The organism is Vibrio sp. VB16 (assembly GCF_015594925.2).
In the GTDB taxonomy this organism is placed as follows: domain Bacteria; phylum Pseudomonadota; class Gammaproteobacteria; order Enterobacterales; family Vibrionaceae; genus Vibrio.
In genome coordinates this window covers 922,744-980,414 of record NZ_CP087591.1, presented here as the reverse complement: position 1 = coordinate 980,414, position 57,671 = coordinate 922,744, and the positions used below count along the sequence as shown (strand labels likewise).

Below are 57,671 nucleotides of genomic sequence, written 5' to 3'. Positions count from 1 at the left end.
GCCACCAAGGAGCATTATGAAACCTCAGAAACAGCCTGCTAACCCTAATTTCTCTTCAGGCCCCTGCGCCAAACGTCCAGGATACGATGTAAGCCAACTCGATTTATCCACTCTGGGACGCTCCCACCGCAGTACAATTGGTAAAGCCGCCTTACAGTCGGCGATTGAACAAACAAAAGCAGCGTTAGAACTTCCAGAAGGTTACAGAGTGGGTATCGTGCCTGCATCAGATACTGGAGCAATGGAAATGATCCTTTGGTCCATGTTGGGTCAACGTCCTGTAGATATTTTTACGTGGGAATCGTTTGGTGAGGAATGGCTCACCGATGTAACCAAGCAGCTCAAGCTCAACGACGTCCGCCATTTTGGTGCAGATTATGGACAACTGCCAGACCTTAATCAGGCTAATTCAGATCATGACGTCGTGTTTACTTGGAATGGAACAACCTCAGGTGTATGTGTACCTAATGGTGACTGGATAGAAGATGATCGAGATGGGTTGACTATCTGTGATGCAACCTCTGCTGTCTTCGCCATGCCAATGCCTTGGGATAAATTAGACGTTACGACCTACAGCTGGCAAAAAGTGCTGGGTGGTGAAGGCGGGCATGGTGTTATCGTGCTTAGCCCAAGAGCCGTGGAACGGTTAGAGAGTTATACTCCAAGTTGGCCGATGCCTAAAATCTTCCGCTTAACCAAAGGGAATAAGCTTATTGAAGGTATATTTAGCGGCGCGACTATCAACACACCATCTATGTTGTGTGTGGCCGACTACTTAGACGCACTTCAATGGGTTGACTCTATTGGTGGCCTCTCTGCATGTATCGCAAAATCACAGGAAAACTTGGCCGTTATAGAAGAATTTATTGCCAATAATGAGTGGATAGATTTTCTGGCAGCAGACTCTCATACTCGTTCGAATACGAGTGTATGCCTCTCTTTAGACGCAACACCAGAACAAGTTAAAGCGTTAGTAAAATTGCTGGATGTTGAAGGTGTCGCCTACGATATTGGAGCTTATCGAGATGCACCAGCTGGCCTTCGAATCTGGTGTGGCGCCACGGTTGAATCAAGCGATCTTAAAACACTACTTCCATGGTTAAGCTGGGGTTATCAGCAGGTTAGTAAATAATCACACGCCCTTAAAAGAATATTGAATACAACGTATAAGAGAGCCATGCTAATGCGAAAAATTCGTACCTACAATAGTATCAGCCCCCATGGATTGGACTGCTTTCCCCGTGATAGCTATGAGGTCGCCAGTGAGATAAGCGAACCCGACGCCATCATGTTACGTAGTCAAAACTTACATGACATCTGTTTTCCTGAGCGAGTTAAAGCCATTGCACGCTGTGGCGCTGGTGTTAACAACATTCCAGTGGGTGATTGCACCCATCAAGGGATTGTCGTATTCAACACGCCCGGAGCAAACGCCAATGCAGTAAAGGAATTAGTCTTAACTGGCATGTTAATGTCTTCGCGAAAAATCGTTAACGGTATCGATTTTACCAGAATGCTTGTTAGTGAACGCAATAACCCTCAGTTTTCAAAGTTGGTTGAAAAAGAGAAGACAAATTTCGTAGGTTCAGAATTATCAGGTAAAACGTTAGGGGTTGTTGGTTTAGGTGCTATTGGAGCAAGTGTCGCACACGCGGCATTGGCTCTGGGTATGAAAGTGGTGGGTTACGACCCTGCACTTAGTGTCGATACGGCGTGGCGACTCTCTTCGCAAATACAACGCGCAGAAAATATGCAGTGGCTCATTGCACGCAGTGATTTTATCAGCTTGCATGTACCAGCCAATGAACATACCAAGGACATGCTCAATACAGAAACCTTATCTCACGCGAAACCTGGTTCCGTACTGCTGAACTTCGCTCGTGGTAGTATTGTGAATCAACAAGCCCTCCTCGCTTCACTAGAGCAAGGGTTGATTAAGCAATACGTATGTGACTTCCCATCACCAGAACTTCTAGAGCATCCTCAAGTCATTCTGCTACCGCACTTAGGGGCAAGCACGCACGAGGCCGAACAAAACTGCGCCACAATGGCCGCCGATCAACTGATAGACTTCCTTGAAAATGGTAATATTCGCAATTCAGTAAATTTTCCAACGATTAGTTTAGATAGAACGAAAGGCTATCGAATTGCTTTTGCTAACGACAACGTTCCGAAGGTATTAAGTCAAGTTCTTCTTGTTCTCTCTGATTTGGAAATCAACGTAATTGACATGCTCAACAGAAGCCGCGATGACATTGCGTACACCATTGTCGATATTGAATCTCAACCTACTGAGCATTTGCTGGCTAAAATAACCGCAGTCGAACATGTTTTTAATGTCAGTACATTTTAATATATGCCACAAATTAGGCGTACCTCGCTGTGCGTCTAATTTGTGCTGTAACGTACTATAGGTTTATTCCTGCAAACTATCCTTACGTTATCTCTACAACATGAACATTCTTTTACTTATCACTATCTAGAATACATTGGCCTAATACACGTTATTATACCGTGGCATAGACAACCTATGACAATCGGAAATGATCTGTTCATTATATTAATAAATACAACTATTTTTTAAAAATAACTTTAAATACAATAAATTATGAGCAACTCATTCAAGCTATATATGCCCCATAAGAATACTACATAGAGTTAAACATATAATATTCAAATACTCATAATAATACAGCACACGCATCATCTCAGTTATATAGCATATGTCATTTAAAAAATTAATATTACGCTATTATTACTGTTAGAAAATCCGTTTACCATAATGCCCTTCAACGCAGACCTTAACTGCAACTATTAACCATATTACTTTAAATTCAACTTACATTACGGTTGAGTTTTATTCACAACCAGAATCAAGGTTAATTATTGATTCAATTAATGAGCAAATTTTAACATTTATGTTGAATGGAGAATTATGAAAAAAATAACATTATGTCTATTAGGTGCAAGTATCGCGTTCAATGTGGCCGCCGATGAGAGTGGTTTCTATATTGGTGGAAAAACTGGCTGGACTCATTTTTCTGGGAGCTGCGAACCACTAAGTTTAGATTGCGACAAAGAAGCGATGGGTGGCGGTTTATTCCTTGGTTATAGCATCAATGATTGGCTTGCAATTGAAAGTGGTTATGATTACTTGGGTAAAGCTAAGGCTACTTACCCGAGTTCGAGTGAATCATCAATAAACGCTTCTAATAGCACGAAAGTCCAAGGTGTAGAACTCGGTCTTAAAGCCGACTATTACTTGGCCGATAGATTAAATATTTTTGGTAAAGTCGGTGGGTTCAGATGGCAAGCTGAACAAAAGATGCAGGAACCAAACCGTAGTAACCGTAATACAGACGACGGAACGTCTTTAATGCTTGGTACCGGTCTTGAGTATCAGTTATCTGACCAATTAAGAACGAGATTAGAATACCAATGGTTTGATGATATTAGTGGTTCCGACGTTAGCTTTTTAACCGTAGGTCTTGCCTATACGTTTGGCTCTACAGATAAAGCCACTCCCGTCACAGAACCAGAAGTGACTATTGTTGAGCCTGAAGCGATTGAGCCTGAAGTCATCGAACCTGAAGTGGTGAGCATCAATGAATTAAGTAGCTATGCTCTGTTCAAATTTGATGGCACTACCTTATCATCAGAAGCAGATGGGCACCTGAGTCCAATGCTAAAGAGACTTCAAGATCATTCAGAAGCACAGCTGTTCATTATTGGTCATACCGATTCTCAAGGTTCAGCGAGCTACAATGAGCAAATCTCTCTACAACGAGCACAAAGTGTCGCTTCCTATTTTGAAAATAATGGCATTGCGGCTAATCGTATTCAGGTTGAAGGCCGAGGGGAAAGTGAACCAGTTGCTGACAACAGCACGCTAGAAGGGCGAGCACTAAATCGCCGCACTGAGGTCATTTCACCATCGTTCAGCCAATCAGCGCCATAAAAGGCTTGTTATCATAAACCAACCTTCAAGCCCTTTACTTTGAAAGTAGGTCTATAAACACGCTTTAGATATAAAAAACCCTGAATCAAGATTCGGGGTTTTTATATCTCTATTTTTGAGTAAGTAACCTAATTTCACCCGACTACAAAGCGCCATACCGATCTGGAAAATTAATTTGTCCGCAATATGAACGTCATAGAACAGACATCAATGGGTATGAAAGCCCGTTATTAAGCCGTTTCTACTATCAATTATTCTACTATTACTTACCCATTTTATTCTTTTTTAGGTATAGACTTAAGGAAAGCTTTTTAATCAGAAAGGAAAAAGAATGAAAGCGTTAAGAAATTTGACCATATTATTTATCTGCATTCTTACATTGTCAGGTTGTACCGGTAAACCGAACGATATCGAACCTGTTGCCAATTTTGATCTCGATAACTATCTAGGTAAATGGTACGAACTTGCCCGGCTAGATCACAGCTTTGAGCGTGGGCTCAGTCATGTCAGCGCAACGTATTCTGTCAATGATGACGGATCTGTGCGTGTCATAAACCGTGGATGGAAAAAAGAAGACAAAGAATGGAGTGAAGCAGAAGGTAAAGCCAAATTTGTCATCACACCCGATATAGCACATTTAAAGGTGTCGTTCTTTGGGCCATTCTACGGCAGTTACATTGTCTTTTATTTAGAGCCTGATTATTCAACGGCACTAATCAGTGGCTATAACACCGACTATTTTTGGATTTTGTCTCGCACACCAACGATTGGTCAAGATAAAATGGACAAATACATCATGATAGCGAAAGCGGCTGGATTTAATACCTCAGAGCTTATCTTTCCTATTCAGGAACCAAAATAGTTAATTTAACAACGCTCTGGTTTGTAGACCGGAGCGAAACGCGCTTCACGAAGATCTGACGCCCCCATACACATCGATAGTTAATCCTCTCTCTTTCGCATAGTTTTTTGGCGTCAGTCCAATCTGTTTCTTCAAATGCCTAATGAGATGAGGCTGATCACTAAACCCAAATTGGAATGCAACCTCAACCCAATCTATCTCACTAGTACTGCGCTGATAGAGATATTCTAGCATCTGTTCTAATTTGTTCATTGTCTGACATTGTTTCAAAGTTAGGCCCGTCACTCGACTGAAGCTTCTCTCTAGCGTCCTTTGCGAACAAAATAACGCGCTACTTAGATCGGAAATAAGGGTATGACCAAGGAGTGGAAGGGCTTTGTTAGTGAGTTCGCTGTGTTGATCGTCTTTGGCGTTTTCAAGCCATGGTTGCAATAACTTATCCAATTGAGCACAGCAAAGATTGGGGCTATTTCTCGCACAATCAATAAGGTCAAGTTCGACTAACCCATTCATACTAAATAGGCTGGTCAAATTGAACGCTTCTACAGCGTCCAACATCGGGTGGGCGCACGTGGGTATTTTTAATGAATACAAAGCACCAATACGAAACTTAATGCCCAGATGTACAAAAGCTTGTGAATGGTCCAACTGCAAGGTTTGCTGATGAGGAAATAACCAATGACTCCCCTTCCCTTCAACTATTACAGGGTTCATGTCGTAACGATATTCTTGATTCGAAGGCGAAAGTATCAAGTGCGCGGATGGGTCTGGGTTTAGCTTTGGATATTGGTGGCTTGTTGCATCCGATCGTTTTTCAATAAACCAATAACACTCAATATACTTTGCTACGCTTGGTAATTCTGGAGCCTGAAGCCAATGAATCATTGTGTTGTATAACCGCGATCATTTTTATCATCTGACTATATGCTAAATAGAGACGAAATTCAGTGTTCTTGTAATCAAAAAAGACTCAAACGTTTATAGCATATGAACCTAATAGCAACAGGTTAAGCACGATCAAATTCGAACTGAACAATTCGATTTGAAGAAGTAAGCCCCGCTCGCATGATCGCTTTTTGAGCGCCTGTATTATCGCTTTCAGTTGAACACATCGGTTTTAAACCTTGCTCGGCAGCTCTATTTATTAGGAACCGTAACACTCTAGTAGCAATTCCTTTTCCTCGTTCAGATTTCGCCACAATCATACCCATATCAGCAAATTCGACCTGATGCTCATCGAATAAACGACACTCTCCTGAGGCGACTAATTGTTCATTTATCCAATAACCCCAAAGCTCTTGGCGCTGAATTAAGTTATCGTAGTATCCAGATAACCATTGCTCCGGAGCACCGATAGCGTCGGCGGCAAATTCTACAAAACTTTTAAGCTGTTGCTGATTGGCCATTTTCATTTCTAACCATTTTGTTTGGTTAGCTTTACTTGTTGAATTTTGTTGATACATCAAAGCATTGACCGTAAATGATGACGAATTATCTAAACATAGCGAGAGATAATCCGTTTCAGCCGTACTGACAAATGCCCCGATAACCTCACCTATATCGACACTGTTTTGCTGTGCAATTAAGGTAAACAATTCCGTTGGCTGTACCTTAGCCACAGGCGACAGATAAAACTGCAACAGATAGCCATCCCCATTAACGCAACAATATCCGACTAGAGCATTATCCTCATAGAACCCAAAATGATCCGACATAGGAACAAATCCAAAGTGCCACATGCCATCCAGTGGGGCGGTAGTTTTCGCAAAATAAGCGGCTCTTAATTCACTGATCTCACCTATTGACTCAATTTTTTTTATTTCTAACATCGCTTTTCTACCTACCAAATTCAATTAACTATCATTTTAGACGGTGAGGGCAACTAACTTTCGTCCGCCTCCCACACCTGATGGCTAAAATAATAGTTTATGCACCCACAGTAAGATTGAATAAAAACGACAGATTATTAAAAAAATGAATAAATCAATTGACCTGACTATGGGGGTAGCCCTTATAGTGTTGCGCTTTTCGACTCGCCTATTTATCTTCAAAGAGGTTGTTAATGGCCATTGGTTTTGATTTCGGTACTGCTAACTGCTCGGTAGCACATATTATTGATGAGAAGGTTCACGCTGTCCCATTATCTGGAAGTGATATTTATTTGCCATCAACACTCAGCGCACCCAATGCTGAGTCTGTGTCCGAGTACTTGTTCCGGATTCTTGATATTAGACCGGCTAACGCTATCGGAGAGTCCGTACTCCGCCGAGCTATTAAACTTAATAAGGAAGAGGGGTTAACAGTTCGACCAGATGACATTCATTTTGGTCAAGCGGCATTAGACCTTTACTTAGACGACCCCAAAGATGTCTACTATGTACAGTCACCTAAGTCTTTTTTAGGCACACAAGGCTTGCGAGATGTGCAACTCTCTTTCTTCGAAGATCTCATCTGCGCCATGATGGCAAACGTAAAAGAGAAGACAGAACTCGCTTTAAATAAGCCCGTATCTGCTGTAGTTATTGGTCGTCCGGTTAACTTTCGTGGTCGCGGTGGTGAAAAATCCAACCAGCAAGCCGAAGGCATTTTGCAACGCGCAGCGACTCGAGCGGGTTTCAAGCAAATTGAATTTCAATTTGAACCTGTGGCAGCAGGGTTCGAATATGAATCTAAACTAACTTCAGATAAAACCGTATTGGTCGTTGATATTGGCGGCGGTACTTCAGATTGTTCTTTAATTCAAATGGGCCCCACCTGGCAAGGAAATCAAAATCGCTCCGAATCCCTTCTTTCACATAGTGGGTTATCCGTTGGCGGAAATGATCTTGATATTTCGATTGCATTCAAAAAATTCATGACCGATTTTGGTCTGGGCACGGAACAGTTATCAGGCTTACCTGTCCCTATTTCTCAATTTTGGAACTGTATTGCCGTCAATGATGTCGTTGCCCAAAGAGACTTTTATAAATTTGATAATTTAAAACCGATCTACGAACTCATCAAAAATGCAAAGCAGCCAGAAAAGCTAAAACGCTTAGCCTATGTTCATAAAGGGACGCTGGGGCACAGTGTTGTCCGAGAAGCTGAATTAGCAAAAATTGCACTCGGCGATCAAGAGGAATACATTTCTACTCTTAATCTATTAGAAGAAACCCTTGATATTAGACTGCTTAAAGAACAGATGGCAGATGCGATTTCAGAACCTGTAAGAAAAATCACGCAGATGGTACAAGAGGCAGAGAAACAAGGGCAAGTAAAACCGGATATTGTCTATATGACTGGCGGTTCAGCGCGTTCTCCCATACTGAGAAATGCGATAAAATCAGTGTTACCAGATACAGAAATTGTTAGCGGCAGTTATTTCGGGTCGGTAACCGCAGGTTTATCTCGCTGGGCGGACCTCTGTTTCAAATAACTTAAAATGTACATTGCCTCAGCATCACCAATGCATGCCTATCGGTAATCTTGCATCTGCTCGTGCAGGTATTCTACAAATAGCTTTAATTGAGCTGGTACATATTTCGATTGTAAATATTGTGCAACTATTTGCCCCTGATAGCGACCGATTAATCTCCAATCAGGGAGCACTTCTACCACCGCTCCTGACTGAATAAGTTCGTTAATAGTAAACTCTGGAAATACCGAAATGCCTAGCCCTCTTAGCACAGCATCTTTTCTTATTTCGGTATGATTTGCTGCAAAATTTCCGTCGATATTAACCGTTTCTATGTTGTGTCCACGATTAAACGACTATTTCCTAATAATTTGGCAACCAAGCCTTCAACGGGTTTATCGGTAATATGGATGACAACATCTACCTCATTGCCGATTGGATCAATGAAATGATCTTCGGACTGAATCTGAATAGAGACCTTAGGGTAGGCTTTCAGGAAATCCAAAATAATTGGCGATAATACTTGTCTAGCCAAAGCCTTAGGCGCCGAAACCCGAACCAAACCAGAAATCGTATCCGATTCTGAATAGGCAGCATTCACTGCCGATTTGGCGGAGTTCACCATATCGATACAGAGACAAAAGACCTCTTCACCGATTGTACTCAGGCGCAGGCTTCTGGTGGTTCTTTCAATCAATTTTTGCTGCAGTGCATTCTCTAGTCTTGCTACCGAGCGGCTAACAGATGAAGGCGCGACACCAAGTTTTATTGCCGCTCTTGAAAAACTGCCTTCTTCAATGACAACAACAAAGGTAGCCATCTCTGGTAAAAGTACTAACAACTTATTCATATCCACAACGCAACAATCCTTTCCATTTTGGCCTATTGTTTATCACAGAGTACTAGTTGATAGTGGACTAATCAATCACGTAAATACTCTGAGATACCCTGACAATGAACATAGCAACTGAATCTAAACAACGTTCTACCTTTACGTTTCCAACCACTGAGGTACTGTTACTGCTTGTCGCCATCGTATGGGGAACCAGCTATGGCTTGACAAAAAGTGCGCTCACTTACACCTCGGTACTGTTGTTTATTGCTATTCGGTTTTCCATGACTTGTTGTTGCCTAATACCTTTTGTTTTGAATGACATTGCAAAACAAAGGAATAAGGATTGGATAGTGTCATTACCAACGGGATTTATATTGGCCGCTATCTTCTTCTTTGAGGTTTATGGCGTAAGCAAAACTACCGCAGCAAACGCCGCATTTCTTATTAGTCTCAATGTTATTTTTACTGCCTTTATTCAGAACATAATCAATAAAGAGAAGCCGAGTGTTGAGTTAATAACACTTTGTTCCTCGAGCGTTTTGGGGGTGTTATTGCTCACTGATTCTTTAAACCTGAGTGTCTCACTCAACGCAGGCGACTACTGCATCCTCAGCGCTGCCGTGCTTCGTGCATTAATGGTCACAACAACAAGACGACTAACCAATGGCAAGCAAATAGCGAACACAACGCTTACTTTTGTTCAGTCTTTTGTCGTCGCCGGTTGCTCCGTTATCGCACTTTTTACCACGGTAGAATACTCGATAATATCTCTGCCAACCGAACTTAGCTTTTGGCTATATGTTTCTTATTTGGTCCTATTCTGTACGCTGCTGGCTTTCTTTGTACAAAACTATGCGGTCAGAAAAATTTCTGCCACCAAAACATCGCTGTTAATGGGTAGTGAACCTTTGTTTGGTGCAATATTTGCTTATTTTTGGTTAAACGAAACCTTTACCGCACTGCAACTGTTCGGTGCTGCTATTATTTTGATTAGCGTAATTTTAACTTCCAATCGAAATATTTAGCTTTAAAAAAATATAGAAAATAAATAACCCCTTCTGAAAACTCATCCGTTTATATAGGAAACAGACTGAGTACACAGAAGGAAAAACACATGACTTTACGCAAGATATCAACGGTATTCACAGCGCTGACCGTAGTAATGGGTTGCAGTGACCAGATAGCTAACGAGCGAGACCAAGCATCAAACTCAGACACACAACAGGTCGCCACAACCGAAGTGGCTACTCGTGAGACAAAAATTCACGCTATAGAAGAACAAGAAATGTATGCGTCGGCGGTATTGGAAAGACAATCGAAATCCAAATTGTCTAAACAAGCCGTACGTTCTGCGCACGTATCTCAAATGGATATGATGCTAAGAGTAGAACCGCCGACTTACAACCAAGATCGTGATAACTACCTTGAAAGTGTCAGTAATAACGTGCATCAGGTACTTAATACCCCTCTATCCACGTTCTCTATTGATGTGGATACTGGTAGTTATGCCAACGTTCGTAGTTATCTCAATATGGGCCGTAAACCCCCTACCGACGCCATACGTGAAGAAGCTTTCATCAACTATTTTGACTATCAATACGCTGCATCACAGGACAAAAACCAACCCTTTTCGGTGAATACCGAAATTGCCCCTTCTCCTTGGAACGAGCATCGACAACTGCTTCGAATCGCACTTAAAGGTTATGACGTCCCACAGGCTGAACGTAAATCTTCAAATCTGGTTTTCTTAGTCGATGTTTCAGGCTCCATGAATGAAGCGAATAAACTGCCCTTACTGGTACAAAGCCTTTCAATGTTAGTTAAGGAGCTGAACGAGAAAGACACCGTGAGCCTAGTGACCTATGCTGGTCATTCAAGTGTCGTACTCGAGCCAACAAAAGGAAATGAAAAAGAGACCATTACCAACGCACTAAAAAGCCTTTCTGCGGGAGGAGGAACCTACGGAGAAAGTGGCATTATCATGGCCTACCAACAAGCACGTTCTAATTTCATCAAAGAGGGAGTAAATCGCGTAATCTTGGCAACAGATGGCGATTTTAATGTTGGTATAGCGAGCATTGATGCATTAAAAGAGATGATTGCCAACGAACGTGACAAAGGGGTATCACTAACAACACTTGGCTTTGGTCGCGGTAATTACAATGATGCGATGATGGAACAACTCGCCAACATTGGTGACGGTAATCATGCGTATATTGATACCTTACATGAAGCTAAAAAAGTTCTGCTCCGTCAGATGAGTGGCACATTACAAACCATTGCGTCGGATGTGAAAATTCAGATTGAATTTAACCCAAACATTGTCAAAGAATACCGTTTAATCGGATATCAAAACCGTATTTTGAAAGACGAAGACTTTAACAACGACAAAGTAGATGCAGGTGAAATTGGCGCGGGTCATACCGTAACGGCACTATACGAAATCACACTTACAGGCGAAAAAGGCCAAATAGACGACCTACGGTACGACCGTAAAACTATAGCAGCAGAAAATTTTGAAGGTGAGCTAGCGCAAGTGAAGGTACGTTACAAATTACCAGAGTCAGAAAAGAGCGTTTTGACCACGAGCATCGTAAGCAATCATCAGATAAAAGAACGCTTTGACCATGCCAGTGAAGACTTCCAATTCGCTTCTAGCGTGGCTGCATTTGCTCAAAAGCTCAAAGACAACGACTATTTAGATAGCTTATCCTATGAGAAAATTGCTGATATTGCCCGAGAAAATCGTGGAAAAGACCCGTACAATTATCGTGGAGAATTTATTAGCTTAGTTGAATTAGCACAGAGTCTTTAATGAAAAACAGAACCGATGAACAACTAATGGCAGCATTCGGAAATGGCGAGCAAAACGCTTTTTCCGAGCTGTATCAACGGCACAAAGACCCGCTCTATCGATTTTTTGTGAGGCAGCTTGAACCCTCACAAAATGCTCACGCGGAAGAGTTGTTCCAAGACGTATGGTTTCGAGTTGTCGACAAGAGAGAGTCCTATACACCGTCGGCCAAATTTACCACCTGGTTGTATAGAATGGCGCATAACTTGATTATCGATGAATATCGAAAACGCATGTCTGAAAAAGCGTATAGCGCACAAATCAATAATGAAGAATTCACTGAATTACATGATCCAACCGAACAAAATAAAGGCGCGATAAAACACTGTATGTCATTACTTGCTCCCCTCCAACGAGAAGCCTTTTTATTGCGATACGAATCCGGTTTCGAATCAGCGCAAATCTGCACGATTGTTGACGCAAAACCAGAGGCGATAAAAACCCGCCTTCGATATGCATTAGATCAATTACGCCAATGCCTAACACGCAAACTAGGAGGTCAAGAATGAACCGACCACTAAAAGATGAAGAGATGGTTTCGCTATACCAACAAGGCGCAACAGAAACACCTTCAAGTGAACTGGATGAAAACATTCTTGGCTACGCGAAGCGACAAAGCAAAAAGCAGAAAACATGGTGGCCGCACATAGGATTAGCAGCATCGGTCACTGTTGTCACACTTCTTTCGCCTTGGAATTGGTTAGATCAGACGTTGCAAAATCCGACCGAGCAGGAACAATATAATGCGCTTCCACTTATATCGGAAATTGAATCAGAGAATCAAATAATGCGTGACGCACCAAAATTGGAATCTCGCAATATCAAAGCCAAAAAGGTCGAATCTGACGCATTATTATTACGTTCAATACAAGAAAATGCATCGCAATCTAACGCCAATAAAAGGTTGATGAAAAACAGCGAAAAATTAGACATGACAATGGCTATGCCAGAGGCCAAAGAACAATATTTGTTTGAAGACATCGAATGGCTATTAGCCAATGGTGAAAAAGAGAAAGCACGCGAACAATTACTGGAAATGCTCAACGATGACCCAGAAATTGAAGAATTATTACCTCAAAAATTGAGAGACTTACTCACAAGTAAAACGAAATAACACAATTTGAATATTGGGTTTCTATCATCACAAGTCTCATCACTTTGTTGTAGTACAGCAGAGCGATGAGATCTTACTCAGCCGCAAATTACAGAATTTTCGCCGTCAGTTTACCGAATCGACTTTTAAACTTTCGCGATTCATCTAAGTAATACTTATGTTCTTGCATATAAGAGTCGTATCCATTTTTCACATTGCATTCGTCTTGTAAACCATTGGATTTTTGCAAGTAATCATTGAGTAAGGTGACCTCTCCACTGTGCATATTGTTATGAACGTTCGGGCGCAAATACCCTTTATCAAGCAACGTTGAACTCACTTTCACTCGACACATCGATTCCACACTCCTTGCTTTATACAAATTCGTCTGAAATTGACTGGTGTTGTAATGATAGGCTTTGGCCGCCGACTTGATATAGCTTAATGCGTAAGTAGAAAAAGACGCAGAGAGCAAGATGACGCCCGTTGTAAAACAAACAATTTGAAGTAAGGTCTTGCTGATCATAATAGTCGTATTCTTCATGGTCGCCGTACTGGAGACACATTTATACGTTACGGATTACGGCACAATGTCAGCCTCTGGTAAAAGAGATACGTCTAATAACAATGTGCCATTATTACTTCCGTTTAGGGGCATTTTCAATCGCAAGAAAAAAAACGAGACAGTGCGGCATCCGTTTTATCCGGACCTATGGATATAAAACCGGTCACATACCAAGAAGTTCAACCCATAACCAGTCGCTGATTTGACCGAATCTTGCTTTAAAAAACCTTTTTTTAAAGCAGATATCACTGACGCGATTTTCTCTCGAAGTAATTCCCTGAAGGCTATAACAGCGGGCGTGACCTGTTCTCTACTCGGGCAAATTAAATGTAATTCGACAGGCGGTGATTCGTGGTCAGTTAATAACCGAACGAGAAACATTGTTGGTTTTGCAGAAAAGGCTAAACGTTTAACGCGTATACCATTGGTTGTTACGCAATAGGTAATGACAACGAAATAGATTTCAATTTCACCCTATTAGCCGCGATCTATAGTTACGAGCAACGCGATAGAGCTCGTATTATGAAGTGGTTAACAAAATACAATTAGGTCTGTTTTGGGTTATGCCATAACACCAATTAAAAGCGGGGTTAGTATGTTCCCTCAGCAACAAGTAATAAGCCCGCGATTTCGCTTTGTTTCAGAATATGTTCAGACCATAAATATCTTTTACATCGCTGAGGACTTCGTTGGCTTGTGCATTAGCAACATCTGTCCCTGCGCGTAATATGTTAGCCAATTCTTGCCTATCTGTTAAGAATGCCTCACGCCTCTGTCGAATAGGCAATAATAGTTCTTGAAGACATTCTTCAAGAACTTTTTTCGTTGTACCATCACCAAGCCCACCCCGTCGATATTGTTCTTTTAAGCTTTGCACATATCCCTGGTCTTCACAGAAAGCGTCCAAATAGGTAAACACCACGTTTCCTTCTATCTGGCCAGAATCCTCAATCCTCACATGATTCGGGTCTGTATACATCGACTTTACCGCAACACTTATCTCTTTAGGCGTAGAACCTAATGAGATCGTGTTTCCCATTGATTTGGACATTTTATTTTTGCCATCGGCACTTGGTAACCTTGGCATATGGCTAAGCAATGGTTCGCACTCGGTAAGGATCGGCCTGTCCGCGAGACGATTGACCTTTCTAACAATCTCGTTAGTCAGCTCAAGCATGGGGAGTTGGTCATCACCGACGGGAACGGTATCAGCTCGAAACGCAGTGATATCTGCCGCTTGAGATATTGGATAGGTAAAGAAACCTGTAGGGATAGACCGACCGAAGCTTTTAGATTGGATCTCATTTTTTACGGTAGGGTTTCGTTCTAATCGCGCCACAGACACGAGATTACTATAAAACATCGTAAGCTCTGCTAACGCTGGGATCTTAGACTGTAGACAAATAGTTGTTTTAGCTGGCTCAATACCCACAGCCAAATAATCAGCGACCACATTCAAAATATTGCCCGACACTTTTTGAGGATCAAACGCATTATCCGTTAGGCCTTGCATATCGGCGACCAAGATAGTTTGATTGTGATTATGTTGTAATACGACTCGAGGCTTAAGAGAACCGACGTAATGCCCTAGGTGCAAAGCGCCTGTCGCTCTATCACCTGTTAAGATTGTCTTTTTCGTTAATGTTGTCATTTTTTATCTCCAGTTTATGTGCCACCGAAGATAATAAGAGGGAGAAATGGTTATCGTTTTTGTCCCCCAGCTACCTTTCGGCGGCTAGTGAACACAATGATTCGACGCCGCTCTAAAAAGAGCGCCACCAATTAATAAGATGTGAAGAAACAGTCGTGATTATAGTTTTATTCATAGCCTTTCAAACTATCAAAGCAGCACTTAGCTGTCAAAGAAAAATAGAGCGTCTTCTAAATAACTAAGTGTACTCAGGAAAACGAGTACCTTATCGCCAAATTCAATATCATTAAAGTACGACAATATTTGAAGCTTAATTTACATCAGCAATCAATTTTACCGATTAAACTATTAGAGTAAAAAGCCCTAATTGCAGAGCGAAGTGTAGAATGATAAACTCCTGCGGAAAATTACTTCGTATAATCCCAATGATATGGTTTGGGAGTTTCTACCAAGGGCCAATAACTCTTGATTATGAAGTCTGTAACTTTATTTGCCACCAATAAAGGTAGAGGCTCATGAACTATTTTAACCTGCCAAAAATCGATCTTCACTGTCACCTTGACGGAAGCGTCCGTCCACAAACTATTATTGATCTCGCTAACCAACAAGACCTAAGCTTGCCAAGTAACGACATCAATGTAATTCGCTCAATGATGATTGCACCTGAAACCTGTCAAAACCTTGACGAGTATTTGATGCGATTCGAACTTCCGCTTTCTGTCATGCAAACCGAATATGGCATCGAACGTATCGCTTTCGAAGTCTTTGAAGACGCGGCAAAAGAGAACGTAAAGTACTTAGAAGTTCGTTTTGGACCATTATTACACCTTGAAAATGGTCTTAACCTTGATCAAGTATTACGCAATGCAATTAAAGGCATGAAAAAGGCTGAAGAACAGTACGATATCAAAGGCAATTTCATTCTTTCAGTATTAAGACATATGCCTAAAGATAGAGTTAATGAGGTTATTGATGCCGGCGAAAAGTACCTGCATAACGGCGTCATAGCATTCGACATAGCGGGTAGCGAAGTACCAGGATTCAGTCATGAGTTCGTGCCTTATGCAAAGTATGCCGAAGACAAAGGGTATCGAATTACGATTCATGCGGGTGAGCAAGGTGACGGTCAAAATGTACACGATGCCGTCTCACTGTTAAATGCTGAACGCATCGGTCACGGTATTGGTATTAATGCTCACGAAAGTGCCTATAAATTGGTTAAAAGCGACGCGGTAGTACTGGAAACATGCCCCAGTAGCAACATCCAAACCAAAGCAGTCGATAAGCTTAGCAACCACCCGTTAGACGCTTTTTATAAAGATGGCTTGCTCGTTACCATAAACACCGATAACCGTACCGTCTCCAATACCACAATGACGGAAGAGGTTCGTAAAGTTATGGAAGAATTTAAACTACGTCGTGAAGACTATTTTGAAATCTATAGAATAAGCGTAGAACGCTCATTCGCCTCCGATGCTGTAAAACAATACCTGTTAACCTTCGCAGAATAGACCCATATTCGTAATACGAACTTATAAAGTGGTGAGCTAAATGCCCTCACCACTTTGTCCTCTTCATTAGAAACTTCTGACCAGATGATTTATGGCCGCTCTCGAATATAATTTACGAGTTTCGTCTGAAATAAATGTCCATCACAACCTTGTGGTTCTTAGATGAAAGGTTAGATCCTGCTCAATTCACTTTCATAACACTGTACTCAATCACATATATACAAATATACACGTGGTCAAACTGCGCTGCGTTTGCTAAGTTTAAGTGACACAGTGATTGAAAAGGTATAATTATATGAAAGTAAATGTTCAAACACATCACGTTTCAATTAATGACGACTCACGTAAAGAAATTGAAAGTAAATTTGAGAAGGTATCCGCTCACTTTCCACAACTCATCAGCAGCGACATCATCATTACCAAAGAGCATGGACAATACGATGTGGAAATTTTTACCAATTATGAGGGTGTAAGGGTTTCAGCAAAGTCGACTAACGCTATCATGTATCCTGCAATTGCGGCAACATTGAAAAAACTAGAGACAGGTCTAAGTAGCCGTAAAGGGCAATTAAAATCGGACCTTCACGAGAAACCAACGAGCACGAAACCAGAGATTGCTTCAGATATTATCCAAGAGATGAAATTACTTTAAGCAACGACAAATAACCAGATTCATATAGCCAGCAAATCAGTGCTGGCTTTTTTACATCTAAAATACATGAAAAATACACAACGATCTCTTCAACCTTCCGCTCGCTAATGAATCAATCACAACAAAGGTTCTGTTCAAGTTAGCAGTTCGAGCATATACCTGTGCAAAATCTATTTTATTGTTCCTATACTAATAATTACAGTACCTTGATAGAGTGGACAACAAGCCTCCCTTCTCATTCGCTGGATAACAAATAGAATAAAAGGTGCAATAGTTGGATACGATTGCTTTAGAAAAAAAATGGACCTCCTTAAGCGGAGCTATCTTTCTGTGCCTAATTTTGGTTCTAACCTCTTGGGTTTCACCGTCATTGGCATCGCAATTCGCTATATCGAAAAACTCTGCATCAGAATCACCTGTATCAAACCCGTCGGATCCCAACGTTGTTTATATACAACTGCGTTGGCATCATCAGTTCCAGTTCGCTGGCTACTATGCTGCATTAGAAAAAGGCTTTTATAAAGACGAAGGGATCGACGTTCAAATTCGTAACGGTGATCCAAAACGTCAACCTGTAGCTGAAGTATTGTCAGGTCGGGCACAATACGCGGAAGGGAACAGCGAAATCCTTTATCAGCGCTTACAAGGCAGGCCGCTCATCGCCCTTGCATCTATATTCCAGCATTCCCCTTCCGTGCTACTTACATTAAAAAGTTCAGGCATCCGCTCTGTACACGATCTCATCGGTAAAAAGGTCATGCTTGCCAATAAGAACGAAGATGCAGACTTTTTAACCATGCTGGTCAACGAAGGTATTTCCGTTTCACAAATCAATGCGATACATAGTAGCTATCAACTTGAAGACCTTATATCTGGCAAAGTAGATGCCTTCAACTCATATACCACTAACGAACCGTATTTTCTGAAACAACGTAATATCGAATACAATATTATCGACCCAGTATCATATAGCGTTGATTTTTATAGCGATATTTTCTTTACGTCTGAACACGAATTACGTAACAACCCGAAAAGGGTTGAAGCGATGACCAGAGCAACACTAAAAGGTTGGCGTTATGCGATGGATAACCCAGAAGAAATAATCGAACTTCTATTAACAAAATATAAGGTGCAGAAAACAAGGGATCATCTCCGTTTTGAAGCCGAAGAAATGCGTAAGTTGATTATTCCTAACCTAATTCAAATCGGCCATATGAACCCTGAACGTTGGCAACATATGGCCAATGTTTTTGTGACAGCCGGGTTAATAGCCAATGACGAAAACCTTGATGGCTTCATCTACGATACTAATCCTAGTCGATTACCTGACTGGGTATTTCCAGTGCTCGCCGTCGCACTAGCCATCGTACTAGGCACTAGCTCCTTTAACTTTTATCTCCATCGATTTAATCAGCGTATTGCCCACGCAAAGAAGACAATTCAAGAGAGCGAAGAACGGTTCAAGGCGCTGAGTAGTGCGACAAATGGCGGGGTTATCATTCATGATGAAGGTCAAATACTGGAGTGCAATACCGGTTTATCTGACATGACTGGCTTCAGTTACAAGGAGCTTATCAACATGAACGGCCTTGAGCTGATCGCACCAGAATGCATAGAAACCGTCTTTGACAAAATGCGAATCGACTATACCCAAAGCTATGAGGTTATTGGTATGCGTCGTGATGGGTCTCGATATCCACTAGCGATCAAAGGCAAAAATATTGTCTATAAAGAGCGGAATGCAAGGGTTATTGAGTTTCTCGATATCAGCGAACGCAAAAAAACGGAAGAGCAGTTAAGGCTTGCCGCCAGTGTCTTCACGCATGCACGTGAAGGGATTATTATCACTGACGCCTCGGGCACCATTATTGATGTAAACGATACCTTCACTCATATTACCGGTTATTCTCGCGAGGAAGCGATAGGCGAGAATCCTCGTATTCTCCATTCCGGTCGTCATGACCAAGCATTCTACACTGAGATGTGGACATCACTACTCAATAAAAAGCAATGGTCTGGAGAGATCTGGAACGAGCGTAAAAACGGAGAGTTATTTGCCGAATTAGTCACTATCAGTGCTGTAACCGATACCAAAGGTCAAACACAAAGCTACGTCGCTCTATTCTCAGATATTACCCCAATGAAGAACCACCAACAGCAGCTCGAACATATCGCGCATTACGATACCCTCACGAACCTGCCTAACCGCATATTGTTGGCGGACCGCTTGCACCATGCAATGGCCCAAAGTGAACGACGGGGGCAATCTCTGGCGGTTGCGTATCTTGATTTAGACGGCTTTAAAACGGTGAATGATACCTATGGTCATGACGTAGGTGATGAGCTTTTAATCGAACTTTCTACACTAATGAACAAATGCTTACGCGACGGCGACACACTCGCTCGTATCGGTGGCGACGAATTTGTGGCCGTTCTCGTCGACATAGAGGAAATGAGTCAGTGCACGCGAGTATTAGAGCGATTATTACAAGCATCCATGAGCCCCATCACGATCAAGAAAAACACGTTGCAAGTATCCACCAGCATCGGTGTCACATTGTACCCTCAGGATGGCGTCGACGCTGACCAATTGATGCGTCATGCTGATCAAGCAATGTACATTGCTAAACAGACAGGAAAGAATCGCTATCACCTGTTTGATATCCATAAAGACAAATCTATACAGACACAACGAGAGACTATCGAACATATCAAGCGAGGGCTCGATCAACACGAATTCGTGCTACATTATCAGCCCAAAGTTAACATGAGAACGGGAGCTATATTCGGTGCAGAGGCCTTGATCCGCTGGCAGCACCCAGAACGAGGGTTAGTCTACCCGAATGATTTTCTACCTATTATTGATAACCACCCAATCAGTTTGGAAATAGGTGAATGGGTTATCGATACCGCACTAACTCAGATGACCAAGTGGCAATCTGCAGGGCTCAATATGCCCGTCAGTATCAATATAGATGCTTTCCAGTTACAGCAACGAGACTTCATCAGTAAGTTATCAGATGCACTGAAAAAACACCCGATGATCAGCCCGAACTCTTTACAACTTGAGATATTGGAAACCAGCGCGTTAGGAGACCTAGTAGAGGTATTAACCATAATGAAATCGTGTATCGATATTGGTGTAAGCTTCTCTCTTGATGACTTCGGTACTGGATTTTCGTCGTTGACCTACCTAAAACGTTTGCCAGTAGATCAGCTAAAAATCGACCAAAGCTTTGTTAGAGATATGCTGGTCGACCCTGATGATCGCGCTATCGTAGTGGGTGTCATCAGCTTAGCGTCTGCTTTCAGTCGTCAGGTGATAGCCGAAGGCGTTGAGACCATTGACCATGGAACCCAATTACTATCTATGGGCTGTGACCTCGCTCAAGGCTATGGTATCGCACGTCCTATGCCAGCGGAAGATTTACCCAAGTGGGTGGCGGAATGGAGTCCAGATGCGGCTTGGAAATCATGATGATATGTTGCGACGTATCTAAAACATCAAACAATAATGCTTCATTCCGTTCCAGTTTCTGTATCGCACTTATAAAGGTAGCGCTACAGTCAAAGTAAAGTAATAAGGGGATACAAAATCACTCAAACAAAAGCTGCTCTACCAGTTTCGGTAACAGTGAATGTTGGCTGGTCTTGGGGTGGACAAAAAAATAGCTCATACCGGAAAGGACCACGTCATTGTAAGGCCGTACCAAACGCTTTGCCTTAATATCTAGCTCTGCCAACTTAATGTCGCCTATCGCGATACCAAACCCTTGTAATGCCGCATTCATAGCATGATCTAACGTAGGAAAATTTTGATTCTGCTTGCTCACCTTACCTTTATAGCCACGATGACTTAGCCATGCCTTCCAGTCTGTGTGATCAGCATCAGCATGCAACCAAGTAAAGCGTTCAATATTGTCCCCTACCTGTTGATCTTCATGTGATTTGATCGCGTCTAGTAATCTAGGGTTACAAACAGGCGACAGCTGCTCTTCAAATAAAAGATGCGCATCCATAAACGACGACTTTGGCGCTTTACCATAGACAATAGTGGCGTCAAACACATCAAAATCCGGTGTTACGAAATGGGTAACTGTTGAGGTGAGTTCCACTTTAATTTCAGGATACTTCTCTTGAAATTTCATTAATTTGGGTAGCAGCCAAGGAGTAATACAACTCGGTGCGTTTAACTTAATAGTCTCTGATTGGCTGGACATATCTACAACCGCCTTGCGCAACCGAGTAATCACGTCTTCTGCATGAGGGATAAATTTCTCTCCCTGCGCCGTTAATTTAAGCCCACGCGCTTTGCGATAAAAAAGTTGAACGCCAAGAAGATCCTCTAACATTTGGATCTGCCGACTCACCGCACCTTGGGTAATATTCAGAACCTCCGCCGCGCGGGTCAAATTTAGCTGCTTAGCCGTAATCAAAAATACCTGTAAGCTCTTCGTTGAGGGCAATCTATTCTTCATAAATGTTACTTAGCCATGTTTTTTATTCATGGCTAGTATGCATTTATTTCGATTTCTTCTGCAAGTGTTTTTTGGTTGAATAGATTTTATGCAGCGTACTGGTTATATTTCGGATAAAAAAGCAAAACCAACGCATATAAAATCAAATAATTAAGCAAGATAATTATATAGAGGGATTTAATGTCAGCGTTAGTAGAGAACTTAGTGCCAGAAGCCATAAAAAAACTAATACCTTATCAATCTGCTAGAAGAATAGGTGGCAGTGGTCGGTTGTGGTTAAATGCCAACGAACTTGAGCATGGCATAATGTATCCAGATACCAATGCCGAGTACCATCGCTATCCCGACTTTTTGCCATTCGATATCGCCTCTGCCTATCAAGATTACAGCCAGACAAAGACGCCAGCATTGGCCGTGAGAGGCGCAGACGAGGCTATCGATCTCATTATCAGAACGTTTTGTCAGCCCGGAAAGGACAAAATATTAATCTGCTCACCAACTTACGCAATGTATGAATTTTGTGCGGACTCCTTTTCTGTCGAAACCCTAGACGTCCCTTTATTGCCACCTACATTTTCGCTGAATGTTAACGAAATCGCAGTAAAAGCTCATGACGTAAATGTAGTCTTTCTCTGCTCACCAAATAACCCAACTGGAAATTTGATACCAGAAGAAACCATTATTCAGGTACTTGAACAAACCAAAGAGAGTGCTTTGGTGGTCGTTGATGAAGCCTATATTGACTTTGACATGACCAATAATATTGCGCCGCTGATTGACCGATTTCCGCACCTAATTGTTATCCGCACCTTATCAAAGGCGTTTGGTTTAGCCGCTGTGCGTTGTGGTTTTATACTTGCAGAACAAACCGTTATGGATTATCTAAAGAAACTGGTTCCACCTTACCCGATGCCAGACTCCTCATCACATATTGTGATGCAAGCATTATCGTCGGAAGGCCTTGCAACAATGCGTTCTGGTCTCAAAGAAATCATCGCTGTCCGTGATGAATTTGTATCCGCGATTCAATCGCTCAAGTGGATTGAATCGATTTACCCGTCAAACACTAACTTTATTTTGATAAAAACTGACTCGTCTGTAGACGTATTTAGATACCTCTTAAACAATGGCGTGGTTACTCGAAATCAAGGCCACGAACCTGCTTTAACCAATTGTGTGAGAATCACGATTGGTTGTAAAGAAACCATGCGTGAGGTCGCCAAGCTTCTTACGCAATATACTCATGTAATGAAAAACTCAACCGAATACTGATTCAAGGAAGGAAACAACAATGAATAAACTACTATCAGTTATCGCCTGCGTCGCGGCCCTGATGAGCACTTCTGTCGTCGCGAAGGAAGTTCGTCTCGCGTCGGACTTTACTTACCCTCCATTTAACTACAAAAATAGTGACGGTGAACCCGTTGGCTTTGACATAGAAATTGCTGACGCATTATGTGCGCAGGCAAAACTAGACTGTGTATGGGTATCACAAGGATGGGATGCATTGATCCCTAGCCTGCTCTCCCGAAAATCAGACGTCATCATGGCATCGATGAGAATCACAGAAGAGCGCAAGAAGAAAATACTCTTCACCAATAAATATTACCAAACACCCGCTCGATTTGTCGCCCAAACATCAAGCCGCTTTACTATTGATAAAGCCGGATTGGATGGAAAGGTGATTGGTGTACAACAGGGTACAATCCACGATCGATACGTCACCGATAAGTTTGGAGATGTAGCAAAAATTAAACGTTATACAGGTCAAGATGAAGTTTATATCGATATGGCGAATCAACGCTTAGATGCCACTTTCGGTAACTCAGACCAACTTGCCCTTGCGTTCTTAGACACAAAGCAAGGCGATGGTTTTGAATTCAAAGGTGAAGCTGTAACAGACAAAGCTTATATCGGAGAAGGTACTGCGCTAGCGCTTAGACAACAAGATACTGAACTCGCTGAAAAATTCAATCAGGCCATTGTTGCCATTCGGAATAACGGCACCTACGACAAAATTGCAAGCAAGTACTTTACCTTTGATATCTACGGTGACTGAGTTACACCTAAAAAATAATTAACGTTCTCTTATTGAAAATATCGGTGACGAGTGTCGCCTCCGATATTTTCGACATCCTATACCCTACCAGTGACTTTCTTTCCCTGGGCCCACTCTTGCATTATCAGGAATGGTAAACTGCGCAGCTAGTTTTCTATTAGACACGATATACCCCACCCATAATCCTACTGTACAAAACAAAATAACCACCCCTGTTACCGACTGAGCATTCAAAGCAAATGTTGCTACCACGCCACTGGACACACTACTCACTGCAATTTGAAAGCTATTTTGAAAGCCAGCTGCCGTGGCAGGACTATGTTTTGCGTTAACCAATGCTTTATTGACAACAATTGGATACAAGGCACCGTTTACCATGGCAATAAGACAAAACGGAATCAATATTGGCCAAATAGACGTTAAGGTCCACTGAGAGCTAACAAATAAAAGTACGACTGAGACAGAAAAGAAAATAAGTAGTGACTTAAGAACACGTTCTGCACCCAGTTTTTGAGTCCATTTTTTACCTAAATATCCTCCGATAATAAATGCGGCCGTTTGAGGAAGGAAACTCATACCAATGTCGTTCGGGGTGTACCCCATCTGGCTCATGATCACTGGCATGCCAGTCAAATAGGCAAAAAATGCCGCCGATGCAAATGCAAATATAGTGATGTTACCCATGTATTCTTTCGACTTAACTAATAATTTAATATCCTCCAAAGTACTTGTTTTCTTTATCAATATCTCGGATTGCGGTTGTCGCAATGTCACCACCATGAGTATGAGTCCAAAAGCCGTCAGTGACAGAAAAATACTTTGCCAATCAAATATACCGAGCAACAGCACACCCAATTGCGGGGCTAACGCAGGAGATAATGCGACAAGAGGCATGATGGTAGCAAATAGCTGTTGGCTAACCTTTTCAGGATAACGGCTGATGACCATCGCTTGCCATATAACGGCAGGCGCACAGACACCGATTGCCTGGATGAAGCGAAACGTCAGCAGATGCCAAACTTGAGTACTGTAGATAAGACCAAATGAGGCGACTGAAAAAATGAAAAGACCTGCGACTAATGATTTGCGATAGCCATACTTTTCAGATAACACACCCCACCCTAATTGGCCAATACCCATACCCGTTAAAAAAACAGTCAGTGAAAGTGCGACTTGCTGGGGACCAGTAGCAAAAAAGGTTTGCATTGAATCAAATGCAGGTAGATACATGTCAGTGGCGACAAAGCCCAACATAGACAGTGCTGATAAATAAAAAATTTGTAATTTTGATACGTTCATGCTGTTCTCGACTAAATAATTTGATTACACTTATTTCTAAGTAATGTTCGTAAATAAAGAAGCGATGATGGTATACCTAAGTAAATCGCAAATTAAGCGACATTTTTTGTGGTTATGAATCAAAATTTTTGAAGGCAATATATGTTTTCCAAATCCTCGTTAGAAACACTGGTTACGGTTGCACGCTTAGAGAGTTTTACGGCAGCGGCAAGTTTGCTTCACAAAGTTCCGTCTGCCATTAGCTACAACATTCGTCAAATGGAACAGGAATTGGATGTTGTACTTTTTAGGCGGTTACCTAGAAAAGTAGAGCTCACGTCGGCAGGAAAAATTTTAGTCGCTGAAGCTGAACAGCTATTAATGCATATGGAGGACGTTAAAACCCAAACACAAAGAGCGGCATTGGGCTGGCAATCTCGGTTGAGAGTAACCGTAGACAACGTAGTAAAATTGGATCAACTAAAACCGATGATAGAGGTGTTCTACAACACATTTACACAATCTGAATTGCAAATTAACATGGAGGTATTCAACGGTTCATGGGATGCCATTTCTCAAGGGCGTACAGACATCGTAATTGGAGCCACATCGTCCATCCCCGTAAATGGTGACTTTAGCGTGAAAGATATGGGGGCTGTCGAATGGGATTTTGTTTTGTCAGCAACACACCCTTTAGCTCACATAGAACACATATCAGAGGATCAATTAGCCGACTATCCATTCATATGCCTTGATGACACATCCATTAATTTACCCAAACGGCATTTTGGAAATTATAAGGCGCAGCGTCGGTTATTATTACCCAATTGGTTTAGTGCTATTGAATTGATTAAAAGTGGCGTCGGAGTCGGTTATCTTCCTCGCCATATTGCCGCCCCTCTGGTGAAAGAAGCAGACCTGGTTAGAAAGGAAATCCCTCGTCCACAACAACCTAGTCAATGCTGCTTGGTGTGGAAACGAGATTCAAGCCACAAGCTGATTGAATGGATGGTCGACTATTTAGGATCCACGGAAAAACTGAATGCGGATTGGTTAAAGAGCCCGGAATCTTTATAAATATCAAATTGCACAGCTTACTCTACAGAGAAAACCTTCGTTAAACTGCGCATGGACTATTTCGGTGACATAAAATTCGAAAATGTATCGACGGTTATTATCTATATATTGACATGAAATGGAGTTTAATAGATATTGACCGTTCAATCATTTGGACTAAGAGCTTGTGATGCAAAACAAAATGCGCACAATTTGGTTAACGACAATCACACTGGTTGCTTTATTGCTATCCAGTATTGTGTCTAGTAACCCTCTTATGCCGATTCAAATGGCCGTAGCAAATCAAGTTACAGTTACCGATCAAACCGATGTTTCTCACCAAATGACGATGGAATCAGATACGCCAGATAGTCATTGCGCATCTGCAACGAAAAACACCGTTGATTTTGAAGCATCATGTTGTAACCCTGATAATATAACCTCAGATCATCAATGTAATGCCATTAGCTGCGTAGTAAGTTTCTCATTAATCATCGAGTCGGTACACAGCCATACCCAACCACACAGTTTAATCTTAATCTCAAAAGAACCTTCAAGACGTATAAGCTCAATTGCTAATGCGCTCTATAAACCCCCTATCGCTTAATTCCTTTCTGATGATTTAACGTCATCAACATCGTTTTACACGGAATTTTTCCGTGTGATCTGTTTTATTTGCAAATATTACGCTATTGCGGCCTATTTGCGCCAGTTAACGATTGGAATATAAGTGAACATAAAGCCTATAGCGATAGCACTCGCATTAAGTGCAATATCGGCACCATTGTATGCCCAAGATGGTAAATACTACTCATTAAACGAAATTATTGAACTTGCCGTATTGCAAGATCATGGTCTCAGCCAGATTAACTCTACCGTTTTATCCCTTAAAGAAACCGGAATGGCAAGTTCCACTCTTATGGATCCAAAAATGAAAATTGGTGTCGGTGGTTTACCGGTTGACAGCTTTCAGTTTGATGCAGATCCAATGACCAATATTTCTATTGGATTAGCACAGCAGTTCAGCCGTGGTTCGACGTTAGACTTGTCCCAACAGCGTTTCGAGCAACAATCACAGGTGGTAGAACAGCAATTACAGTTACGTAAATTGGATATAGCCAAAAATATCACTCGTCAATGGATCGAACTTCAATATCTTGAACGTGCGAATCAATTAACAGAAGAGATGCGTGATTTGATGGGTGACATGACGACATTTATTCAGACCAACTATTCCTTAGGAAAGAGCGAAGCTCAGGACCTTTTGTTTGCGGAAATGCAGGTCAGTAAATTCGATGAGAAATTACAGCAAAACCAACAAATGCAACAGCGAGTTCGCACCCAGTTATCAGAATGGGTTGGAATTGAGTACGTAGAAAATATTGATATTGGACAACAACTTAGTCTTAACTGGACAAATATAAAAGTGCAACTAAGCCAACTTCCGGAAAATACTACTCACTTTTATGACTTGCTCACGCAGCACCCGAAAGTGTTGGCCGCCGATAAAAATATCTTAACGAAAGAGACTCAAGTTCGTATCACAGAAGAGGCTTATGCCCCCCAATTTGGTGTAGAAGTGGGTTATGCCTATCGTCAATCTAATGGAATGAATGGTAAGCCAGCGTCTGATTTGGTCAGTGCTTATTTAACCATGGACATCCCCCTTTTCACGGATAAACGACAAGATAGAACCCATGCTGCCGCCCAATATCAAGTTGGTGCAGCCAAATCTCAAAAAGACTTACTCCTTGTACAGATGAATGCGCAAGTAAACACGCTGTTCATTGACAAAAGCAATTTAGAGCAACGAATCGAAAGATATCAGAGTGTGCTTATAAAACAGGCCCATAATCGAACGAAAGCGATAGAACGTGGTTACGAAAATAATACCGTGCAGTTTAATGAGCTGATTTTAGCAACAAGAGACGAACTGACGATGGCCATTGAAGAAGCCAAATTGCTCTCAGATCTAGACAAAACGATGAACCAACTCGCCTATACCTTAAATCGTTACGACCAAAATATTATCGAACTCAGTGTTGATATGGCATCTAGGGAAAAAAAATAATGAAAACACTACCAATAGCAACGCTAGCGCTCTTGATCGGTGGCGTTCTAGGATTTACTGGTCATCAATATCTAACTTCCAACCATGATATGACCTCAGAGAACATGTCTAGGACTACTGAAAAAGCCCCCCTATATTGGGTTGCTCCTATGGACCCTAACTATCAGCGTGATGCACCCGGTAAATCACCTATGGGGATGGACCTAATCCCTGTTTATGACGATAACAACACCGCAGGTGGCAGTGAAAAACAAGGCACGGTAAGAATTAATCCTGCGGTTGAAAACAACTTAGGCGTTAAAACCGCTAATGTTAGCTTCAATGTGTTAACCCCTGAAATTGAAACAGTGGGGTACATTAATTTTGATGAAAGTCGTTTATGGCAAACCAACATACGTGTGAGCGGCTGGGTAGAAAATCTGAACATAGATGCAGTAGGGCAAGCCGTTAACAAAGGAGATGTTCTCTTCACTATCTACTCTCCAGAACTCGTTAAGGCTCAAGAAGAATTGCTTAACGCCTATCGTTCTGGGAGAAAAGCTCTTATCAGCGGAGCAACGGATCGTCTAACCGCTTTAGGCATAGACAAGCCTCAAGTGAAACAAATTCTCAAAGCAGGACGGGCAAGTCAAAATGTAGCCATAAAAGCGCCAGAAAATGGCGTAATAGCGTCTCTCAAGGTTCGAGAAGGTGGCTATGTTTCACCTGCACAAACGATTATTAGTGCAGGACCTCTTGATGAAGTCTGGGCTGACGTCGAGGTTTTCGAACGCCAATCTCATTGGGTAAAAATAGGATCAGAAGCAGAAATGACATTAAGCTCCTTTCCCGGTAAAGAGTGGAATGGCACTGTCGATTTTATTTATCCAATTCTCGATCCTAAAACTAGAACACTGCGTGTCAGGTTGAAATTCTCTAACAATAACAACGAACTCAAACCAAATATGTTTGCCAACGTCACTTTGAAGGCCCGCTCAGAAGCGCCTGTTTTGACTATCCCAAGAGAATCGGTGATTCGCTCAGGCGGCATGACTCGTGTGGTATTGGCTGAGGGCAATGGCCAGTATCGCTCTGCCCGAATTCAAATAGGGCGTGAAACATCCGATCAAATAGAGGTACTGGCTGGATTAACTGATCGCGATAAGGTTGTCACTTCTGCACAGTTTATGCTTGATTCCGAATCTAGTCAGCGTGCAGACCTGTCACGAATTAACGGTTTAGACGAGGAAAACCAGCTCCGCGTTTGGGCAGTTGGTGAGATTACCGATGCCATGATCGACCACCGCATGGTAACCATTAACCACCAACCCGTTGAAGAGTGGCAATGGCCGGGAATGGTGATGAACTTCACCTTCGCTGATGGTATCAATATTGAAGGTGTGCAAAAAGGGCAAGCCATCGATTTTGAAATTCAAAAAACCGAGGGCGGACAATACGAGATAACTGACTATAAAGTCGGAGACGCTGTTATCGCTAACGACGTATGGATAGATGGCAGTATTAGCATGTTAATGGCTGATTTTGGCATGATTACTGTAAACCATGAAGCGGTCACCGAATGGGGATGGGAAGCAGGAGAAATGAACTTTTCTGTGGATGAGGCCATCGATTTAACGCCATTTTCTGAAGGGCAGGCCATTCGATTTCTAGTCAGTAAATCAGGTGCAGAAACACAGTTGATATTGATTGAACAGGCAGGAGGTCAATAATGATTACTGCCATTATAAGATGGTCGATCAACAACCGATTTTTGGTTTTGGTCGCCACGTTTTTCCTCGTCTTTGCCGGGCTCTACAGTGTTAAAAATACACCCGTTGATGCCCTGCCTGATTTGTCAGATGTTCAGGTGATTATAAAAACCAGTTATCCTGGACAAGCACCTCAGGTAGTAGAAGACCAAGTGACCTATCCACTGACTACCGCTATGCTCGCCGTACCGGGAGCCGAAACCGTCCGTGGTTACTCATTTTTTGGTGATTCGTACGTTTATATCATTTTTGACGATGATACCGACATGTATTGGGCACGATCACGTGTATTAGAATACTTAAGTCAGGTTGCTCCAAAGCTGCCTGCGAATGCAAAACCGACATTAGGTCCGGATGCCACTGGTGTCGGATGGATATATAGCTACGTACTGCAGGATAAAACCGGTCAACATGACCTTGCCCAGTTACGAAGTATTCAAGATTGGTTCCTAAAATATGAACTTCAAACGGTTAAGGGCGTTTCCGAAGTAGCAACGGTCGGCGGTATGGTGAAGCAGTATCAGGTTCAAATTGATCCCGCGAAACTTAGAGCCTATGACTTAACACTACAACAAGTGAATCAGGCCATTCAATCGGGTAATCAGGAAACCGGTGCTTCTGTCATCGAAATCGCTGAAGCAGAGCACATGGTCAGAACCACAGGCTACCTTTCTGGTATTGAAGATATCAAGTCCCTCCCGCTAAAAGTGACCAGTACAGGAACCCCGCTTCTTTTAGGTGATATTGCTGATATCAATTTGGGTCCTCAAATGCGCAGAGGAATATCGGAACTTAATGGTGAAGGGGAAGCCGTTGGTGGCGTAATTGTCATGCGATTCGGCGAGAACGCGAGTGACGTTATTGCCAACGTGAAAGAGAAACTCACTCAACTTCAATCGAGCTTACCTGAAGGAGTTGAAGTCGTCGCAACCTATGATCGCTCTACATTGATCAACAATGCAGTACAGAACCTATGGGAAAAACTCGCGGAAGAGTTTTTGGTTGTTGCCGTTGTATGTGCGCTATTTTTGTTTCATATCCGTTCTTCCTTGGTCATTGCGTTAAGCCTACCGGTGGGGATTTTATCGGCATTTGTTGTTATGCATTCACAGGGAATAAATGCCAACATTATGTCACTTGGTGGAATTGCTATCGCCATTGGCGCCATGGTAGACGGCGCTATCGTCATGATAGAAAACGTACACAAGCACATTGAACGTACACCATTAACAGACAAAAACCGTTGGCAAGTCATTGGGCGTGCAGCAGAAGAAGTGGGACCGCCACTTTTCTTCTCATTACTCATTATTACGTTTAGTTTTGTGCCTGTATTTGCACTAGAAGGGCAAGAAGGGAAGATGTTTTCCCCTCTTGCCTTTACCAAAACGTATGCAATGGCCGCATCTGCCGGGCTTTCTATAACTTTGGTACCCGTATTAATGGGCTATTTTGTGCGAGGTAAAATCTTACCTGAACACAAAAACCCAGTAAACAGAACGCTTATTGCGCTCTATCGTCCACTATTAAATCTTAGCCTGAAATACCCTAAATCCATGGTTATCGTTGCGCTTATCATCATGTCGTCAGCGTATATTCCATTAACCAAAATGGGCAGTGAATTCATTCCTCCACTGGATGAAGGCGACCTCATGTATATGCCAACAACCTATCCGGGTATCTCTATCGGTAAGGCTAGAGAGCTCTTACAACAAACCAATAAGTTAATTAAAACCGTTCCGGAAGTTGAAACCGCATGGGGGAAAGTTGGACGCGCTGAAAGTGCAACCGACCCTGCACCATTAACGATGATAGAGACCGTCATCCAGTTAAAACCAAAAGAAGAGTGGCGTGAAGGCGTCACAACAGAATCACTGCGTAAAGAGTTGGATAATCTCATCCAATTTCCCGGCCTGACGAACGCTTGGGTAATGCCGATCAAGACTCGTATCGATATGCTGGCAACAGGTATAAAAACACCGATTGGAATAAAGATAGCCGGACCCGATTTAAAAACAATTGAACAAATTGGGGCCCAATTAGAACCATTATTAAATGGCGTTGAAGGAACTGCTTCTGTTTATGCTGAACGTGTTGCTGGAGGGCGTTACGTGACGATAGACATCAAGCGTAAGCAAGCAGCCCGATACGGGTTGAGTATTAAGCAGGTTCAGCAGGTGGTATCAACCGCAATTGGAGGCATGAACGTTGGTGAAACAACGGAAGGGTTGGAACGCTACCCAATTAACGTGCGATATCCACAATCTTACCGAGATTCGGTGGATAAGCTCCAAAGCCTGCCTTTAGTTACTCCAAATGGTGCTCGTATTGCATTGGCTGATGTTGCGGACATACGTTTTGAAGATGGCCCACCTATGATAAAAACAGAAAATGCCCGTCCGAATGGCTGGGTGTTTGTTGATATTGAAGGGCGAGACTTGGGTTCTTATGTTGCTCAAGCACAAAAAGTAGTGGCAGAGCAGCTTAACCTACCTGCTGGGTACTCATTAGCTTGGTCTGGACAGTATGAGTATATGGAACGAGCAAAAGCCAGATTAAGCGTTGTTACTCCGATTACGCTCACAATCATCATGCTTTTACTCTACTTAAGCTTCAGAAGAGTGGGAGAAGTGTTGATCATTATGGGAACACTTCCATTGGCAATGGTAGGTGGGCTATGGCTCATGCATTACCTCAATTACAATTTCTCAATTGCAGTTGGTGTTGGGTTTATTGCCCTGTCCGGTGTTGCGGTTGAGATAGGTGTGATCATGTTGGTCTATCTCAATCAAGCTTGGCACCAACGTAAGCTTGATCTTACTGAACGAGATCAAATTCTCACATCAACAGACTTATTCGAATCCATCATTGAAGGGGCTGGATTGCGGGTACGTCCTGTAATGATGACGGTTGCAACCGTCATCATCGGCTTAATCCCTATCATGTACGGAACGGGAACTGGCTCTGAAGTAATGCAACGCATTGCCGCCCCAATGATTGGTGGTATGGTTTCGGCAACTCTTCTCACATTGTTGGTATTACCAGCCGTATTTAAGCTCTGGAAACAGCGCGAAATAAAGCGATTACCGAGCTCAAAAACACCATCTTAAATCTCATTTACCGAGCGCATCCGCGTTGGTTGTGCTCAAAGCGAATATCACTTATATAGGAAGAATACACATGAAAAAACCACTGATTACTTTAGCTCTTATCGCCATGACTGGTACGGCAATAGCGGATTCAAATTCTGGACATAAAGAGATGGACCACAGCGCAATGGGCCACTCGACGGAGATGACGATGGATCATTCAAATGGCATGGCAATGGAAGGAATGATGGATGTTGGCATGCCTGCTGCGGGTGCAAAACCGACGAAGGTAGTACACGTTCTTTTATCTGATGATATGAAAATCCGATTCAAGAAAGAGGTAAATATTGAGACCAATGATGTGATTCAATTCGTGATTATGAACACAGGAAAAGTTGACCATGAGTTTTCTATCGGTAGTGCGAGTGAGCAGATTGAACATCGTGAAATGATGAAGGCCATGGGTAATCACGCGCACGATAGCGGCAACGCGGTCACCGTTAAACCCGGAAAAGCGAAACAACTCTTATGGCACTTCCACGGAGAAAAAAACGTAGAATTAGCTTGTAATATTCCGGGACATGCTGAAGCTGGAATGATAAAAAAATTGACGCTTTAAAACCATGAATTGTCCACGTTAGCACTTGTTTTGATGAAAATTAGATATAGACCATAAACATGGGCAATGCACGATAACGTTAATTCTTATCGACGCTTTATTAATAATATAGAGCGTCGATACAACCCGACAATTAAACCCATTTCTATTGACTCGTAGTCATCATTAAAAAACCACAGAAAGCCGCATTATTCGGCTTAAGGGAGTCATCGACAAGCGCCCTCATTTCAATGATTTGCGAGCGATATTTTAGATAGAACTCATAGCTAGGAGTAGGTTTGTATTCTAAGTCTTTCAGTTCAAAATACTTTATGACGCCTTTCGCCGTCGTCGGCTTTACAAAAACTTCACCAAGTGGCGCATAGTAGTTTGGAATAATCGTCATCAGTGACCATTTGGCTAACCGAGCAGGCCTTAACAAATCGCCCATAATGTTAAAGCCATATTCTTGGTCGCCGTGCAGCATATCTTTCAGCGCATATGCATAACTCTCTCTTTCATCATGTGTCATTCCCTTTACCCAATCTCGCAGTTTAGGCTTTTCGAACAAGGAAACCATCGAAGATCGACTGATCACCTTGATCATGTTTTCGGCAACCAGTTGCGGCTTGCTGAAGGATTCCACAGAGAATAAACCCTGACACTGTTCTATCATCTGAGGCACTCGATGTTTCTTAGCAATTTTAGCCATTTCAGGATCAGAAAAGCCCTGAGGGAACTGCAACAAAAAATCACGCTCTGCCGCCTTCAACCTGAGTTTATTCATGGGAAACCTCTAAATACATTTTTGAAAATGAGAGTGTTTGATTTAGCACGATATACCAGCAGCATCAAGCGTCATTCACAAGAAATTAAAAATTTGATCAAAATACATTAAGCTACTATAGTACACCATATGGTTAACTATAATGAACAACAACTCTCCCAAGTTTTTTCCGCGTTATCTGACCCAACGCGCCGCGAGATGTTAATAAGACTAGGTCAAAACGAGATGTCTATTGCAGATCTATCTATGCCCTTCAACATTACAAAATCGGCCATTACTAAGCATGTAAAAGTATTAGAGAATGCCGGATTATTGAAGCGAACCATAGATGGTCGAGTGCACCACTGCCGTTTCGACCCAGAGCCTTTAAAGCAAGCTTCTGATTGGATGAAATTTTATGAGAGGTTTTGGAATAGCAAATTTAATGCACTGGATGTATTTTTGGCGAAGGAAGAGCAATCATAATGAGCGCACTAACGTTTAATGAGACCCTTGAACTAGAACACGTATTCAAAGCCCCAATAGAACGCGTATTTGCTGCATGGACGAATGCCGAAATGCTTGCGCTTTGGTTTGGACCTGAACACTTCTCGGTTGTGAACGTTAAAGCAAACTGTCAAAAAAATGGCCGCTATGACATCACCATTGAGTCACCAGATAAAAATCTCATAAGGCACTACGGTGAGTACCTTGAAGTTGATGAACCAACCACCTTAATCTTTACATGGGAGATTGAGAATCAGTCCTGCCAAGGCAGTGTTGGGCACAAAGCGACCACCATTGTTGAGTTAAACTTCATCTCTCAGGGACAAACAACGTTGTTACAACTTAAACACGAAAAATTACCTGACGACGTTGCACTTGATGGGCATCGATTTGGCTGGATGAGTAGTTTCGACAGCCTCAGTACGCTTTTAGAACAACAATATTAAATTAATACCATCGATGAAAAAGTCGCAATGATCTTGTCTAGAGTGTTAGGTATTTAGACATAAACTCAAAATAAGCAATTCGCTTATTTGCTACGGGAAGATAGTACACCTATTGGTTAACTATTGACCTTACTAGGAGATACACATGCAAAGCATACTTCACAAAATAGTCATCGAAGCGTCACCTAATCAGCTATTTCGGGCGTTAACGACCACAGAAGGATTATCGAACTGGTGGACAAAAACGGAACAGAAAGGTGATGAACTTACCTTTTCATTTGGTCCTAATGGAGAACATCAAGTCGTGATGACGTTACTCTCATCGATCCCCGATAAAGAGGTGAGATGGCAATGTACAGGTGGACCATGGGTTGAAACCGGTGAATTTGTTTTTTCAATCTCTGCCGATGATCGCGGATCATGCCTTAGATTCGCTCACCACGGTTGGGAACAACCCGATGATTTTTACCAACACTGCAACGCTAAATGGGGTTTCTTTCTGGTTATCAGTCTAAAACAATACTTAGAAACCAAAATCGGACAGCCACACCCAAATGATCCGAGTATATGATTCCTTAGTGACCACCATTTTACGACCAGACAGTGGTTGAGAAAGCTTTTCTCAACCACTGTCTATAACCATAGAAACTCAGCGGTTTCGCCCTTCTTCGAACCTTGGAAGCTGATCGGATATTTCACACCAATTGGCACCATATTTGGTATAAATATGAGCGTCAGGTTTATGGGGTATATCCGTATCCAACGCGCCTAAAGAAAACTCTACAAATTCCCCACTATCGTCCGAAGGAATAAAGCGCAGGCTAGATCCACACGTCGAACAAAATTGTCTTTTTGTTCCATTATAAGCTTCGTATGTCTTAAGCCGTTTTTCTCCTGAGAGCCATTTAAAATGCTCACTACGAGCTGCTCCATAGGTGGCATATGCCGCACCATGAAATTTGCGGCACATACTGCAGTGACAATGCCCCATTTTTTTTTGAATCTCATCGACTTCAAACTTAATAGATCCGCACAAGCATTGTCCTTTATATGACGTCTGCATATTCACTTCCTTGTCATTGTAATCATCAATAATGAATGATGTTAAGCAGAGAGGGAAACGCAATTACAGGTTTTTTTATCTCTCCGCTTTCAGTATTTAGACTGTATTTTACGCGCTGTATTTTAGTATTATCGTTTGTAAATCAGACACATTTGTTGCAACGTGGTCCGGTTTTACTCGCCACTCGTCCGGGTTTGCTCCACTGTAGCTCGCTGCGACAGATACAACTTTCAATCCATTCCCTAGCTCAGCTTCAATATTTTTTGCAAACTCAGCATCGGCTTCATGATCACCAATATACATGACCCATTTGTTTACAACATCATCAAACAACTTCGCAAGACATTTTATTCCAGCACTTGGATGGGGTTTCTGCGATTCATTATCTACGTCGTCGTATCCAATAATCGCTCGGAATGAATCATCAAGTTCGTTGTCTTTTAATACACGCCGGATATTTTGCTGCGAGTTTTGCGAACAGATACCATGAGGAATATGAGAGAACTGCCATATAGTACGATCAATGCCATCAAATAAGTGCACGGCTGTTTGATTGCTATTTTGATGCTCGGCCCAAAGAGACCCGGCTTTTAGCATCTCACTTTCTGTCAGCCCATAATATTTACAATATAACTCCTGCCAGTTTTTGGCGGCATGATTCGCTATGTGATAAGCCGCCTCACTCAATAAATATTTGGGCAGATTATTTCCCGTCAAGTGAGGGGCGACAATTGATAAAATGGACTTGGTTATGTCGATATTCTTCGGCACAGAATTAACTAATGTGCCATCGTAGTCCCACAGGATTGCGGCTAATTGCATATAGATTCATTCCTCATCTTCTTGTTAGTCATCATTAAGCCATGATAACCACCACTAAGTAAATATAGTCCATCACAGGTCTGTATCTCAATTTGGAGCTAGCTAGTTAGCAGGTAGTATTAGTTGGCCATGATAGACGTTATTAATTTCTTGCAGAGCATGGGATATATACCGCTTTGTATGAATCTGATGCGCGCGGGCGTGTGTCATGGTTTCAAATGCGTCTACCAAGGCTAAAATCTTCCCTCAGTGAGCGATATCACCGTTAATGCATCCTTGCCAATTATCGACTCGATCTTCAACAGACTTCATTATGCTATGGAAAAAAACTAATCAGGTTCGACTCCACCTGACCAGTCGATTCTTAGATCATCCAATTTCTGAGAAAAAGTGCAGGTTCAATGTTGTTAGGGTCATAACTCAACATGACCAACGTATTGGCACTATCTTCGAATACGAAAAGGACATACATCTGAATAATTGAAGTGTATGTCCCTTTTATCGTTTCATTTATCTTTTTATCTATTGATCTATTCAGTCGCTGTATTTTTATTTCATGTTACAAACCAAACGACATAACAGGTGTAATTATTGCCTAGCCCTTAGCTCTGCGATCTCTTTACTCATTTCTTCATGAGATTTTTCTGCCTGGAATTTTTGCCATGCAGCTTCGTCATTGGCCATACTTGTGCGAACCGCATTTTGAGCTTTAGCGACCAAATTATTCTCATCGATAGCAACCCAAACATAGACCTCACCTTCTGGTCCAACTACACGACGAATAATTCTAGACCCCATTAACGACTCATCCGTTATGGATTTTGAAGTACTAGACGCAGCAGCGTCGATACTAGTCTGATCTGAAACACCAGTGGTGCCAAGATAGCTTTTAACCATGTTGCTTACTTGAGTCCTTACATTTTGTGCAAGTTCAACCCGTGCCGCTAAAGCTGCTTGTTGAACCATGAAGTTCATACCGGAGCTAGATTTCGGAGAAGACCCACGCCCAGTTACTACAAAGTTATCAATATTTCCAGTGCAAAAAAACTCAGGTGCTTCTGTTTTTCCATCATCAAAAGTACACCAGCTCTTCTCAACCACTTGGTTGGATTGATCAGAAGCGGCCTGTCGCTCATCTGAAGTACTACTGCATGCACCTACAAAACCAGCTGCAAACAATACTATAGCCAACTTATTAAATTTCATCTTATCCACCTTGCCTCATATTGTTATAAAAACAATTTCCCATTATTAGTTACTTTCAGTTGTAAATAACAAAACCGCTTCAGACTTACTGCTGCCTGTTTTTTTTACTTTTTTAATCCCTCGAGTTTGTTTCAATCCTTCTTCTATATCATCCGATATCACATAATAACCGCTCTCGAAAGAGTACTTATACGATGGGAGGTAGCCCAATAAGTCATGAGTAGATGCCACCAGTTGTAGGCTCTCTATACCAAATGGTCTCTCAACAACAAACTCACCAAGTGATATCCATTTATTCACTTCATCAGCATTAACATAGGTAATAAATCGGCGGTCTCCTGGAGCGTCATTTAGGTCAACGAGATAAGATTGCTCTAGCTTCGCCTTTTTGGTGTAACCGACTATGTAGAAATAACCGGGTTGGTTAACTTTTGTAAGCAATTCTATTTTTTCCCACTCTTTAAACAGCAATCCTCGTATCCCTTTATTTGTTGCCAAAGCAGCTTTAAAGTCACTCGACACTGCATACCCGCTATGAAGTAACTGATCGAAATCTGGGGCTAAAGGCGTCGTCCTAAAGTCTACATAGCTATCGGGTAATAAGTTAACGACAAATGATTTTAGCGTCTTACCATCTTTGTCAGAAAGGTCATAGCTGACTTTAATCCCTGAATTGCTTTCTATATAATTTCCGGTCAACAAAAAAGTCGCACGTTCTTTTGTCTTTACCGTTTTAAGAAGAGACCTAACTTCCTCATTAAGAGCTGACGAGAAAGGCGTTATCTCTCTAGAGTTCATGAGTGTTATTGGTTTTATGTATATATTTTTCTCATCGATTTGTTGATGAAGAAGTCTCGCTGCAACATTTAGTGACCGAACAGCGCTTTGTTGCTCTGTTATCTTGCTGATTACTTGTTGTGTTGTAATGTTTGGCTTATCAATATTAATATTCCGGTCAGCTAATAAACTAGCAACAACCACAAGTTTTTCATACTGCCGTAATGTCGAAAGCAACGAATATAACATGTCCAATTTTGCAGATTGCTCCACGGCAACAATGATGCTGTAGTTGTCATTAATGTCATCTACCAATCTCTTTATTTCTCGTTTGTATAATGGATTAGAAGAGTTTGTATCCAAAACTGCGGTGCAAAAATGTTCATTTCTTTTCTTCGTACACTTGTATCTGACACCGAACATTGGAATATTAGTCGTGACCGTCGCTTCAAAGCTAAATTTATTAACGCCTGTGGTGTCTTGATATGTTGAAGACTTACTTTCAACATTGACGTAAATGTTACTCGCCAATGTCGCCAAAGCAGACTTTTGAGCCTTTTTGAGATCAGTGCCATAACCATCCCCTTCTAAAGTTTTGGCACCCAGACATTGAGAGGTTATCGCACTCAAAAATACCAGCAATAATGTTAAATATTTTCTATTCATAGCGTATGTACTTAAACTTCCTTGAAACAAAATTAGTCGACTATCCTCAAACACGGACTGCTAACTCTAGTCCGTAATAATCAGTGGGATAACATTCTTAAACATAGGCATAGTTTCACCTATGGTCGCGCCAATATATGTTGGGTCAGCGATGAAAAATTTTCGGCCATTTACGCTCACATGATCTGCACCGTTATCAATTTCAGATTCGTCTAAGGCTACTGCAACAGCAAGGTGCCCCGGGTATTTGAGACCGACGGTATCAATACCAACTACTTGTTCTACTAGATATGAAAATAGGAATGATCGGTCTTCACAGTCGGCAGCCTTTAGCATCAGTGTGTGCATCGGTGTAGAATAGTATTCTTCACCCCATTGGTCGTTATCGAGTTCATATTCAAACCCATGTTGAATAAGACTAAGTAGCATTTTAACCTGAGTAGTTACGGGATAATTATTTAATTTATTTTTTAGGCTGTCTATTAAATTTAAATAATAATCATCTTTTAATGACACCCTAAAGTACCAAATAAAGTCCAAAGATGGGTGGTTGCGATAATAATCTTCTAGCTGAGGATAAATAAGGTAGTTCACATCTAAACCAGTATGAGAATCACTCAACGTTCTTTTTTCAGGAATAAGCCCTCTAATCGGTTGATTATCAGAAAATGAGAAATCAAAACGCTTTTGACTTGGTTGGCTAGCGATATATGTATATATTGGATTGTTAGGTAACTCGCCGATAAAAATATAGTAGTTAACATCATCGATTTTGATTGATGACTTACCGTAAATTTTTTGTTGACTTGGTAACAGCAAATAAAGGTTTATATCATCATATGCCAGCCGCGCGTCGAATCCGAGTTCAATTAACATCCCCCAAAGCATGAACCGACTACCGTTGCTATCATAGTTGTTCACTTCGTGTGCATATTCGTTAAGCAATGAAATTAACGCCCAATCCGGTAAATCACTTAATTCAGCGCTTTCAAATATAGTTTTGACCAACGTTTCTAAATCGGGATATAGGCTCTCCCACGCACTGGTAATATTTGTTTTTCCGACACTCAACGGTAAATATCTAGGGTTGAATTCAGGTAATCTGAACTGCCTTGTCAAATAGTTAATTTCAATCTGATTTAATTTTTTCGTTTTTTCTGGTTGGAGCTTAGGCGTGTCCATGGGCACCGTAATATCAGGCTCATTATTTTTAGGCATATCTATAAGAGGTTTAGATTTTAACGGCGCAACAGGAACGGTATCTATTTTTGGCTCACTATAAAGGTTTTTAGGCTGAATTAACTGAAAGCTCTCCCACTCTGATTTCAAAGCCTGTCTGAATGCCGCTCGTTCTTCACTTTTATAGGACTGAAAACTTTCGTTATTCTTCTTCTTCCATGAAAGGAATTCTTCGCTAGCGATTATATTGCAACTAAAGAAAACTGCTCCCACGATAGAGAAAATGCTAATCCATTGAATCTTCATTGTTAAAATGCCCCTTAGCGCTCGCCGTTCCAAAATTAAGAGATCTTTCACTGTATACGCTTTTTACTTAGACGCGCCAGTTAACTGAAATGCAGCCCAACGAGATGGGTGACGATATTTTTTACGGGTCTTCAATTGAGCTAACTGTAACGCATCAACTTTGTCATTATTCTTTAGATAGCCATAAAATGATTGCATGAAATACGCGGTAGGTTCATCTTCAACTGGCCAGAGGCTAGCGAGAATAGAGTCTGCACCGGCATAGAGGAACCCACGGTTTAGCCCAACAACATCGTCACCATTAACGACATCCCCAAGCCCGGTGTCACAAGCAGACAGAGTTACAAGATCTGCGTTAATCCTAATCCCATAGATTTCAGCAACGGTCAGTCGACCATCATTCTGTTGATCCGGGGAGAGAAGCAGACTGGATTCGAGCGGATTATTAGGGTCGAACACACCATGACTAGCAAAATGGAACATACTGTAGTCTCCAGCATTGTTTTTCAACGCGGTTTCTGTCGCCTCATCTTTTACTCTGATGTCAACGTCTGACCAAAGTGCGGCAATAGCCTTCGCTTCTTTTTCTGCACCAGGTAGGTTAGCTTCTGGGTTGGTTAGCTCAGGGTTTCCTAGAATCATCATCTTCTTGTTATCTTGAACTTCATGTCCTACATAATTCATCGCAGAAGCACTTGGCATTAGACGAATTTGAGATTTATCCACCATAAAAGTACGCCCATCGTAAAGTGAAGAGAAAGGCAGGTAATGAAGTGGACCATGGGGAACAATTACTAAGCTTTTGTTTTTAACCCTACTGCCGAATGGGCGAATAAGTTGAACATAGAGAACCTTCGAAGGTTTTATCCATTCGTTACGTGTTTTCATCAATGCACTACGATAAGTACGAATATTTTCAGAAAGATTTTTTCCATTGAGTGGGTAGACACTCAATTTTCCATCTTCTATGACAAACGCTATCAGATTGTCACCAGCCAGATAGTATTCCACCAACATTTCATTTTTATTGAGTAGCAAACCTACTTGTTCACTAGATTGTGTATCGACGCTTATCAATGAAGTAAGCTCTGGGTATTTATCTCTTAATTTGCTCTTTGGTACACGAATCAACCCTCTTGTCTCATCTTCCGGGACTGGTTCAATGCTCATCGGTATGCGTGATTCAACTTGTTGTAATTGCGCTAAATAGTCGTTCGCTTCCTGATCCGCACCTAAGTCTAAGTTCTCGCGCGCTGCGAGTAGATCGATAAGAGCCCTAGCCTTGGAACGCTCAACATAGTCGAATGCTTTTTCATTAGCTCCTACTTCGAGCAAAGTCATTATCATAAGTGCATAGGCCTGTTGCTTACCTTGTGCAAACCCCATTTTCCCCATTTCACTGTGAAAATCGGTACGCTGGGACTCAATCACATCAATTGACTTTTCGAGCATAGCAAGCGCTTGTTCGGTATCTCCCAAGCCTAAATGAGTTCTTCCGTAATCATACCAGTACATCCAGTGTAGGTTGAAGTCTTTAGAAATGGATGTGTAGCCTTCGAGTGCTTTGAAGTTATCTAGTGCATCGTCATAGCGTTCCCCCTCGAGATCTGCTCTTGCGATAAAATAAAGTCTGATATCAAAGGCCAATTTAGCTTTTTGTTCGGCTTGCCTTATTTGATCATCTGCTAAGGCATCAATGACGAGGCTTAAACCAAAAGTAGTCACTGCATCAGCTGCTTTTTCAAAATTGTCCCAGTCTGACGGTTCATCATCGGGGAGTTCACCAGCAAAATAAGCAGCGCGGTCATATTCCCCTAGAGCAAGGTAGACTTGCGACAACGTCTTACTCGTTTTTTCACGATACCTTTTCTTTTGTTGGTCTAACCAAGGCATGGATTCTTCAACAAAGGTAAGCGCTTTCTCTTCTTCTATCGTGTCTCCTAGCTCGTGAGCGACTACAGCTTTAACAGCATAAAGCTGGATCTCGCTTGTTTTTATCAAAGGCCCATACCGGTCATCTTCACGTAAATCCATTTCGTCCAGTAGTGCAAGGCCTCTGTCTATAGTGTCATCTGCATCTTCATAACGACCTAAGCCGTTAAGGGTCAATACCATACTTTCATGGCTGCTAACTACTATAAAATGCGTCGCAGGATCGGGGTCGTTTTTAAATCGGCGAATGACTATTTCTGTGCAATCGTGAAAGGTGTTTATTTTTCCTGTGGTCGCATACATTGAGCAAAGCATTGAAAGCTCCATTGCGCTCAACTTTTCGAATGCAGATTTTCCTCCCACGCTCTCAATATATTCAGCCTGAGTTCCATTCTGCATAGCCGTTGCCCCATTATAAGCAGCCATCATACCTGAACAACCAGATAGAGATAGAAGGCTCAAAAGCCATAACGAATTTAAGATACGCATAAAACAGATACCTCATAAAGATAAGAAAGCATCGTATTGTACTTTTTGTCTGCAAAGCATTAATGGCGAATTACCACATAAACTGTGGGTGCACTCTATTAACAACTCAATCCGAAGCTACAATAGGTAACGTTGCTAACTTAATATTTAAGGAACAAAGACATTATTTAATTTCCATCAATAGAAAATAAATAATGCAACTAATTGATTATTTGTTATTAATTTATCGTCTTACGTTGCATCACTTATTGATGGTGATCATGTGTACTATTTGATTATCAACATGAGTAATTGTTTTTTGAACTGAGTCTATGAGTCTCTTCTTACGTTACATTTGTTGCAAAGCTATAGAAAAATGTATACCAACTCAATTCCTATATTAGCTATCGTTAGGTGTTTATTAATAAGCGCCCCACAAACCCCCGGGGCGAGTGAGTTAATGCCTAAAGTTCCAAGGCAACAACAAGTCGATATCACACCGTCTGTTTGATAACGGTTCTGTCGCAGACAGTCGGTGTGAGGTATGCTTCCTTCAGCACTCATCGAATTTAACATTATGAATATAAATTTTTCCAGTCGCCACTTTCCATCTGATATTACTTTTCAAATAGTTCGCTATTATGTTTCTTATAAACTCACGTACTCGAACACCAGTCTCGTCAAAAAAAGAAACTTGTCGCGTCTTCATAGTAAATGGACGAAATCTATATTAACGTTCTGCTTTGCTTGGAGGGATGCTCAATCTCATTGAAGTGCTGCAAGTTAAGTATTTAAATAACATGGCCGAATAAAGTCACCACAAAGTAAAGGTAGTCCGTCACAGCTCTGCATCCTAATTTGAACTAGCAGGTAGTATTAGTTGGCCATGATAGACGCCATTACTTTGTTGAGGATATTTACCCAGTAAGGACAAAATTGGCTGCCGCTTGCGTTATTAATTTCTTGAAGAGCATGGGATATATGCCGCTTTGTATGAACGTGATGTGCACGGGCGTGTGTCATGGCTTCAAATGCGTCCACCAAGGCTAAAATCTTCCCTCCGTGAGAGATATCACCGTTACTGAGTCCTTGCGGATAGCCTTTGCCATCAGCACGCTCGTGATGTTCTAGGATAAACTGTCGTGCTTCTGTCCAGTGTGGCATTTCTGAAAGAAAGCTGACACTGCGCTGTACGTGGCCTCGAAGACAGGCGATCTCTGAATCAAGTAGCGCTGTTTTTTGTCTCAGTAATGCCAAAGGTAAAATAGACATACCTAAGTCATGCAGATAAACCGCCGCCCTTAATTGTTGCTCATCGACAATTTTTCCTGAGAACTGATTTAGCAGCAATGCTAATTTTAATTGACGACTACTGCGTCCTTCCCAATTATCGACTCGATCTTCAACAGGCTTCATTATGCTATGGAAAAAAACCAAATCAGGTTCGACTTCACTTGACCAGTCGATTCTTAGATCATCCAATTCCTGAGAAAAAAGTGCAGGCTCAATGTTGTTGGCAAACGGTGGCTCAATAATATGTAACGAATTGGTCAATAATTTTTCATGGTCACCCATGTTATCGGGCTGAACTTTGGCCATCATTTGAGTTGCTGCAATATACATCTGTGCGTCGTACATAACGCTACCGACATTCGCTATGTCATCAACAAACGATTTCACTTCTTCAATAATACTAAGCAGAAGGTCTGATAATAAACCATCATACTGCATTTCTCCTTCTCTCATTAATCCTAGAATATCTTCAAGAGCAGATAAGAGAGGAATAAGAGGAGCGAACTTCGCAAGGCCGACATCACCTTTAATGGTATGAACAGAACGGAATAGTTTATCTAATAGATCTCTATTTTTCGGGTCATGACTCAACAAGACCAACGTATTGGCACTATCTTCACAAAGAAGATCAACTTCATCGACCACATCGAGTAGAAGTTCATTATCCAAATCTAGCGGGGTAAAGCTCTTCATTGTTGATACTCACAATAATTGTCTTAAATAACTACAACTGGCATATGAGACTGATATTTTAATGGAAAATTATCTAGTGCAGAAATTATTGTACCTTAGCATCCTATGATTGGTGCTGTGCAACTTCTAAGTATCAACATTTAATTCTATATGGTTTTATTACTTCTTCCTTGGTTGGCTGGGCTATCATTGCTCCATAATACGGCTTATGCCGCTACTTTTTGGTCAACATCAAAAGCCACTAAACACCGTCAGAAGCATCCGATGAATAAATCGGAAGATCGGATGGTAAACCGGTTTTGTTGGTATAAATACGAGAAAAGGAAGTAAGGTTTGCCACTTTTACCGAAGCAAAGCGACCCCATTTACTTGCATCAGCCAGCAACCAACTTTGTCGGGAATTGGCAAGAATCGCTTTTGAAATCTCTGCTTCTTGGGGTTCATGCTCCATAGCCGACAGGTTTGGCGTTATTGAGCCGCAACCAATGATACCTATGTCGGCTTCAAAATCACCAAAGAACCTTAAAACACTATGACCAACCACATCTTGATGATCACAGCGCACCAAACCGCCACATAGATACACTTCAACGTTCGGGTTATTTTCAAAGATTCTGGCCACTTGCAAGTTATTGGTAATCACCCTAAGCGCCTTCAACCCAGTCAAAAACTCTGCCACGTAGGTTACCGACGTACCAATACCCATTATTACTGTAGAGCCTTCAGGGATCTGTTTTGCCACTTCTTGGCCAATCGCTATTTTGATATCGGATTCCACTTCCCTGCGAAACTGGTAGGTCGTGTTCGTCAGATTTGCAGGCAAGCTAAGTCCACCATGCACTCGCCGAGCTAAACCCTGCTCGCACAATGAATTGACATCTCGACGTATTGTTTGTGTGGTAACCGCAAACATAGTTGATAGTTCATCGATCTGAACATCACTGTGTTGTTTGAGATAACCAATTATTTCCTGCTGTCGAAAGGTCAGTTCCATAATGGTTCAATCCTGTTAAAAAAGTTCCGGGTTATCCGTGATAATGTTCTTTACCTTCATTTGTGTAAACGTGGTTATTTTTTCCGGATCATTGAGTGTCCATATATTGAGAACATACCCTTCGTCTGTGATCGATTTCGCCATATCACTCGTTAGGATTTTTTGGTCCACATGGACACTATAAAGATCCAACGGCCTCACGTTATCCAGATAATCAATGGATTTTTCTTCCGTAATATAACCCCGACGTATCTCCGGCAATAATGACTGACACAATTCCAAAGCACTCAAGGAGAAACTGGATAGTAGCAGCCTGTCATATGGAAAACCGAAAAACTTAATGATTTCAGCCACTTTTTCAGCCAAAAGTGCCACCTGCTCGTTATGGTGAATCTTCAACTCTAGGTTCATATTTAGGTCGTTATCTAAACAGGTTTGTAACGCCTCTTCCAATGTCGGAATGGTTTCGTTTCTGAATGACTTACCAAACCAACTACCTGCGTCAAGTTGCTTCAGTTCATCAAGTGTTAAAGAAGCGAGTTTTCCTGTTCCGTTAGTGCAACGTTCCAAATTTTCATCATGAAATATCACCGGAACATTATCAGCGGTTAATTGGGTATCTATTTCTATCCAATGAATACCAACTTCAGCTGCTTTTGTAATTCCAGCGAGTGTATTTTCTGGAGCCAGAGCCGCTGCACCACGATGACCAACAATCATAAATACCTTCTATACTTTCATTTTAAACCACATGACCATAGGCGACAATTCTACAAACACACGGCATAAATTCAAGCTTAAGGCGTGAATAAAACATATTGGCTTTCAATTTGATAACGTGGTCACAACATTCATATGAAAATTATAATGTTCATATGAATGTAATAATGAATACTATATGGTAAGTAATCTAACAATTAGAACATAAAAAAACGTGAACAAAAGCTCACATACGAGCGCGGTAAAAACAGGAACACTTTACCTAACTACTAGAGGGTTAAGATAATGAAAAAGCTACTACTGGGTACTGTATTAACAGCAGCAACGCTGTTTGGATATGGCGTCATTGGGAGTGAAACCGCAATGGCGGCGTCAGAAAAACCAGTGAACATCAATATGAGCTTGGTGTTTACCCAAAACGAACTGCTAACAAAAGAGCTGATCAAGGTGACGGATAAGATCCGTACACGTACGGATGGTGGCGTTAATATTAAAGTATTCCCAGGTGGTCAATTACCGGTATACAAAGATAACCTAGAGCAGGTGGTGAATGGTGCCGATTGGATAGCGGTTGAAGATCTAAGCTACCTTGGCGATTTTGTGCCTGATTTTGCAGCGCTTGCCGGCCCAATGCTTTACAACTCTTACGATGAATATCTTGCCATGATGAAAACCGACTTTGTTGCTGACCTATCAGCTCAAGTTGAGAAAAAAGGCATAAAAATTCTAACCGCAGACTACATGTTCGGCTTCCGTCATATGATCACAAATAAAGAGATCAAATCTTCTGCTGATATGAAAGGCATGCGTATTCGTGTACCAGGAAGTCAACTGTTCATCAGTACACTCGCATCTATGGGCGCTTCTCCTGCTTCATTACCATTCCCAGAAACCTATGCTGGCGTTCAGCAAGGTGTTGTCGATGGTCTTGAAGGTTCAATCTTAACTATGTACTCAACTAAGATGTATGAAGTGGCAAAGAACATGTCATTTACTAAACACTTCTTAGGTACTGTTGGCCTATACATTTCACCAAAAGTTTGGGACAAGTTAACGGCTGAACAACAAAAAATTGTGATGGAAGAGCTAGAAGCTGGTGCGATTTCGAATACCAGCGAATTAGTGAAACTTGATGAAGAGTACATGAACAAACTTCAAGACTTAGGCGTAACATTCAACGAAGTTGATACAGCTGAATTCGGTAAGCTAACCGCTGACGTGTATAACCAGTTCCCATCATGGAGCAAAGGTATTCACGCAACGATTAATGGCGAACTGGAGAAAATCCGCGCTAGCAAATAGTTAAAAAACGACTTACAACGCCTTGTTACTGATAAAGCCTAATAAGGCGTTGTAATTAGTTCGTTTAGATAGATTCTTGGAGTACAAATGCGTTTTATAACTAACATTGAAGAAATCTTAGCTTCAATTGCCATTTCTATTACGGTTTTAATGGTCATCATTAACGTGTTCTTACGTTACGGCTTCGGTTTTGTTGTGCCCTGGAGCGAAGAGCTATCTGTTATCTGTTTTATCTGGGCCGTCTATTTTGGCATCAGTTCTTGTTACAAACATAAATTACACATGGGTGTCGATGTCATAATGACCTTGTTGCCCGACAGCGCGAAACGACCGTTTCGCCTAGTAATAGCCTGTTTCTTATTAATACTGAATGTAATCTTGGCTTATTTAAGTTTTGATTACACCATGCTGTCGACCAAAGTGACACCTGTGATGGGAATGTCTTATTTCACCATTAATGGTGTACTTATTGTCTGCTTTTCTCTAATGGCATTTCATACCCTGAAATTTATCAAAGACGATTTGAAAAGTTCAGATGAAAATTCGTCGACACATACACACTAGGTGGTTGAAGTGGACATTTATTTACCGATTATCCTCTTGTTTGTATTATTTTTATTGAATGTACCCATCGCGTTTTCATTAATCGCCTCGTCATTGGTCTACTTTCTTTTTCTTAATACGTCCATTCCAGTTAGCTTAGTGATGCAGCGATTTATATCCTCTGCTTCTTCTTTTCCTTTGTTGGCGATACCCTTTTTTATCATGGTTGGCTCAATCATGAACTACGCCGGAATCAGCCGAAGTTTGCTGTCCTTTGCAGATTCACTTATAGGACATAAAGTCGGTGGGTTAGCGCATGTGAACGTACTGCTTAGTACGTTGATGGGCGGCATATCAGGCTCTGCAAATGCCGATGCGGCGATGCAGTCAAAGATATTGGCACCAGAAATGACCAAACGTGGTTATGATCTCCCATTCACCGCAGCGGTAACGGCGGCGTCTTCGAGCATTGCACCTGTTATTCCACCGGGTATAAATCTGATTATCTTTGCATTGCTAGCAAACGTGTCTGTCCATTCCATGTTCATCGCTGGCTATGTGCCAGCGGTATTAATGGCCGGGTCATTAATCTTTACCATCGCCATTATTTCAAAAAAACGAGGCTATAAACCCTCTCGTTCAGTACCAGCACCTGCAAAAGAGCGCTTTCACTTTTTTGCCAAGGCCATCCCTGCTCTATTTATTCCTTTTGGCATCATTCTCGGCATGCGTTTTGGTCTATTTACACCAACGGAAGCAGGTGCTATCGCTGTTTTGCTATGCACTATAATAGGTGCATTAATCTACCGAGAATTAAAATTCCGTCATATTCCTATGATTCTGAAAGAGACCATTCAGGGCACAAGTAGTGTGATGTTCATCATTATTGGCGCGATGGTATTTGGTTATTACATGACCCTAGAGCAGATACCACAAAACGTGGCGTCCGCATTGATTCAACTAACGGATAACAAGCTAATACTGTTGCTATTAATTAATGTGCTACTTCTGGTTGTAGGTATGTTTATAGAAGGTGGTGCAGCAATGATTATATTAACGCCGTTGCTTCTACCTGCCGTACTTAACCTTGGTGTTAATCCGGTTCATTTTGGTGTCATTGTTATCGTAAATATCATGATTGGTGGTGTCACACCGCCATTCGGTTCCATGATGTTTACAGTATGCTCAATTCTGAAAGTACGGGTGGCCGATTTTGTTCGTGAAGTTGCGCCGCTGCTGCTTGCACTTATTACCGTGCTCATGATCCTGACCTACTCAGAAGGTTTGGTCATGTTTTTACCGAATTTGCTATAATTCATTAAGGGATAAAATATGAAATCGGTAACGAATCAGCTAACCAAAGAATGGAAAACGGTAAGCTGGGTCCTAACAGACGTCGATGATACATTGACTTGGCAAGGCAAGCTTCCCCCAGAGACCTTAATTGCACTCAACAACTTACAGCAGGCGGGTATAAAAGTTGTTGCCGTAACAGGCGCTTGTGCTGGTTGGTGTGACCACATTGCTCAACTTTGGCCTGTAGACGCAGTACTGGGTGAAAACGGGGCATTTATATTAGAGAAAAAAGACAATTATCTTACTATCAAAGCCGATGTGAAGTTAGATGAGTTAAAACACCTGCAGGATAAATTAAAACATCAGGTGTTGGAAATTTTAAAGGATTATCCAGATCTCAATTTGACGCTTGATCAATCTTACCGTCTATGCGAAGTATCCATCGATATAGGGCAAAACTGTCCTAAAGTAAGCGACGTCATTATTGAGGAAGTCGTTTCCAAAATAACGGCATTGGGTGCTCATGCAACCGCCAGTTCTATCCACATTAACGCGTGGTATGGCGAGCATTCCAAAAAAGTGACCTCGTTACGTTTCCTCAACGAGAAGGGATTAACCGATGCAGATATCCTCTCTCACTGCTGTTATGTTGGCGACTCACTCAATGACCAACATATGTTTGCAACCCTACCCAACAGTGTCGGGGTTGCTAATCTTTCCCATTACTGGGACAAATTGATATCGCCTCCTCCTGTCATGATGACAAAACCAGGAGGCTATGGTTTCGCTGAATTTGCACAACAACTTTTGCAATTAAAAGGATTTACCTAGAACGACCAGTATTCACTATTCCAACCGACAAACACAACTCATACGGAGGTATCTATCGCGTGAAACTAGATCTTGAGATACTCGATACCTCGATGGAAATAAGAGCAACCGTCAATAAAAATAAAATATCCTCACTCGAAATGTTCATGTTTTTACCTGATGATATGGGAATAAGAGAACGAGACATCGGTGCTAACGTCTTGCTCGATCTTAAAGCATCTCGTTATCACTATTCAATTTCAAAAGCCAAATTCCCACTCCTTAAACAAAAGAGAGCAAACTCAGACAGCACGATAGATTTTCCAATTTTTCTGAAAACATTTAAGTTGAAACTGTCTAGGCTTACCCAAAAAGTTGACAAAACCAAAACCAATTTGGGTGAGTTTCTAGACGTATCCCAAACACTACTCAATGATCTACGAAATACACCCACAACCGATGATAATATTAAAGATTTTCGAAGTGCAGATGAGCTCTGTTCTTATTACGCAGAACAAATAACGCTCGCCTTTTGCCACGCTGGTAAAGGAAATAACGAAAACACGGCTATGTACGATGAACTGATTAAGTTCGCTTGCTCCGAACGAGAATACCGAAGAGACAACTATGGTTTAAAATCAAAAGAGGCTCAGTATATACGCAGAAAAGAAGATTATTTCTGCAAATCTATCAATATCACCCAACAAAATAGTACGCTAGGTGTATTGAGAGAACAGGCCGCATTTAGTCTCAGTGCATTTTTGTCTATGCTATTGACGACATTAGTCGTCTTTTATGTTCAATTGGGATATGGCACGGTCTCGTTTGCTCTACTGATGGCACTCTGTTTTAGTTATATATTTAAAGATCGGTTTAAAGAGCTATTTCGGATTTATATTGCAAAAAAACTAAGCAAAGGAAAGTTTAGTGGTAGAACCGTGTTATACGATAGCTACAATAAAATTGTGGGTCAATGCTACGAGTTAGCCGAATTTGTCATACCAGATGATGAGATAATATCTGTGCGCGGAAAAGGGAAATACACAAAAAAAGATGCCGACGAAGTCGTAATTTACTACAAAAAAAAGTACGAGATTAATGACAGCTTTGTGAATGGCTTCACCCAACTTAGAGACACAATGGATATAAATCTACATACCTTATTGGTGCTATTACCCGATACCACATTAAGGCATACCTCTTATGAAAATGGGAAATTGATTCGAAATAAATTTTCTATGCTGCACGATATTAACCTTGTATTTCGCCTCAATAACGACAAGATAGAACGGTATAGAATCAAAGTATCCCACTCAAATATTGCAAAATTAGAAGCCGTTAATTGGTCTTAGTCACATCAAAGTATCAATCATTCCACTGAACTTTCGCAAAGTCCTTTCTTATCAGCGCATGCGCTGACAAGAAAGGACCTTCGCAGAACCATACAAAATTGAAGCTTCAAATGTAAATGAATTGATCATATTTATATGCTACATTGCGGAGCATATAGTTTTTCAATACTTCCGTTTATTGACGTATTAATTCTGAATGCTTCCTTTATGATTATGAATGATAACCAACACACTCGCCAAGACGTTCGATTATTAGAAACCGCAGACATTGACCAGTTAGCGAACTTTCAAGCAAATAAAAATCGATCCTACATTCAGCTTCATGCTGGAGAGTTGAATGCTCAGTATGTTGAGTTCAATTTTGGTGATGTTCAGATATTTAGAGAACAACTCAATGTTGGGTCTAGAATTCAGGCCGCTCCTGCAAGTCGTTTTCTTCCTTTTGCTGTTATCAACTCCCATGACACAGACGGAACCTATTGTGGAAAAACCCGGCCGAAAAATTCGTTTATACAGGCGACAGGTGGTGTATGGGATATCAATTTTTCTAACCATATTGATTACATTTGCACCGCGTTCAATCGTGAAAGCTTAATCAAAAATATCCGTCAATTAACCGAAAAGGATATCCCTAAAAACTGGTTATCAAGTAAAGCGGCCGTTTCAGACCCGTTTGCACTCAAGCGATACACATTGGGTTCAAAAAAAATCATGCATATGGTCCGACACAATCCCCGCTTACTTAACTACCCGTCTGTTAGTCGCGTGCTCAATGAAGCGATATTGCAGCTTACACTAGATGTTTTAGCACCAACCAACCAAATTGAGGAAACACTCAGACCGCAACCCCAACGTATTAAGGGAGTACATAAGGTTATTGAGTACCTGAACTACCATGCCCATCAAATGCCCACATTATCTGAACTGTGTGTTGTGGCACAGCTCAGTGAGCGTAGCCTACAATACGGTTTCAAGGAGTATTTAGGCATGACGCCAAACCGCTACTTACGAATAGTTCGTCTCAACAAGGTCCATAGCGATCTTATTGGTGCTAGCGCGACTAAAAGTAAAGTTGTTGATTTTGCACTAAAATGGGGGTTCTTAGAATTAGGCCGCTTTGCTGGCGAGTATCAAACCTTCTTTAACGAACTACCATCAGAAACCCTTCGAAAACAGATTTAGTTCCCTGCTAAATTGTCCCGTAATTGCGAATGTGAGATATCTTGCGGAATCTGCATATCAATCACCCATGATGTTGCTAATGTGTTAATTAGTTGACAACAACGTCTAACTTTCTATTCTTACATATAAAAAACAAATAATTAGATAGTTGGATCTTTCACTTTCGACCAAGACGAAACTCTTAAATGTCACATTTACTAGCAACAAGAAAGAAGGACCTAGGTATGATAAAAAATGTCGTTACACTCATTGCAATAGCGGTTTCTGCTAATGCAATGGCGATTGATTCAAAGCCAGCAACTCAATCGACGATAGAGGCGAATAACAACGTTCTCAATGCTCTCCCCTTTGGCGACAAAAAGGACTTTGACGACGCTCAACGCGGTTTGATTACGACACAAGACGTTGTCACCATTAAGAATGAAAAGGGCGACGTTGTATGGGATTTAGAATCTTATAAAAAGTATATTTCATTAGATAAGGAATCCCCTGCCAGCGTCAACCCTAGCCTTTGGCGCAACGCGCAATTAAATATGATCAATGGGCTGTTTAAGGTTACCGACGGCATTTATCAAGTACGTGGTTACGACTTATCTAACGTTACCTTTATCGAAGGTAAAACGGGTTGGATCGTTTTTGATCCGCTTATATCTCAAGAAGTAGCAAAAGCTGCATTGGATTTCGTTAATCAAGAATTGGGTGAACGCCCAGTTAAGGCCGTTATCTACAGCCATAGTCATCTTGATCATTTTGGTGGCGTTCGTGGCTTAGTCGATGAAAAGGATGTTATTTCGGGCAAGGTCGAAATTATTGCTTCGCAAGGATTTACAGAACACGCCGTATCAGAAAACGTTATCGCCGGTAACGCCATGGGCCGTCGTGCTATTTATATGTACGGTGCATTACTGCCACGTAATGAATTTGGTGGCGTTAATGGTGGGCTTGGACAAACAACGTCCACGGGTGTCGCTACGTTAATTGGACCAACCGACTTTATTGAAAAAACAGGTGACGAGCGCACGGTAGATGGCGTTAAAATGGTATTCCAATATACGCCAGGAACCGAAGCCCCTACAGAAATGAACACTTGGTTTCCAGAGAAAAAAGCCCTTTGGATGGCAGAAAATACCACCAATACAATGCATAACATCTTAACACTTCGCGGTGCTCAAGTGAGAGATGCACTAAAATGGTCTAGTTACTTAAATGAAACCATTGAGTTATGGGGTAACGAAGTAGAGGTTAAGTTTCAAAGCCACCACTGGCCACTTTGGGGCCAGAAAGATATCAATAGTTATTTTAAGAAACAACGTGATATCTACAAATACACCCACGACCAGTCTGTTCGATTGATGAACCAAGGTTACACGGGTGAAGAAATTTCAGAAATCATCCAGCTCCCTAAGTCATTAGAAGACAACTGGGCCACACGTGGTTATTACGGCACATTGCGTCATAACAGCCGTGCAGTTTATCAACGCTATATGGGTTGGTATACGGGTAATCCTTCTGACTTGAACAACCTGCCGCCAACCAATGCCGCTATTAAGTACGTTGAATATATGGGTGGAGAGAAAGCCATACTAGACAAAGCTAGAGAAGATTTTGCCAAAGGTAATTATCGTTGGGTTGCGGAGGTTCTTAAACATGTGGTATTTGCTAACCCAAACACCAAAGGAAAAGAGCTATTGGCTGATACTTACGAGCAGTTAGGGTACCAATCAGAATCTGGTCCATGGCGCTCTGTGTACCTACAAGGTGCCTACGAACTGCGTAACGGCACACCAGAAACTGGCGGGTTAACAACCGCGTCACCGGATATTATCCGAAACATGCCTCCAGAGATGCTGTTCGACTATCTATCCGTTCGAATCCTTCCAGAAAAAGCCGAAGGCATGAACTTCTCAATAAATATCGATTTCACTGATTTAGATGAGCAATACACACTAAGCATTGAGAACTCCGTGTTGAACTACTCTAAAATACTCATTGACGATCCTAGTGTCAGCCTGAAAATTTCAAAGGCCGTTCTAGATGATGTTCAAATTGGTAGCATTACGCTTGAGAAAGCCATTGCCGACGGTGACCTTGTCATCGATGGTGACGCAAGCAAATTCAAAGACTTTATTGGTATGCTGGATCAATTCAAGTTCTGGTTCAATATTGTCACACCGTAAGGCCTCAGATATGAAAGTATTAACGCAAATACTATTGATACTTTCTGTTCTAGGAGCAAGCCCTAGTTGGGCTTGCTCTTACGATGGTCAGTTCATTAATCCATTTACTGAGAGCTACCCTGGATCTTTAGATGTGGTTATTGCGACACAAAAAGCGTTAGCAAATAATCAAATAGTTAAACCAAAAAATGTCGAAGGTGCACAGGGTTTACAACGCGCAGTTTGGTGGCTAAAGCTGTTTGTTAAAAATAATCAAGAAGTACTACCTGAAGAAGGGTATATCTATTTAGCGGATAGCCACTTATGGAGCAAGTTCACCAAAATGGGCAAGGTAGAAGTACATGCACTCGCCCCGCAAGACAATAATCGCGTCTTGGTGATTTCTGAGTATGCACTAAGTAACCTAATTTCGAAAAACATCTCTTATGAACAATCTCAGCAGCTAGGATTGGTTGAACTTAACTATTAAGCAATCGATCCAACACAAAACAGGCTCACTTAAAAATAAATGAGCCTGTTTACTATTCTATTGTCTTGCGAGGTTTGGTTCATGCATCACGTGCAATTTATTGCCATCTAAATCACGACAATACGCTCCAAAATAATCTGGTCGGTAGCGATACCCCGGAGCCCCTTCATCTGTACCGCCGAAAGCTAACGCGACACGATGGAACTCTTCTACCATTTCATTACTGGCCGCTTTAAAGGTGACTTGTATTCCATTCCCGCTCGTTGCGGCGTGTTTATTAAACGGTATCAATATCCAAAAGCAGCTTGGTTCGCCTTCTGGCCCGTAACCAATTTCATCTTCTTCTTCCATGGTACGTACCATATTGAGCGTCGCCAAAAGTTGGTCATAAAAAATACCCGCTTTAGTAAGGTCGTTGGAGCCAAGGGTGATACCTAATAACATGGAAGGCTTGTCCTGAAATATGTGTTGAATGTCAGTGTATCTGACCATGGTTTAGGCAAACAATCAATGATGAACCGTGAACTTGGGGAATAGGCTAAAAGCTTGCCCATATCAAAGCATGTATTCCTGCCCGAGCCACCCTTTACCGATACGAAAAACGACAATTTATGGCTGTAGTTCTAACCTTTTTAATTCACTTAATCTTTTCTCATAGACATTAATCAAAGATTCACTTAGCAGTACCTGAGACGTATCGCCTTTTCCTTTATACGCTTCCTTCGATTTGTTCCAGTACGCTAGCTGTTCTTTAAGTTCTTTCACACTCAATTCCGCAAAGGCTGCATCCGCGTCTAATGCCACTAAACGTTCTCGCTCCATTTCGTTCGCGATTTGCTCTTTAGTAGGAGCATACAATGCGCACTCTTCATCAATAAAACCGTTGCTACCAATCACACTGTTTCGTTCTGTGGACAAACAAAAACCGTTGCTATCGAACTTCGTACATTCCC

General features: G+C 41.6%; 49 protein-coding genes, 1 pseudogene and 1 riboswitch (1 of these 51 running past the window's edge). Of the genes and pseudogenes, 31 read left to right on the top strand and 19 right to left on the bottom strand.

What is annotated here, in order from left to right:
* The first annotated feature begins 16 nt into the window (after window positions 1-16).
* The 4 genes from IUZ65_RS20830 (at window position 17) to IUZ65_RS20815 (ending at window position 4,820) form a co-directional block, all read left to right on the top strand.
* Window positions 17-1,132 (top strand): phosphoserine transaminase, encoded by a 1,116-nt coding sequence (locus tag IUZ65_RS20830; protein ID WP_195705936.1) that lies wholly within the window; start codon window positions 17-19, stop codon window positions 1,130-1,132.
* 51 nt (window positions 1,133-1,183) lie between these two features.
* Window positions 1,184-2,353 carry a 3-phosphoglycerate dehydrogenase family protein gene (locus tag IUZ65_RS20825; RefSeq protein WP_195705935.1) on the top strand — a complete coding sequence of 390 codons (1,170 nt, stop codon included), beginning with the start codon at window positions 1,184-1,186 and terminating at the stop codon, window positions 2,351-2,353.
* A gap of 582 nt (window positions 2,354-2,935) precedes the next feature.
* The gene (locus IUZ65_RS20820) at window positions 2,936-3,958 is read left to right on the top strand and encodes an outer membrane beta-barrel protein (RefSeq protein ID WP_195705934.1); all 1,023 of its coding nucleotides are present in this window, start codon (window positions 2,936-2,938) and stop codon (window positions 3,956-3,958) included.
* A gap of 331 nt (window positions 3,959-4,289) precedes the next feature.
* Entirely contained in the window at window positions 4,290-4,820 is a 531-nt protein-coding gene (locus IUZ65_RS20815; RefSeq protein ID WP_195705933.1) for a lipocalin family protein, read from the top strand.
* 45 nt (window positions 4,821-4,865) lie between these two features.
* On the opposite strand, the gene IUZ65_RS20810 is transcribed toward IUZ65_RS20815, so the two are convergent.
* Together IUZ65_RS20810 and IUZ65_RS20805 are read right to left on the bottom strand one after the other, a co-directional pair.
* Complete coding sequence (locus IUZ65_RS20810) at window positions 4,866-5,705, bottom strand: helix-turn-helix domain-containing protein (RefSeq protein ID WP_195705932.1); 840 nt, start codon at window positions 5,703-5,705, stop codon at window positions 4,866-4,868.
* 122 nt (window positions 5,706-5,827) lie between these two features.
* A complete protein-coding gene (locus IUZ65_RS20805) occupies window positions 5,828-6,649 on the bottom strand; it encodes a GNAT family N-acetyltransferase (protein ID WP_195705931.1) in 822 nt (273 codons plus the stop codon).
* A 233-nt stretch (window positions 6,650-6,882) separates the two neighbouring features.
* Between IUZ65_RS20805 and yegD the strand changes: the two genes are divergently transcribed.
* Window positions 6,883-8,235 (top strand): molecular chaperone, encoded by a 1,353-nt coding sequence (gene yegD, locus IUZ65_RS20800; RefSeq protein WP_195705930.1) that lies wholly within the window; start codon window positions 6,883-6,885, stop codon window positions 8,233-8,235.
* A gap of 38 nt (window positions 8,236-8,273) precedes the next feature.
* Here the strand turns inward: yegD and IUZ65_RS20795 are convergent.
* Window positions 8,274-9,064, bottom strand: a pseudogene (locus IUZ65_RS20795) (LysR family transcriptional regulator).
* 104 nt (window positions 9,065-9,168) lie between these two features.
* On the opposite strand from IUZ65_RS20795, the gene IUZ65_RS20790 reads away from it, so the two are divergent.
* The 4 genes from IUZ65_RS20790 to IUZ65_RS20775 all read left to right on the top strand — a co-directional run bounded on the left by IUZ65_RS20790 (window position 9,169) and on the right by IUZ65_RS20775 (window position 13,017).
* Window positions 9,169-10,074 (top strand): DMT family transporter, encoded by a 906-nt coding sequence (locus tag IUZ65_RS20790; protein ID WP_195705929.1) that lies wholly within the window; start codon window positions 9,169-9,171, stop codon window positions 10,072-10,074.
* Between the two features lie 89 nt (window positions 10,075-10,163).
* Window positions 10,164-11,864 (top strand): vWA domain-containing protein, encoded by a 1,701-nt coding sequence (locus IUZ65_RS20785; protein ID WP_195705928.1) that lies wholly within the window; start codon window positions 10,164-10,166, stop codon window positions 11,862-11,864.
* Window positions 11,864-12,412 (top strand): sigma-70 family RNA polymerase sigma factor, encoded by a 549-nt coding sequence (locus tag IUZ65_RS20780; protein ID WP_195705927.1) that lies wholly within the window; start codon window positions 11,864-11,866, stop codon window positions 12,410-12,412. The genes IUZ65_RS20785 and IUZ65_RS20780 overlap by 1 nt, the downstream gene beginning before the upstream one ends.
* Entirely contained in the window at window positions 12,409-13,017 is a 609-nt protein-coding gene (locus IUZ65_RS20775; protein ID WP_195705926.1) for a hypothetical protein, read from the top strand. The genes IUZ65_RS20780 and IUZ65_RS20775 overlap by 4 nt, the downstream gene beginning before the upstream one ends.
* Before the next feature lie 88 nt (window positions 13,018-13,105).
* Here IUZ65_RS20775 and IUZ65_RS20770 read toward each other — a convergent pair whose 3' ends face one another.
* Both IUZ65_RS20770 and trpS read right to left on the bottom strand, forming a co-directional pair.
* Window positions 13,106-13,540: a hypothetical protein gene (locus IUZ65_RS20770; protein WP_195705925.1), complete on the bottom strand. Its 435-nt coding sequence runs from the start codon at window positions 13,538-13,540 to the stop codon at window positions 13,106-13,108.
* Window positions 13,541-14,201: 661 nt separating this feature from the next.
* On the bottom strand, window positions 14,202-15,212 hold the full coding sequence (gene trpS, locus IUZ65_RS20765) for a tryptophan--tRNA ligase (protein WP_195705924.1): 1,011 nt from the start codon (window positions 15,210-15,212) through the stop codon (window positions 14,202-14,204).
* 392 nt (window positions 15,213-15,604) lie between these two features.
* A riboswitch (purine riboswitch) is annotated at window positions 15,605-15,704 on the top strand.
* A gap of 23 nt (window positions 15,705-15,727) precedes the next feature.
* Between trpS and add the strand changes: the two genes are divergently transcribed.
* From add to IUZ65_RS20750, 3 genes are all read left to right on the top strand, one after another.
* On the top strand, window positions 15,728-16,723 hold the full coding sequence (gene add, locus IUZ65_RS20760; RefSeq protein WP_195705923.1) for an adenosine deaminase: 996 nt from the start codon (window positions 15,728-15,730) through the stop codon (window positions 16,721-16,723).
* Window positions 16,724-17,018: 295 nt separating this feature from the next.
* Window positions 17,019-17,375: a ribosome hibernation-promoting factor, HPF/YfiA family gene (hpf, locus tag IUZ65_RS20755; RefSeq protein WP_195705922.1), complete on the top strand. Its 357-nt coding sequence runs from the start codon at window positions 17,019-17,021 to the stop codon at window positions 17,373-17,375.
* Between the two features lie 274 nt (window positions 17,376-17,649).
* On the top strand, window positions 17,650-20,853 hold the full coding sequence (locus IUZ65_RS20750; RefSeq protein ID WP_195705921.1) for an EAL domain-containing protein: 3,204 nt from the start codon (window positions 17,650-17,652) through the stop codon (window positions 20,851-20,853).
* A gap of 118 nt (window positions 20,854-20,971) precedes the next feature.
* Here IUZ65_RS20750 and IUZ65_RS20745 read toward each other — a convergent pair whose 3' ends face one another.
* Window positions 20,972-21,853, bottom strand: coding sequence for a LysR family transcriptional regulator (locus IUZ65_RS20745; protein WP_195705920.1), 882 nt, complete (start codon window positions 21,851-21,853; stop codon window positions 20,972-20,974).
* A 180-nt stretch (window positions 21,854-22,033) separates the two neighbouring features.
* Between IUZ65_RS20745 and hisC the strand changes: the two genes are divergently transcribed.
* Together hisC and IUZ65_RS20735 are read left to right on the top strand one after the other, a co-directional pair.
* Window positions 22,034-23,125, top strand: coding sequence for a histidinol-phosphate transaminase (gene hisC, locus IUZ65_RS20740; protein WP_195705919.1), 1,092 nt, complete (start codon window positions 22,034-22,036; stop codon window positions 23,123-23,125).
* A gap of 19 nt (window positions 23,126-23,144) precedes the next feature.
* Window positions 23,145-23,912: an ABC transporter substrate-binding protein gene (locus tag IUZ65_RS20735; RefSeq protein WP_195705918.1), complete on the top strand. Its 768-nt coding sequence runs from the start codon at window positions 23,145-23,147 to the stop codon at window positions 23,910-23,912.
* Between the two features lie 84 nt (window positions 23,913-23,996).
* Here IUZ65_RS20735 and punC read toward each other — a convergent pair whose 3' ends face one another.
* Window positions 23,997-25,211: a purine nucleoside transporter PunC gene (gene punC, locus IUZ65_RS20730; protein WP_195705917.1), complete on the bottom strand. Its 1,215-nt coding sequence runs from the start codon at window positions 25,209-25,211 to the stop codon at window positions 23,997-23,999.
* Window positions 25,212-25,352: 141 nt separating this feature from the next.
* On the opposite strand from punC, the gene punR reads away from it, so the two are divergent.
* The 6 genes from punR to copI all read left to right on the top strand — a co-directional run bounded on the left by punR (window position 25,353) and on the right by copI (window position 33,770).
* On the top strand, window positions 25,353-26,267 hold the full coding sequence (gene punR, locus IUZ65_RS20725) for a DNA-binding transcriptional activator PunR (RefSeq protein WP_195705916.1): 915 nt from the start codon (window positions 25,353-25,355) through the stop codon (window positions 26,265-26,267).
* A 169-nt stretch (window positions 26,268-26,436) separates the two neighbouring features.
* Window positions 26,437-26,853 carry a hypothetical protein gene (locus IUZ65_RS20720; RefSeq protein WP_195705915.1) on the top strand — a complete coding sequence of 139 codons (417 nt, stop codon included), beginning with the start codon at window positions 26,437-26,439 and terminating at the stop codon, window positions 26,851-26,853.
* 123 nt (window positions 26,854-26,976) lie between these two features.
* Entirely contained in the window at window positions 26,977-28,317 is a 1,341-nt protein-coding gene (locus IUZ65_RS20715; protein ID WP_195705914.1) for a TolC family protein, read from the top strand.
* Window positions 28,317-30,026, top strand: coding sequence for an efflux RND transporter periplasmic adaptor subunit (locus IUZ65_RS20710; RefSeq protein ID WP_195705913.1), 1,710 nt, complete (start codon window positions 28,317-28,319; stop codon window positions 30,024-30,026). Before IUZ65_RS20715 ends, IUZ65_RS20710 begins: the two co-directional genes overlap by 1 nt.
* Complete coding sequence (locus IUZ65_RS20705; protein ID WP_195705912.1) at window positions 30,026-33,172, top strand: efflux RND transporter permease subunit; 3,147 nt, start codon at window positions 30,026-30,028, stop codon at window positions 33,170-33,172. Before IUZ65_RS20710 ends, IUZ65_RS20705 begins: the two co-directional genes overlap by 1 nt.
* A 70-nt stretch (window positions 33,173-33,242) precedes the next feature.
* Complete coding sequence (gene copI, locus IUZ65_RS20700) at window positions 33,243-33,770, top strand: copper-resistant cuproprotein CopI (protein WP_195705911.1); 528 nt, start codon at window positions 33,243-33,245, stop codon at window positions 33,768-33,770.
* Window positions 33,771-33,915: 145 nt separating this feature from the next.
* Here the strand turns inward: copI and IUZ65_RS20695 are convergent, their stop codons facing one another.
* Window positions 33,916-34,536 (bottom strand): hypothetical protein, encoded by a 621-nt coding sequence (locus IUZ65_RS20695; RefSeq protein WP_195705910.1) that lies wholly within the window; start codon window positions 34,534-34,536, stop codon window positions 33,916-33,918.
* Window positions 34,537-34,665: 129 nt separating this feature from the next.
* Here IUZ65_RS20695 and IUZ65_RS20690 point away from each other — a divergent pair, with 129 nt between their 5' ends.
* From IUZ65_RS20690 to IUZ65_RS20680, 3 genes are all read left to right on the top strand, one after another.
* Window positions 34,666-35,001, top strand: coding sequence for an ArsR/SmtB family transcription factor (locus IUZ65_RS20690; RefSeq protein WP_195705909.1), 336 nt, complete (start codon window positions 34,666-34,668; stop codon window positions 34,999-35,001).
* Window positions 35,001-35,468, top strand: coding sequence for an SRPBCC family protein (locus tag IUZ65_RS20685; protein WP_195705908.1), 468 nt, complete (start codon window positions 35,001-35,003; stop codon window positions 35,466-35,468). The genes IUZ65_RS20690 and IUZ65_RS20685 overlap by 1 nt, the downstream gene beginning before the upstream one ends.
* A gap of 145 nt (window positions 35,469-35,613) precedes the next feature.
* Window positions 35,614-36,039 carry an SRPBCC family protein gene (locus tag IUZ65_RS20680; protein WP_195705907.1) on the top strand — a complete coding sequence of 142 codons (426 nt, stop codon included), beginning with the start codon at window positions 35,614-35,616 and terminating at the stop codon, window positions 36,037-36,039.
* 78 nt (window positions 36,040-36,117) lie between these two features.
* Here the strand turns inward: IUZ65_RS20680 and IUZ65_RS20675 are convergent, their stop codons facing one another.
* The 9 genes from IUZ65_RS20675 to IUZ65_RS20630 all read right to left on the bottom strand — a co-directional run bounded on the left by IUZ65_RS20675 (window position 36,118) and on the right by IUZ65_RS20630 (window position 47,587).
* Window positions 36,118-36,531: a GFA family protein gene (locus IUZ65_RS20675; RefSeq protein WP_195705906.1), complete on the bottom strand. Its 414-nt coding sequence runs from the start codon at window positions 36,529-36,531 to the stop codon at window positions 36,118-36,120.
* Window positions 36,532-36,639: 108 nt separating this feature from the next.
* The gene (locus IUZ65_RS20670) at window positions 36,640-37,353 is read right to left on the bottom strand and encodes an HAD family hydrolase (RefSeq protein ID WP_195705905.1); all 714 of its coding nucleotides are present in this window, start codon (window positions 37,351-37,353) and stop codon (window positions 36,640-36,642) included.
* A 588-nt stretch (window positions 37,354-37,941) separates the two neighbouring features.
* The gene (locus tag IUZ65_RS20665; protein WP_195705904.1) at window positions 37,942-38,559 is read right to left on the bottom strand and encodes an LPP20 family lipoprotein; all 618 of its coding nucleotides are present in this window, start codon (window positions 38,557-38,559) and stop codon (window positions 37,942-37,944) included.
* A 45-nt stretch (window positions 38,560-38,604) separates the two neighbouring features.
* Complete coding sequence (locus IUZ65_RS20660; RefSeq protein WP_195705903.1) at window positions 38,605-40,002, bottom strand: hypothetical protein; 1,398 nt, start codon at window positions 40,000-40,002, stop codon at window positions 38,605-38,607.
* Window positions 40,003-40,068: 66 nt separating this feature from the next.
* A complete protein-coding gene (locus IUZ65_RS20655; RefSeq protein WP_195705902.1) occupies window positions 40,069-41,487 on the bottom strand; it encodes a hypothetical protein in 1,419 nt (472 codons plus the stop codon).
* Between the two features lie 63 nt (window positions 41,488-41,550).
* The gene (locus IUZ65_RS20650; protein WP_195705901.1) at window positions 41,551-43,908 is read right to left on the bottom strand and encodes a CHAT domain-containing protein; all 2,358 of its coding nucleotides are present in this window, start codon (window positions 43,906-43,908) and stop codon (window positions 41,551-41,553) included.
* Between the two features lie 855 nt (window positions 43,909-44,763).
* Window positions 44,764-45,873, bottom strand: coding sequence for an HD-GYP domain-containing protein (locus tag IUZ65_RS20640; protein WP_195705900.1), 1,110 nt, complete (start codon window positions 45,871-45,873; stop codon window positions 44,764-44,766).
* 241 nt (window positions 45,874-46,114) lie between these two features.
* A complete protein-coding gene (locus IUZ65_RS20635; RefSeq protein WP_195705899.1) occupies window positions 46,115-46,867 on the bottom strand; it encodes a DeoR/GlpR family DNA-binding transcription regulator in 753 nt (250 codons plus the stop codon).
* A 15-nt stretch (window positions 46,868-46,882) separates the two neighbouring features.
* Window positions 46,883-47,587 carry a glycerophosphodiester phosphodiesterase family protein gene (locus IUZ65_RS20630; protein ID WP_195705898.1) on the bottom strand — a complete coding sequence of 235 codons (705 nt, stop codon included), beginning with the start codon at window positions 47,585-47,587 and terminating at the stop codon, window positions 46,883-46,885.
* Window positions 47,588-47,872: 285 nt separating this feature from the next.
* Here IUZ65_RS20630 and IUZ65_RS20625 point away from each other — a divergent pair, with 285 nt between their 5' ends.
* The 8 genes from IUZ65_RS20625 (at window position 47,873) to IUZ65_RS20590 (ending at window position 56,718) form a co-directional block, all read left to right on the top strand.
* The gene (locus IUZ65_RS20625) at window positions 47,873-48,889 is read left to right on the top strand and encodes a C4-dicarboxylate TRAP transporter substrate-binding protein (protein WP_195705897.1); all 1,017 of its coding nucleotides are present in this window, start codon (window positions 47,873-47,875) and stop codon (window positions 48,887-48,889) included.
* A gap of 87 nt (window positions 48,890-48,976) precedes the next feature.
* Window positions 48,977-49,453 carry a TRAP transporter small permease gene (locus tag IUZ65_RS20620; protein WP_195705896.1) on the top strand — a complete coding sequence of 159 codons (477 nt, stop codon included), beginning with the start codon at window positions 48,977-48,979 and terminating at the stop codon, window positions 49,451-49,453.
* A 9-nt stretch (window positions 49,454-49,462) separates the two neighbouring features.
* The gene (locus tag IUZ65_RS20615) at window positions 49,463-50,746 is read left to right on the top strand and encodes a TRAP transporter large permease (protein ID WP_195705895.1); all 1,284 of its coding nucleotides are present in this window, start codon (window positions 49,463-49,465) and stop codon (window positions 50,744-50,746) included.
* 18 nt (window positions 50,747-50,764) lie between these two features.
* Entirely contained in the window at window positions 50,765-51,559 is a 795-nt protein-coding gene (locus IUZ65_RS20610; protein WP_195705894.1) for an HAD family hydrolase, read from the top strand.
* A 59-nt stretch (window positions 51,560-51,618) separates the two neighbouring features.
* A complete protein-coding gene (locus IUZ65_RS20605) occupies window positions 51,619-52,890 on the top strand; it encodes a hypothetical protein (RefSeq protein ID WP_195705893.1) in 1,272 nt (423 codons plus the stop codon).
* 207 nt (window positions 52,891-53,097) lie between these two features.
* The gene (locus IUZ65_RS20600; protein WP_195705892.1) at window positions 53,098-54,072 is read left to right on the top strand and encodes a helix-turn-helix domain-containing protein; all 975 of its coding nucleotides are present in this window, start codon (window positions 53,098-53,100) and stop codon (window positions 54,070-54,072) included.
* Between the two features lie 224 nt (window positions 54,073-54,296).
* The gene (locus IUZ65_RS20595; protein WP_195705891.1) at window positions 54,297-56,249 is read left to right on the top strand and encodes an alkyl/aryl-sulfatase; all 1,953 of its coding nucleotides are present in this window, start codon (window positions 54,297-54,299) and stop codon (window positions 56,247-56,249) included.
* A gap of 10 nt (window positions 56,250-56,259) precedes the next feature.
* Complete coding sequence (locus IUZ65_RS20590; protein ID WP_195705890.1) at window positions 56,260-56,718, top strand: hypothetical protein; 459 nt, start codon at window positions 56,260-56,262, stop codon at window positions 56,716-56,718.
* Window positions 56,719-56,775: 57 nt separating this feature from the next.
* Here the strand turns inward: IUZ65_RS20590 and IUZ65_RS20585 are convergent, their stop codons facing one another.
* Window positions 56,776-57,162 (bottom strand): VOC family protein, encoded by a 387-nt coding sequence (locus IUZ65_RS20585; protein ID WP_195705889.1) that lies wholly within the window; start codon window positions 57,160-57,162, stop codon window positions 56,776-56,778.
* Window positions 57,163-57,327: 165 nt separating this feature from the next.
* On the bottom strand, window positions 57,328-57,671 hold the 3' portion of the coding sequence (locus tag IUZ65_RS20580; protein WP_195705888.1) for a hypothetical protein. 223 nt of this gene lie beyond the right edge of the window; 344 of the gene's 567 nt are visible here — the last part of the coding sequence; the start codon falls outside the window, past its right edge; the stop codon is at window positions 57,328-57,330.

Coding starts and splice junctions, on each gene's coding strand:
- IUZ65_RS20830 (WP_195705936.1), top strand. CDS start 17: ATGAAACCTCAGAAACAGCCTGCTAACCCTAATTTCTCTTCAGGCCCC.
- IUZ65_RS20825 (WP_195705935.1), top strand. CDS start 1,184: ATGCGAAAAATTCGTACCTACAATAGTATCAGCCCCCATGGATTGGAC.
- IUZ65_RS20820 (WP_195705934.1), top strand. CDS start 2,936: ATGAAAAAAATAACATTATGTCTATTAGGTGCAAGTATCGCGTTCAAT.
- IUZ65_RS20815 (WP_195705933.1), top strand. CDS start 4,290: ATGAAAGCGTTAAGAAATTTGACCATATTATTTATCTGCATTCTTACA.
- IUZ65_RS20810 (WP_195705932.1), bottom strand. CDS start 5,705: ATGATTCATTGGCTTCAGGCTCCAGAATTACCAAGCGTAGCAAAGTAT.
- IUZ65_RS20805 (WP_195705931.1), bottom strand. CDS start 6,649: ATGTTAGAAATAAAAAAAATTGAGTCAATAGGTGAGATCAGTGAATTA.
- yegD (WP_195705930.1), top strand. CDS start 6,883: ATGGCCATTGGTTTTGATTTCGGTACTGCTAACTGCTCGGTAGCACAT.
- IUZ65_RS20790 (WP_195705929.1), top strand. CDS start 9,169: ATGAACATAGCAACTGAATCTAAACAACGTTCTACCTTTACGTTTCCA.
- IUZ65_RS20785 (WP_195705928.1), top strand. CDS start 10,164: ATGACTTTACGCAAGATATCAACGGTATTCACAGCGCTGACCGTAGTA.
- IUZ65_RS20780 (WP_195705927.1), top strand. CDS start 11,864: ATGAAAAACAGAACCGATGAACAACTAATGGCAGCATTCGGAAATGGC.
- IUZ65_RS20775 (WP_195705926.1), top strand. CDS start 12,409: ATGAACCGACCACTAAAAGATGAAGAGATGGTTTCGCTATACCAACAA.
- IUZ65_RS20770 (WP_195705925.1), bottom strand. CDS start 13,540: ATGAAGAATACGACTATTATGATCAGCAAGACCTTACTTCAAATTGTT.
- trpS (WP_195705924.1), bottom strand. CDS start 15,212: ATGACAACATTAACGAAAAAGACAATCTTAACAGGTGATAGAGCGACA.
- add (WP_195705923.1), top strand. CDS start 15,728: ATGAACTATTTTAACCTGCCAAAAATCGATCTTCACTGTCACCTTGAC.
- hpf (WP_195705922.1), top strand. CDS start 17,019: ATGAAAGTAAATGTTCAAACACATCACGTTTCAATTAATGACGACTCA.
- IUZ65_RS20745 (WP_195705920.1), bottom strand. CDS start 21,853: ATGAAGAATAGATTGCCCTCAACGAAGAGCTTACAGGTATTTTTGATT.
- hisC (WP_195705919.1), top strand. CDS start 22,034: ATGTCAGCGTTAGTAGAGAACTTAGTGCCAGAAGCCATAAAAAAACTA.
- IUZ65_RS20735 (WP_195705918.1), top strand. CDS start 23,145: ATGAATAAACTACTATCAGTTATCGCCTGCGTCGCGGCCCTGATGAGC.
- punC (WP_195705917.1), bottom strand. CDS start 25,211: ATGAACGTATCAAAATTACAAATTTTTTATTTATCAGCACTGTCTATG.
- punR (WP_195705916.1), top strand. CDS start 25,353: ATGTTTTCCAAATCCTCGTTAGAAACACTGGTTACGGTTGCACGCTTA.
- IUZ65_RS20720 (WP_195705915.1), top strand. CDS start 26,437: ATGCAAAACAAAATGCGCACAATTTGGTTAACGACAATCACACTGGTT.
- IUZ65_RS20710 (WP_195705913.1), top strand. CDS start 28,317: ATGAAAACACTACCAATAGCAACGCTAGCGCTCTTGATCGGTGGCGTT.
- IUZ65_RS20705 (WP_195705912.1), top strand. CDS start 30,026: ATGATTACTGCCATTATAAGATGGTCGATCAACAACCGATTTTTGGTT.
- copI (WP_195705911.1), top strand. CDS start 33,243: ATGAAAAAACCACTGATTACTTTAGCTCTTATCGCCATGACTGGTACG.
- IUZ65_RS20695 (WP_195705910.1), bottom strand. CDS start 34,536: ATGAATAAACTCAGGTTGAAGGCGGCAGAGCGTGATTTTTTGTTGCAG.
- IUZ65_RS20690 (WP_195705909.1), top strand. CDS start 34,666: ATGGTTAACTATAATGAACAACAACTCTCCCAAGTTTTTTCCGCGTTA.
- IUZ65_RS20685 (WP_195705908.1), top strand. CDS start 35,001: ATGAGCGCACTAACGTTTAATGAGACCCTTGAACTAGAACACGTATTC.
- IUZ65_RS20680 (WP_195705907.1), top strand. CDS start 35,614: ATGCAAAGCATACTTCACAAAATAGTCATCGAAGCGTCACCTAATCAG.
- IUZ65_RS20675 (WP_195705906.1), bottom strand. CDS start 36,531: ATGCAGACGTCATATAAAGGACAATGCTTGTGCGGATCTATTAAGTTT.
- IUZ65_RS20670 (WP_195705905.1), bottom strand. CDS start 37,353: ATGCAATTAGCCGCAATCCTGTGGGACTACGATGGCACATTAGTTAAT.
- IUZ65_RS20665 (WP_195705904.1), bottom strand. CDS start 38,559: ATGAAATTTAATAAGTTGGCTATAGTATTGTTTGCAGCTGGTTTTGTA.
- IUZ65_RS20660 (WP_195705903.1), bottom strand. CDS start 40,002: ATGAATAGAAAATATTTAACATTATTGCTGGTATTTTTGAGTGCGATA.
- IUZ65_RS20655 (WP_195705902.1), bottom strand. CDS start 41,487: ATGAAGATTCAATGGATTAGCATTTTCTCTATCGTGGGAGCAGTTTTC.
- IUZ65_RS20650 (WP_195705901.1), bottom strand. CDS start 43,908: ATGCGTATCTTAAATTCGTTATGGCTTTTGAGCCTTCTATCTCTATCT.
- IUZ65_RS20640 (WP_195705900.1), bottom strand. CDS start 45,873: ATGAAGAGCTTTACCCCGCTAGATTTGGATAATGAACTTCTACTCGAT.
- IUZ65_RS20635 (WP_195705899.1), bottom strand. CDS start 46,867: ATGGAACTGACCTTTCGACAGCAGGAAATAATTGGTTATCTCAAACAA.
- IUZ65_RS20630 (WP_195705898.1), bottom strand. CDS start 47,587: ATGATTGTTGGTCATCGTGGTGCAGCGGCTCTGGCTCCAGAAAATACA.
- IUZ65_RS20625 (WP_195705897.1), top strand. CDS start 47,873: ATGAAAAAGCTACTACTGGGTACTGTATTAACAGCAGCAACGCTGTTT.
- IUZ65_RS20620 (WP_195705896.1), top strand. CDS start 48,977: ATGCGTTTTATAACTAACATTGAAGAAATCTTAGCTTCAATTGCCATT.
- IUZ65_RS20610 (WP_195705894.1), top strand. CDS start 50,765: ATGAAATCGGTAACGAATCAGCTAACCAAAGAATGGAAAACGGTAAGC.
- IUZ65_RS20600 (WP_195705892.1), top strand. CDS start 53,098: ATGATTATGAATGATAACCAACACACTCGCCAAGACGTTCGATTATTA.
- IUZ65_RS20595 (WP_195705891.1), top strand. CDS start 54,297: ATGATAAAAAATGTCGTTACACTCATTGCAATAGCGGTTTCTGCTAAT.
- IUZ65_RS20590 (WP_195705890.1), top strand. CDS start 56,260: ATGAAAGTATTAACGCAAATACTATTGATACTTTCTGTTCTAGGAGCA.
- IUZ65_RS20585 (WP_195705889.1), bottom strand. CDS start 57,162: ATGTTATTAGGTATCACCCTTGGCTCCAACGACCTTACTAAAGCGGGT.